The organism is Streptomyces sp. NPDC050211, assembly GCF_040656035.1.
GTDB lineage: Bacteria > Actinomycetota > Actinomycetes > Streptomycetales > Streptomycetaceae > Streptomyces.
On record NZ_JBFALC010000048.1, the window covers coordinates 1 to 57,671 of the forward strand.

A 57,671-nucleotide genomic window follows, 5' to 3' on the forward strand; every position below is an offset into this window, starting at 1 on the left:
GGGGTGGGAGCCGCTGGGGGCGCGCCGGTGTCGAGAGACCGAGCGCGCGGAGGCGCGCAGCGCCGAGCACGGTCGGTCTCTCGACACCGGCATATAGCGCCCCCGAAGGCGACCGAGCCATCCAACACAGCGCGTCGCCAGCCTCTAGACGCCGGCCCCGGGGGAAGGCGACCGACAAAACAAAAACAGCGGGACCCCTAAAAGGCGCAGGGGGCGCTCCCCGCCCGTCGGGGCCCCGCCGCCGTGTCGCGGGGAGCCGGTCAGCCCTGGGCGGCCGCGGTCCGCAGGGCGATGCGGTTCTCGCCCGCGTACACGTTCATGGAGCTGCCGCGCAGGAAGCCCACCAGGGTCAGCCCGGTCTCGACCGCCAGATCCACCGCGAGGGACGACGGGGCCGACACGGCCGCGAGCACCGGAATCCCGGCCATCACCGCCTTCTGCGCGAGCTCGAACGACGCCCGCCCCGACACCAGCAGGATCGTCCGGGACAGCGGCAGGCTCCCGTTCTGCAGGGCTCGGCCGACGAGCTTGTCCACCGCGTTGTGCCGGCCGACGTCCTCCCGTATGTCCAGCAGCTCCCCGTCCTCGGTGAACAGGGCTGCCGCGTGCAGCCCCCCGGTCCGGTCGAAGACCTTCTGGGCCGCGCGCAGCCGGTCGGGGAGGTCGGCCAGCAGTTCGGGTTCGACCCGGACCGGGGGAGTGTCGGCGATGGGCCACCGAGCCGTCGTACGGACCGCGTCCAGGCTGGCCTTGCCGCACAGACCGCAGGACGACGTGGTGTAGACGTTCCGCTCCAGCGTGATGTCCGGGATCACCACGCCCGGCGCCGTCTGCACGTCCACCACGTTGTACGTGTTGGACCCGTCCACCGTGGCGCCCGCGCAGTACACGATGTTCCGCAGTTCCGAGGCGGCGCCCAGCACCCCCTCGCTCACCAGGAACCCGGCGGCGAGCGCGAAGTCGTCTCCTGGCGTCCGCATGGTGATCGCGAGCGCCTTGCCGTTCAGCCGGATCTCCAGCGGTTCCTCGGCGACGAGCGTGTCCGGGCGGGAGGAGACCGCCCCGTCCCGGATCCGGATCACCTTGCGTCGTTCCGTGACTCGTCCCATGTCCTGATCAGCCCCGGTTCTGTACGTGCTGGTAGCCGAAACGGCCCTTGATGCAGAGGTTGCCGTGGGTCACCGGATTGTCGTGCGGTGAGGTGACCTTCACGATCTCATTGTCCTGCACGTGCAGAGTCAGGTTGCAGCCCACTCCGCAGTACGCGCACACGGTCGTCGTCTCCGTCTGCGCCGACTCGTCCCACGTACCCGCCGCTCGCATGTCGAACTCCGACTTGAACGACAGCGCGCCGGTCGGGCACACCTCGATGCAGTTGCCGCAGTACACGCAGGCCGAATCGGTCAGCGGAGCGTCGTGCTCCACCGCGATCCGCGCATCGAATCCCCGCCCCGCCACCGAGATCGCGAACGTGTTCTGCCACTGCTCACCGCACGCGTCGACGCACTTGTAGCAGAGGATGCACTTGTCGTAGTCGCGCACGTACAGATCGTTGTCGACCTTGGGCTCCTCGTTCAGCCGGGCCGCGTCCGGCCCGAAGCGGTCCGGCTTGGCCTCGTACTCCTTGATCCACCCAGCGACATGAGGCGTGGTCGACAAATCGACCGACGAGGCGAGAAGCTCAAGCACGACCTTCCGACTGTGCCGCGCACGCTCCGTGTCGGTCCGCACCTCCATGCCCGGCTCTGCCTTGCGCGAGCACGCGGGCACAAGTGTCCGCGCGCCCTCCACCTCGACGACGCACACCCGGCAGGCGTTCTTCGGCGTGAGCGTGTCGCCCTCGCACAGGGTCGGGATGTCCTTCCCCGCCGACCGGCAGGCGTCGAGGATCGTCGAACCCTCCGGCGCCCGCACCGGCTCCCCGTCGAGGGTGAACTCCAGCAGCCGGCGCGGGATCCCCAGCGGTGTCACGGTCATTCGTATGCCCCCAGACGGTCGATGGCGGATTCCACGGCGTTCCACGCGGTCTGCCCGAGACCGCAGATCGAGGCGTCCCGCATGGCGCGGCCGACCTCCCGGAGCAGGGCGATGTCGTCGGCGGCGTCCGCACCGGTCCGCTCCGCGATCCGGTGCAGTGCCTCCTCCTGCCGCACGGTCCCGACCCGGCACGGCACGCACTGCCCGCACGACTCGTCGCGAAAGAACTCGGCGATCCGCAGCAGCAGCCGCGGCAGCGGAACCGTGTCGTCGAAGGTCATCACCACGCCCGAGCCGAGCGTCGTCCCCGCCTCCCGGGTGCCTTCGAAGGTGAGCGGGATGTCCATCTCGTCGGCCCGTACGAAGCCGCCCGCCGCCCCGCCGAGCAGCACGGCCCGCAACCCGTCCCGCACCCCGGCCAGCTCCAGCAGCTCACCCAGCGTCGCGCCGAACGGCAACTCGTAGATCCCGGGCCGGTCCACGGTCCCCGACACACAGAACAGCTTGGGCCCGGTGGACCTGGCCGTCCCGATCGCCGCGTACGCGGGCGCGCCCATCGTCAGGATCGGCAGTACGTTGACCAGCGTCTCCACGTTGTTCTCGACCGTGGGCTTGCCGAACAGGCCCTTCTCCACCGGGAACGGCGGCTTGGAGCGCGGCTCGCCGCGGTAGCCCTCGATGGAGTTGAACAGGGCCGTCTCCTCACCGCAGATATACGCGCCCGCGCCCCTGCGGATCTCGATGTCGAAGGCGTACCCCTGGCCGAGGACGTCGTCGCCGAGCAGTCCACGCGCGCGTGCCTGCACCAGTGCGTGCTCCAGACGCCGCAGCGCCCGCGGATACTCGCCGCGCAGATACAGATAGCCCTGGTGCGCGCCCGTCGCGTACGCCGCAATCGTCATCGACTCGATCAGCGCGTACGGGTCACCCTCCATGATCACGCGGTCCTTGAAGGTGCCCGGCTCGGACTCGTCCGCGTTGCACACCACGTAGTGCGGATGGTCGGGCTGGGACGCCGTGGCCTGCCACTTGCGGCCGGTGGGGAAGGCGGCGCCGCCACGCCCGACCAGGCCCGAGTCGGTGACCTCACGGATGACGCCCGCGGGGCCCAGCTCGAAGGCGCGGCGCAGGGCGGTGTACCCGCCGTGGGCGCGGTAGTCGTCGAGCGACGCCGGGTCGACCACGCCGACGCGGCTGAGGAGGATCAGGTCGCCCGAGCCCGCCTGGGGCACCGCGAGCGCCGCCGGCGGCTCCTCGGGCGCCGAGTCCGGCGCGGTCGCGGCGAGGACCGCCTCGCGGACGGTCGCCGGCGCCGACACCGCCGTACGCACCGGATCCCCGGCCCTGATCGCCAGCGCGGCCGGAGCCCGCTCGCACAGACCCAGGCAGGGGCTCCGCTCCACCTGGACCCCGGGACCGAGCGCTGCCTCGATCCCGGCGCACAGCTCGGACGCCCCGGCCGCCGCGCACGCCAGGTCGGTGCAGACGTGCAGCACCGTCGCCGGACGCGGCTTCACGGAGAACATCGCGTAGAAGGTGGCGACCCCGTACGCCTCCGCCGGCGGCACCGTCAGCCGTCGGCACAGGTAGTCCAGGGCGCCGTCACTGATCCATCCCACCCGGTCGTTGATGGCGTGCAGCCCCGGCAACAGCAGATCGCGGCGGTCCCGGGCCTCGCGTCCGCCGCGCGCCCAGCGCAGGTCGGCGTCGGAGCGGTCGGCGCCCTCCCAGGAGGACTCGGGCGGGCCCAACAGGGCGTCGACGGCCGCCCGTTCGTCGTCCGTCGGTTTGCTGTCGCCGAAGTGCAGGTCCACTTACGTCACCTCACGATGGTCGCGACGGGGAGCTTCTCGATCCGGATCGCCGACGCCTTGAACTCCGCCGTCCCCGCGATCGGGCAGTTCGCCTCGATCGTCAGCTGGTTGGTGTCCACCTCGTCGGGAAAGTGCATGGTCATGAACGCCAGACCGGGACGGAGCGCCGGATCGACCCACACCGGCGCGACCACCGCCCCGCGCCGCGAGGTCACCTGGACCTCCTCGCCGACCACGACCCCGTACCGCTCGGCGTCCTCCGGGCACAGCTCGATGTACTCCCCGCGCCGCAGCGGCGAGGCGAAACTCCCACTCTGCACACCGGTGTTGTAGGAGTCGAGCCGCCGCCCGGTCGTCAGCCGGATCGGGAACTGGTCGTCGGTGAGGTCGACCGGCGGATCGTGCTGGACCAGCCCGAAGGGCGCCGGCATGCCCCGCTGCGCCGGGTCGGCATCCCACAACCGGCCGTGCAGATAAGTCGGTTCGAGCTGCTCGGTGCTCGGGCACGGCCACTGGATGCCCTGGTGTTCCTCCAGGCGGTCGTACGTCATCCCGTAGTGGTCCGGCGAGACCGACCTGAGCTCGTTCCAGACGGCCTCGGAGTCGGCGTACTTCCAGTCGTGGCCGAGGCGTGCCGCAAGCTCGCAGATGATGTCGATGTCCTCGCGGGCCTCGCCGGGCGGCGTGACCGCACGCCGGACGCGCTGAACTCGGCGTTCGCTGTTGGTGGTTGTGCCGTCGGTCTCGGCCCACCCGGCGGTCGCGGGCAGTACCACGTCCGCCAGCTCGGCCGTCTTCGTCAGGAAGATGTCCTGCACGACCAGGAAGTCCAGCGCCTGCATACGCCGTACCGCCTGCTCGCTGTCCGCCTCCGACTGCGCCGGGTTCTCGCCGATGCAGTAGACGGCCTTGAGCGTGCCCTCCTCCATCGCCTCGAACATCTCGGTCAGGTTCATCCCGTAGTGCGGCTGGATCACCGCGTCCCAGGCCGACTCAAATTTCAGCCGGGTGTCCGCGTCGAGGATGTCCTGGAAGCCGGGGAGGCGGTTGGGGATGGCGCCCATGTCGCCGCCGCCCTGGACGTTGTTCTGGCCGCGCAGAGGCTGCAGCCCGCTGCCGTAGCGGCCCACATGGCCCGTCAGCAGCGACAGGTTGATCAGCGCCCGGACGTTGTCGGTGCCGTTGTGGTGCTCGGTGATGCCGAGGGTCCAGCACAGCTGGGCGCGCTCGGCGCGGGCGTAGGCGTGCGCCAACTCCCGTATGGCGGCGGCCGGTACGCCCGTCACCTTCTCGGCGAGCGACAGCGTCCAGGGCTCGACCAGCTTCTTGTACTCCTCGAAGCCGCTCGTCGCCCGCTCGATGAACGCCTCGTTGGCCAGCCCCGCGTGGATGATCTCGCGGCCGATCGCATGCGCCATCGGGATGTCCGTGCCGACGTTCAGGCCGAGCCAGCTCTCCGCCCACTCGGCCGTCGACGTACGGCGTGGGTCGACGGCGTACATCCGGGCGCCGCCCCGGATCCCCTTCAGCACGTGCTGGAAGAAGATCGGATGCGCGAAGCGGGCGTTGGAGCCCCACATCACGATGACGTCCGTGTGCTCGATCTCCTCGTACGACGACGTCCCGCCGCCGGAGCCGAAGGCGGCCGACAGGCCCGCGACGCTCGGGGCGTGGCAGGTGCGGTTGCAGGAGTCGACGTTGTTGGTGCCCATGACGACGCGGGCGAACTTCTGCGCCACGTAGTTCATTTCGTTGGTCGCGCGGGCGCAGGAGAACATGCCGAACGCGCCGTGGGCGGCTTGCAGACCGCGGGCGGCACGGTCCAGTGCCTCGTCCCAACTCGCCCGGCGAAAAGGCTCGTTGCGGGAATCCCGTACCAGGGGGTGGGTGAGCCGGGTGTAGGTCTTCGGTTCGCGCTTCCTCGTGCTTTTCATGCGGCGCTCCTCAGCGCGAGCAGGTCCGATATGGCGTGCACGGTGCGCAGGGTGGGCACCTGAACGCCGGTGATCTCCGCCAGCTCGACGACCGCCGCGAGCAGTACGTCGAGTTCGAGCGGCTTGCCGCGCTCCAGGTCCTGGAGCGTGGAGGTGCGGTGGTCGCCCACGCGCTCGGCGCCGGCGAGACGGCGCTCGATGGAGACGCCGACCTCGCAGCCGAGGGCCTCGGCGACGGACAGCGTCTCGGTCATCATGATCTCGATGACCTTGCGGGTGCCGCCGTGCAGGCACATCTGCCGCATGGTGGCGCGGGCCAGCGCGCTGATCGGGTTGAAGGAGATGTTGCCGAGTAGCTTGAGCCAGATGTCGTTGCGCAGGTCCGGCTCGACGGGGCACTTGAGCCCGCCGGCCTGCATGGCCTCGCTGAGCGCGAGACACCGCGTGGACACGCTGCGGTCGGGCTCGCCGATGGAGAACCGGGTGCCTTCGAGATGTCGTACGACTCCTGGTTCCGCCAGTTCTGTGGCCGCGTACACGACGCAGCCGACGGCCCGTTCGGGCGCGAGCACCGCACTGACCGCGCCGTCCGGGTCCACGCTCTCGACGCGGTGGCCGTCGTAGGGGCCGCCGTGCCGGTGGAAGTACCACCAGGGGATGCCGTTCTGGGCGGCCACGACCGCCGTGGTGTCGTGCAGCAGAGGCTCGATCAGCGGCCCGCACGCCGCGTACGAGTTGGCCTTCAGGCCCAGGAAGACGAAGTCGGCCGGGCCGATCTCGGCCGGGTCGTCGGTGGCGTGGGCGCGGGCGGTGAAGTCGCCGCGCGGACTGAGCACCCGCACCCCGTGCCGCCTCATGGCCGCGAGATGCGGTCCACGGGCGACGAGGTGCACATCGGCGCCGGCGCGGTGGAGCGCGGCACCGACATAGGCGCCGATCGCACCGGCGCCGAGGACTGCGACTTTCATACGGGGGAGCTCCGTTCGGTCGAGGGTACCGAGGAACTGCCGAAACTCTGTCGACGGAATATTGTCTACAGTATGGAACTTGGGGCAGCAAGGGTTCGCACAAGAACCAGAACCGGCCACCCCGCGACCGTTGATCGGTGACCGTTCATCGCGCGCTGGATACCGCTCACCGCATACGGTCGACGCGCCGCCTTTTCAACCACCCGTCTTCTTCTTACCGTTCGGGATCATGAGTCCACCAGTCGCCCCCGCGGGCTGGAGCCGCTGGCTCGTTCCCCCAGCCGCGCTCTCGGTCCATCTCTCCATCGGCCAGGCCTACGCCTGGAGCGTGTTCAAGCCGCCGCTCGAATCCGCGCTCGGTCTCAGCGGCACCCAGAGCGCGCTGCCCTTCCAGCTCGGCATCGTGATGCTCGGTCTGTCGGCCGCGTTCGGCGGCACGCTCGTGGAGCGCAACGGACCGCGCTGGGCGATGACCGTGGCGCTGGTGTGCTTCTCGTCCGGCTTCCTGCTCTCCGCGCTCGGCGCGGCCACCGAGCAGTACTGGCTGATCGTCTTCGGCTATGGCTTCGTCGGCGGGATCGGCCTCGGCATCGGCTACATCTCGCCCGTGTCGACGCTGATCAAGTGGTTCCCCGACCGGCCGGGTATGGCCACCGGCATCGCCATCATGGGCTTCGGCGGCGGCGCGCTGATCGCCTCGCCGTGGTCGGCGCAGATGCTGGAGTCGTTCGGCAGCGACAGCTCCGGGATCGCCCTGGCGTTCCTGGTGCACGGACTGTCGTATGCCGTGTTCATGCTGCTGGGCGTGCTGCTGGTGCGAGTGCCGCGCACCGAGAAGCCGGTCGAGGGTGCGCCGAGCGCCTTCCAGGGACCGCAGGTCTCCGCCAACAGCGCCATCCGCACCCCGCAGTTCTGGTGTCTGTGGGTGGTGCTCTGCATGAACGTGACCGCGGGCATCGGCATCCTGGAGAAGGCCGCCCCGATGATCACGGACTTCTTCGCGGACACCTCGACGCCGGTCTCGGCGACGGCCGCCGCGGGCTTCGTGGCGCTGCTGTCGGCGGCCAACATGGCGGGCCGCATCGGCTGGTCGTCCACCTCCGACCTGATCGGACGCAGGAACATCTACCGCGTCTATCTGGGCGTCGGCGCGCTGATGTACGCGTCCCTCGCACTGTTCGGCGACTCCTCCAAGCCGTTGTTCATCCTGAGCGCGCTGGTGATCCTCTCCTTCTACGGCGGCGGCTTCGCGACCATCCCCGCCTATCTGAAGGACCTCTTCGGCGCGTACCAGGTCGGCGCCATCCACGGGCGGCTGCTGACCGCCTGGTCGCTGGCCGGCGTGCTCGGGCCGCTGATCGTGAACTGGATCGCCGACCGGCAGGAGGAGGCCGGCAAGCACGGCTCGTCCCTGTACGGGCTGTCCTTCGTCATCATGATCGGGCTGCTCGTCGTCGGCTTCATCGCCAACGAACTCGTCCGGCCCGTCCACCCCCGCCATCACATCCCCGAACCCATCAGTCAGGAGGCCGTCGATGTCGAACGACAGCAGCCAGAGTCCGCCTGACCGGCGCCCGCTGATCGCCTTCGCCTGGGTGTGGGTGGGGGCGCCGCTCGCCTACGGGCTGTACGAACTCGTGCGGAAGGCGACGCAGCTGTTCACCGGGTGACTGTTCGGGAAGTGTTCGGACGTCCGGGAACCTGACGGAAGCCGACAACCAGGGCTCTCGTTTCCTGTGGCTTCACCTGCCGCCGTACCGGTGAGTCACTGATCAGACTGGTGGATCCCGTAACCGAAGCACCGAGGGGGACCACCCATGAACGGCTCGCGGATCGCCGCCGTCGGCCATTACCAGCCCGCCAGGGTACTCACCAACGAGGACCTGGCGGGCTTGGTCGACACCAGCGACGAGTGGATCACGAGCCGGGTGGGCATCCGGACACGCCACATCGCCGGGCCCGACGAGCCGGTGGACGAGCTCGCCGCGCACGCCGCCGCCAAGGCGCTCGCGGCGGCGGGCCTGGCGCCCGCCGACATCGACCTGGTGCTGGTCGCCACGTCGACGGCCGTCGACCGCTCCCCGAACATGGCCGCCCGGGTCGCGGCCCGGCTCGGCATCCCGTCGCCCGCCGCCATGGACATCAACGTCGTCTGCGCGGGCTTCACCCACGCGCTGGCCACGGCGGACCACGCCGTACGGGCGGGAGCGGCCGTACGCGCCCTGGTCATCGGCGCCGACAAGATGTCCGACGTCACCGACTGGACCGACCGGACCACCTGCGTCCTCGTCGGCGACGGGGCGGGGGCCGCCGTCGTCGAGGCCGCGGACGAGCCCGGGATCGGGCCGGTGCTGTGGGGCTCGGTGCCGGAGATGGGGCACGCCGTACGGATCGAGGGCACCCCGGCGCGGTTCGCGCAGGAGGGGCAGAGCGTCTACCGCTGGGCCACCACACAGCTGCCGCCGATCGCCCGCAAGGCCTGCGAGAAGGCCGGGCTCGCGCCCGAGGACCTCGCCGCGGTCGTCCTCCACCAGGCCAACCTGCGCATCATCGAACCGCTCGCCGAGAAGATCGGCGCGGTCAACGCGGTCGTCGCCCGCGATGTCGCCGAGTCCGGCAACACCTCCGCCGCCAGCATCCCCCTGGCCCTCTCCAAGCTCGTCGAACAGGGCGCGATCACCACCGGCGACCCGGTCCTGCTCTTCGGCTTCGGCGGCAATCTCTCGTACGCCGGACAGGTCGTCCGGTGCCCGTGACTCCGGGTGTGACGAGGTCGACTCCGCGTTCCCTTGGCCTCGGTGCGCCGTAGACTGTAGACGAAAGACAATTCATACTCACGCTACGGCTGCTGTGCACGGCCCTGCCGAGGAGGGGGACCGCGATGTTGTCGACAGGACTGCCGCAGGGAGCTGTACCCAAGCTCGAACGACCCGGACCGCTGCGCGACCGTGTCTATGAGGCACTGCTCGAACTCATCACCACCCGCGCCCTCCAGCCCGGCCAGCATCTGGTCGAGAGCGAACTCGCAGGCCATCTCGGCGTGTCGCGCCAGCCGGTGCGCGAGGCGCTGCAGCGGCTCAACACCGAGGGCTGGGTCGATCTGCGGCCCGCCCAGGGCGCCTTCGTGCATGAGCCGACCGAGGAGGAGGCCGACCAGCTCCTCACCGTCCGCACGCTCCTGGAGGCCGAGGCCGCCCGGCTCGCCGCCGCCAACGCGGGCAGCGCCGGCATCACCACGCTGGAAGAGCTGTGCGCGGAGGGCGAGAAGGCCGTCGCCGCCGACGACGTGGACGGGGCTGTCGCCATGAACGCCCGCTTCCACGCCAAGGTCATGGAGCTGGCCGGCAACGCGGTCCTCGCCGAACTCGCCGCCCAGGTCGACCGCCGCGTCCGCTGGTACTACACGCCGATCGCCCGCCAGCGCGGCCGGCAGTCCTGGATCGAGCACCGCGAGCTGATCGCCGCGATCTCGGAGCGGGACGAGGAGCGCGCCACGCAGCTGATGCGGGACCACACCGAGCACACGCGGCGGTCGTATCACGCACGGGCGAAGTCCTGAGCATGTAGCTGCCGTTCGCTCCGATGGGGACTCCTCACGCCGACCTTTGTCCTGTGAGTGGAGAAAGTCGGCAGCAATCTCTGCCCAACTTCTTCCCAGCGTCGGCGACCGCTGCTACGTTCCCCTCGAAAGCCCGGCAACTGGTGGCCGATTGAGGCGGGGAGGGGCTCGTGAGACGCATGACGGCACGACCCGCGAACGCCCATCAGGCCCGTCTGCTTCTGCTGCTCAGGGACGGCGGCCCCAACTCACGGGCGCAGCTGGGCGATCAGGTCGATCTATCACGGTCCAAGCTGGCCGTGGAGGTGGACCGGCTCCTGGAGACCGGCCTCGTCGTGGCCGACGGACTCGCCGCCTCGCGCGGCGGCCGCCGCTCCCACAACGTCCGCCTGAACCCGGGACTGCGGTTCCTCGGCGTCGACATCGGCGCGACCTCGGTCGACGTCGCCGTCACCAACGCCGAGCTGGAGATCCTCGGCCATCTCAACCAGCCCATGGACGTACGCGAGGGCCCGGTCGCGGTCTTCGAGCAAGTTCTCGCCATGGCCGCGAAGTTGAGGGCCACGGGACTCGCGGAGGGCTTCGACGGCGCCGGCATCGGCGTCCCGGGGCCGGTCCGCTACCCCGAGGGTGTGCCGGTGGCTCCGCCGATCATGCCGGGCTGGGACGGCTTCCCGGTACGGGAGGCGCTCAGCCAGGAACTCGGCTGCCCGGTCATGGTCGACAACGACGTGAACCTGATGGCGATGGGGGAGCAGCACGCCGGCGTCGCCCGGACCGTGGCCGACTTCCTCTGCGTCAAGATCGGTACCGGTATCGGCTGCGGCATCGTCGTCGGCGGCACCGTCTACCGAGGTACGACCGGCAGCGCGGGCGACATCGGGCACATCCAGGCCGTGCCCGACGGCCGACCCTGCGCCTGCGGCAACCGGGGCTGCCTGGAAGCCCACTTCAGTGGGGCCGCGCTGGCCCGGGACGCCGTGGAGGCGGCCCAGCAGGGCCGGTCGGCGGAACTCGCCGCGCGTCTCGAGGCGAACGGCACCCTGACCGCCGTGGACGTCGCCGCCGCCGCTGCCGCGGGTGACGCCACCTCGCTCGACCTGATCCGCGAGGGCGGCAACCGCGTCGGCCAGGTCATCGCCGGACTCGTCTCCTTCTTCAACCCCGGCCTGCTGGTGATCGGCGGTGGAGTGACCGGCCTCGGCCACACCCTGCTCGCCGCGCTCCGCACCCAGGTCTACCGCCAGTCGCTGCCTCTGGCGACCGGCAACCTGCCCATCGTTCTAGGGGAGTTGGGCCCCACCGCCGGAGTCATCGGCGCGGCCCGGCTCATCAGCGACCACCTGTTCTCACCCGCGTAAACAGCACGTTCGTCAGGCACCTCAAGCACAGCGCCCCTGATTTGCCCTGCCCTGAACACGCATGCCCGCACGCGCCCTGCAACCGGCCCGCACGCCCGCCAAGGGGAAGCCACATGGCACCAGAATCTCCGCTGCTCAGCATGTCCGGCATCACCAAGTCGTTCCCCGGAGTCCGGGCCCTGGACGGCGTCGACCTCGACGTCCAGGCCGGTGAAGTGCACTGCCTGCTCGGCCAGAACGGGGCCGGGAAGTCCACGCTGATCAAGGTCCTGGCCGGCGCCCACCAGCCGGACACCGGCACCATCCACTGGCGCGGCGAACCGGTCACGCTCCGCTCGCCCATCGCCGCCATGCGCCTCGGCATCGCCACCATCTACCAGGAACTCGACCTGGTGGAGCACCTGTCGGTGGCCGAGAACGTCCACCTGGGCCATGAACCCACGGCCGCCGGTTTCGTCGTACGACGCAAGACCGCACGCGAGTCGACGGCCGCGCTGCTACGGCGGCTCGGGCACCCGGAGATCGATCCGGCTCGGCTGGTCGGGGAGTTGTCGGCGGCCCAGCAGCAGATCGTGTCGATGGCGCGGGCGCTCTCCCACGACGTACGGCTCATCGTGATGGACGAACCGTCCGCGGCGCTCGACCCCGACGAGGTCGACAACCTCTTCCGGATCGTGGGGGATCTGACCGCCGACGGGGTGGCCGTCGTCTACATCTCGCACCGTCTGGAGGAGATCCGCCGCATCGGCGACCGGGTGACCGTGCTGAAGGACGGGCGGGCGGTGGCGGTCGGGCTGCCCGCGAAGTCCACGCCGACACGTGACGTCGTGGCGCTGATGACCGGGCGGAACGTCGAGTACGTCTTCCCCGACCGGCCTGTGCACGACGCGTCGGGGAGTCCCCTGCTGGAGGTGCAAGGGCTGGCCAGGGAAGGCGAGTTCGAGCGCCTCGACCTGACCGTGTACCCCGGAGAGATCGTCGGTCTGGCGGGTCTGGTCGGCTCCGGCCGCTCCGAGATCCTGGAGACGATCTACGGCGCCCGCAAACCCACCTCCGGTCAAGTCCGGGTCGACGGGCAGGCGCTCAGGCCGGGCAGTGTGCGGGCCGCCGTCCGTGCCGGGCTCGGCCTCGCGCCCGAGGAGCGCAAGGCGCAGGCGCTGCTGATGCTGGAGTCCGTCACCCGCAATGTGTCGGTCTCCTCCATGTCCCGCTTCTCACGCGGCGGCTGGATGGACCGGGGCGCCGAGCTGAGCGCGGCGCGGGCCGCGACACGCGAGTTGTCGCTGCGCCCCGACAACCCCTCGGTGCCGGTGCGCACCCTGTCCGGCGGCAACCAGCAGAAGGCGGTCCTCGCCCGCTGGCTGCTGCGCGGCTGCCGGGTGCTGCTGCTCGACGAACCGACCCGTGGCGTCGACGTCGGCGCCCGCGCCGAGCTGTACGCGGTGATCCGCCGTCTCGCCGACGAAGGGCTCGGCGTGCTGCTGGTCTCCAGCGAGGTGCCCGAGGTGCTGGGCCTCGCCGACCGCGTCCTGGTGTTGCGCGAGGGGCGTGTCGTACACGAGGCGCCCGCCCGTGAGCTCGACGAACACCGTGTACTCGACCTCGTCATGGAAGGAAGTCCGGCGTCATGACGCAGCACGTCTCCCCGCCCCGGGGCGGCACCGACAAGACGGTCCCGGTGGGCGAACCCCCCGCCTGGCGGGGCATGTTGGCCCGCTCCGACGTCCGCACGCTCTCCCTGCTCGGCGTGCTCGCCGCGCTGATCCTGATCGGCGGTATCACCAAGCCCGACGAGTTCCTCGACATCCGCAACCTCCAACTCGTCCTCACCCAGGGCTCGGTGATCGGCGTCGTCACGGTCGGGATGACCTTCGTCATCACCTCCGGCGGCATCGATCTCTCCGTCGGCGCGATCGTCGCCCTCGCCTCGGTCTGGGCGACCACCGTCGCCACCCAGGAGTACGGCTTCGCGGGCATCCTCTTCACGGCGGTGATCGTCGGAGTGGGCTGCGGCCTGGTCAACGGCCTGCTCATCGCGTACGGCGGGATGGTCCCGTTCATCGCCACCCTCGCCATGCTGGCCTCGGCGCGCGGGCTCGCCCTCCAGATCACCGACGGCAAGACCCAGATCGTCACGGTGCCGTCCGTCCTGGACCTCGGCGAGCGCGACGCGTACATCCTCGGCGTCCCGCCGCTCGTGATGGTCTTCGCCGTGGTCACGATCATCGGCTGGCTGATCCTGAACCGCACCACCTTCGGCCGCCGCACCGTCGCCGTCGGCGGCAACGCGGAGGCCGCCCGGCTCGCCGGCATCGACGTACGCCGCCAGCGGCTGTACCTGTATCTGCTGTCCGGACTGTGCTGCGGCATCGCCGCGTTCCTGCTGATCGTCCTGTCCGGCTCGGGCCAGAACACCAACGGCAACCTGTACGAGCTCGACGCCATCGCGGCCGCGATCATCGGCGGCACGCTGCTGAGCGGGGGCCGCGGCACCATCGTCGGCTCGGTGCTCGGCGTTCTGATCTTCACCACGATCACCAACATCTTCGCCCTGAACAACCTGCAGAGCGACGTCCAGCAGATCGCCAAGGGCGCGATCATCGTCGCCGCCGTGCTGGTCCAGCGCCGTACCGCGAGCACGACTTGAGGAAAGGGTTCAGTGATATGTCACATCTCACCAGTCGCAGAGGGCTGCTCTTCGGGGCCGCCGCCGTATCCACCGGAGCCCTCCTCGCAGGTTGCACGAGTAACGAGTCGAGCAACGACGAGCCGGCCGCGAACGACCAGCCGGCCGCCGACGACAAGCCCGGCAAGCCGGTCACCATCGGCTTCGCCGGACCGCAGGCCGACCACGGCTGGCTCAACGCGATCAACGACAACGCCAAGAGCCGGGCGAAGAAGTACTCCGATGTCACCCTGGAGATCACCGAGGGCTCCAATGACACGGCCGCGCAGATCGGCCAGATCGAGACCCTGATCAACAAGAAGGTCGACGTCCTGGTGATCCTGCCCGCCGACGGCAAGGCCCTCACCCAGGTCGGGTTGCAGGCGATGCGCGCGAACATTCCCGTCGTCAACCTCGACCGGATCTTCAACACCCCGCAGGCGTACCGCTGCTGGATCGGCGGCGACAACTACGGCATGGGCCTGAACGCCGGCCACTACATCGGCGAGAAGCTCAAGGGGAAGTCGGGCGCCCGCGTCATCGAGCTGGCCGGGCTGGACAACCTGGAGCTGACCCAGCAGCGCACGCAGGGCTTCGACGACGCGCTGAAGAACTACCCCAACGTCAAGAAGGTGGCCCGTCAGGCGGCCGAGTTCACGGTGGAGTCCGGGCAGGCCAAGATGGCCCAGCTCCTCCAGGCCCAGTCGAAGTTCGACGCCCTGTGGAACCACGACGACGACCAGGGCGTGGGCGCGCTGCGCGCCATCGAGCAGGCCGGACGGGACGACTTCCTGATGGTCGGCGGGGCGGGAGCGCTCTCCGCCTTCCAGGCCATCAAGCAGGACGACGGCGTGCTGAAGGCGACCGTCCTCTACCCGCCGACGATGGCCGCGTCCGCGATCGACCTCGCCCGCGCGCTCGGCCAGAGCAAGGGCATCGGCGGCCTCGCCGAGTTCGAGATCCCGGCCTCGCTGACCCTGTACTCGGCCGTCGTCGACAAAACCAACGTCGACCAGTACATGCCCACCGGCTTCAAGTAAGCGCGCCCAGCGCACCCGGGTCCGGCGCGCACCGGGCCGGACCCAGGGGGTGCCTTATGGATCAGGCCGGCTCAAGAGAGGGTGCGTTTTGGCCGAGCTGAGCGGGGTCGCGCGAGCGCATTCGAGCGTGGGGGAGTCGGCGACCGACGACAACGCGGCAGATGTGCGTGCCAGACCCCGCGACCCCGGCCGGATCCATAAGACACCCCCTGACACCCCCCACCGCGCCACGACGACGAGGAGGACCACTCCATGGGACAGCCGAACCCGCCCGAGGGAGCAGAGGGAGCCGGGGGAGCCGGGCCCGACAAGCCGCCGCTGCGTGTCGGCATGGTCGGGTACGCCTTCATGGGCGCCGCCCACTCCCAGGGCTGGCGGACCGCGGGCCGGGTCTTCGATCTTCCCCTGCGCCCGGCGCTGACCGCGATCTGCGGACGGGACTCGGCCGCCGTACGCGCCGCGGCCGACCGGCACGGCTGGGCGTCGGCCGAGACCGACTGGCGCGCCCTGATCGAACGGGAGGACATCGACCTCGTCGACATCTGCACCCCGGGCGACAGCCACGCCGAGATCGCCCTCGCCGCGCTGGCCGCCGGCAAGCACGTCCTGTGCGAGAAGCCCCTCGCGAACACCGTTGAGGAAGCGGAAGCCATGACGGCGGCCGCTCAGGAGGCAGCGGGCCGTGGCCAGTTGGCGATGGTCGGCTTCAACTACCGCCGGGTGCCCGCCACGGCACTCGCCCGGCAGATGGTCGCCGACGGCAAGCTCGGCAGCCTGCGCCACGTCAGGGTGACATACCTTCAGGACTGGCTCGTCGACCCGGAGTTCCCGCTCACCTGGCGGCTGCGCAAGGAGCTGGCCGGCTCCGGCGCCCTCGGCGACCTGGGCGCCCACATCGTCGACCTCGCGCAGTATCTGACGGGGGAGCAGCTGGCCGGGGTGTCCGCGCTCACGGAGACGTTCGTGCGGGAACGCCCGCTGCCGGGCGGGGCCGTGAAGGGCCTGTCCGCCGTGTCGGCCGAGGGCACCGGCCCGGTCACCGTCGACGACGCCGCCCTGTTCACCGGCCGCTTCCCCTCCGGCGCCCTCGCCTCCTTCGAAGCGACCCGGTACGCCACCGGCCGCAAGAACGCCCTGCGCATCGAACTCAACGGCGAGCACGGCTCGTTGGCCTTCGACCTGGAGCGGCTCAACGAGCTCGAGTACCACAACGGCACGGAGCCCGGCACGCACGCCGGCTTCCGCCGCATCCTCGTCACCGAACCCGACCACCCCTACCTGGAGGCCTGGTGGCCGCCCGGCCACGGCCTCGGCTACGAGCACACCTTCGTCCACCAGGCCCGCGACCTCGTCCACGCCATCGCCGAGGGCCGCGCGCCGGAACCGTCCTTCGCGGACGGCCTCCAGGTGCAGCGCGTCCTGGCGGCAGTCGAGGAGAGCGCCGAGAAGAACGCCGTCTACACACCCATCGCCGTCTGAGGAGGCCTTGATCCATGCCGCGGAACTTCACGCTGTTCACCGGCCAGTGGGCCGACCTCCCCCTCGAAGAGGTCTGTGTCCTCGCCCGCGACTTCGGCTACGACGGACTCGAACTCGCCTGCTGGGGCGACCACTTCGAGGTCGACAAGGCCCTCGCTGACCCGTCGTACCTCCAGTCCCGGCACGCGCTGCTCGACAAGTACGGCCTCAAGTGCTGGGCGATCTCCAACCACCTCGTCGGCCAGGCCGTCTGCGACGCCATCATCGACGAGCGCCACCAGGCGATCCTGCCGGGCGAGATCTGGGCCGACGGAGACCCGGAGGGGGTGCGGCGGCGCGCTGCGGACCGTATGAAGGACACCGCGCGTGCGGCGTCCGCCTTCGGTGTCGACACCGTCATCGGCTTCACCGGCTCCGCGATCTGGCACCTGGTCGCGATGTTCCCGCCGGCCCCCGAGTCGATGATCGACCGCGGCTACCAGGACTTCGCCGACCGCTGGAACCCGATCCTCGACGTCTTCGACGCCGAGGGCGTGCGGTTCGCCCACGAGGTCCACCCGAGCGAGATCGCGTACGACTACTGGACAACTCACCGCGCGCTGGAGGCGGTTGACCACCGGCCCGCGTTCGGCCTGAACTTCGACCCCTCCCACTTCGTGTGGCAGGACCTCGACCCGGTCGGCTTCCTCTGGGACTTCCGCGACCGCATCTACCACGTCGACTGCAAGGAAGCCCGCAAGCGGCTCGACGGCCGCAATGGCCGCCTCGGCTCGCATCTGCCCTGGGGCGACCCGCGCCGCGGCTGGGACTTCGTGTCGGCGGGCCACGGCGACGTCCCCTGGGAGGACGTCTTCCGCATGCTGCACTCCATCGACTACCAGGGCCCCATCTCCGTGGAGTGGGAGGACGCCGGCATGGACCGGCTGCAGGGCGCACCCGAGGCCCTGACCCGCCTCAAGACCTACGACTTCGAGCCGCCGTCGGCCTCCTTCGACGCGGCCTTCGGCAACTGAGCAGTTCACTTCTCCGGGGTGACGGCGCACCCCGGCGCAAGGCACCCGCATGGACAACCAGCCCCATTCTGGAGGCACCCGTGCACGCGAACGACCGCACCACCAGCACCGACAGAAACGAGACCCACAGACGACGCCGCCTGTCCTTCCGTAAGGCCGTCGCCCTGCTCAGCGGGACGCTGCTGGCGGGCGCGTCCCTCACCCTCGTAGCGCCCCCCGCCAGCGCCGAACCCTCGGTGGCCGCCGAGGACTTCCAGCAGGTCACGCTCGCCAAGGGCGAGCCGGAGACCGGCGAGCCCATGTCGCTCGCCGTCCTCCCGGACCGCTCGGTCCTGCACACCTCCCGCGACGGCGAACTCCGCCTCACCGACGCGGCGGGCACCACCAAGCTCGCCGGCAAGCTCGACGTCTACTCGCACGACGAGGAAGGCCTCCAAGGCGTAGGCGTCGACCCGGGATTCGCCGACAACCGGTTCATCTACCTCTACTACGCGCCCCCGCTGAACACCCCGGCGGGCGACGCCCCCGAGACCGGCACCGCCGCCGACTTCGCCCCCTTCGACGGTGTCAACCGCCTCTCCCGCTTCGTGCTGAAGACGGACGGCACCCTCGACAAGGCCAGCGAGACGAAGATCCTCGACGTCCCGGCCACGCGCGGCATCTGCTGCCACGTCGGCGGCGACATCGACTTCGACGCGGCGGGGAACCTGTACCTGTCGACCGGTGACGACTCCAACCCGTTCCAGTCGGACGGCTTCACCCCCATCGACGAGCGGTCCAACCGCAACCCGGCCTTCGACGCCCAGCGCACGGCCGGCAACACCAACGACCTGCGCGGCAAGATCCTGCGCATCAAGGTCAACGCCGACGGCTCGTACGCCATCCCCGACGGCAACCTCTTCGCACCCGGCACGGACAAGACGCGGCCCGAGATCTACGCGATGGGCCTGCGCAACCCGTTCCGCTTCAGCGTCGACAAGGAGACGGGGATTCTGTACGTGGGTGAGTACGGCCCCGACGCCGGAGCCGCCGACCCCGCCCGTGGCCCCGGGGGCCAGGTCGAGTTCGCCCGCATCACCGAGCCCGGCAACTTCGGCTGGCCGTACTGCACCGGTGACAACGACGCCTACGTGGACTACGACTTCGCAACCGGCGCCTCCGGTGCGGCATTCGACTGCGCCGCCCCCAAGAACACCTCGCCGAACAACACCGGCCTGACCGACCTTCCCCCGGCCCAGGCCGCCTGGATCCCGTACGACGGCCCGTCCGTCCCCGAGTTCGGTGACGGCTCGGAGTCCCCGATGGGCGGCCCGGTCTACCACTACGACCCGAACCTCGACTCGCCGGTCAAGTTCCCCGAGGCGTACGACGGTGACTTCTTCGCGGGCGAGTTCGGCCGCCGCTGGATCAAGCGCATCACCTCGGACGCCGACGGCACGGTCCAGGCGATCAACGACATCCCGTGGACCGGCACCCAGGTCATGGACATGGAGTTCGGCCCGGACGGCGCGCTGTACGTCCTCGACTACGGCGTCTCCTGGTTCGGCGGCGACGAGCACTCCGCCCTGTACCGCATCGAGAACGCGACCGACGGCCACTCCCCGGTGGCGCAGGCGTCCGCTTCCGTGACGTCCGGTCAGGCGCCGCTGAAGGTGCGGTTCTCGTCCGAGGGCACGAGCGACCAGGACGGCGACGCGCTCACGTACAGCTGGGACTTCGGCGACGGGCGTACGTCGACGGCCGCGAGCCCCTCACACACGTACAAGAAGAACGGGACGTACACGGCGACGCTGACCGCGAAGGACGCGAGCGGCCGGAGCGGCAGCGCGAGCGTGCAGGTCGTGGTGGGCAACACCGCGCCGAAGGTGACCCTGGAACTCCCGAAGGACGGGCAGCTGTTCAGCTTCGGGGACGCCGTGCCGTTCAAGGTGAAGGTCACCGATCCGGAGGACGGGACCATCGACTGCGCCAAGGTCAAGGTCACCTTCGTCCTCGGCCACGACAGCCATGGTCACCCGGTGACCTCGGCGAACGGCTGCACCGGCACCATCCAGACAAGCGCCGACGGCGGCCATGACGAGGACGCGAACATCTTCGGCGTCTTCGACGCGGAGTACACCGACGGCGGTGGCGGCGGCCAGGAGGCGCTCACCAGCCACGACCAGTCCGTCGTCCAGCCCAAGCACCGCCAGGCCGAGCACTTCGGGAAGGCCTCGGGAGCCAAGGTGCAGACACGTGCCACCGCGCACGGCGGCGAGACCGTCGGCGACGTCAACAACGGCGACTGGATCTCCTTCGAGCCCTACGTCCTGAGCAACGCCAAGAAGATCACGGCACGGGTCGCCTCCGCCGGGACGGGCGGCAAGCTCGAGATCCGCGCGGGCTCACCCAAGGGACGCGTACTCGGCACCGCGACCGTACCGGTGACGGGCGGCTGGGAGACCTACCAGGACGTCAGCACGTCCCTGAAGGGCGCACCACGCGGGACGACCACGCTCTACCTGGTCTTCAAGGGCAGTGGCACCGGCGCCCTGTACGAGGTGGACGACTTCACCTTCACCACGGGCTGAGAGGAGACGTGATGCGATCAATCAGCCGAATGGCAACCGCGGTGGTGGGCGCGGCACTGGTCCTCGGCTGCGTCTCGGGGCCGGCCGCGTCGGACCCCGACGCGGACGCCGGGCGGGTGCTGGTCTTCTCCAAGACCGCGGGCTTCCGCCATGACTCCATCCCCGAGGGCGTGGCAGCCCTCAAGGAACTCGGCGCGTCGAGCGACTACACCGTCGACGCGACCGAGGACGCGGGCGCCTTCACAGCGTCAAACCTGCGGCGCTACGACGCCGTGGTCTTCCTCTCGACGACCGGGGACGTCCTCAACGGCAAGCAACAGCGCGCCTTCGAGGGCTACATCCGGCAGGGCGGCGGCTATATGGGCGTCCACGCCGCCGCCGACACCGAGTACGACTGGGCGTTCTACGGCGGCCTCGCCGGTGCGTATTTCGAGTCGCACCCGGCGATCCAGCGCGCGACGGTGCACGTCGAGGACCACGCGCACCCCGCGACCGCGGGTCTGAACACCAACTGGGACCGGACGGACGAGTGGTACAACTACCGCTCCAATCCCCGGGACCGGGCCCATGTCCTGGCCTCGCTGGACGAGTCCTCGTACACGGGCGGCACGATGGACGGCGACCACCCGATCGCCTGGTGCCAGCAGTACCAGGGCGGCCGCTCCTTCTACACGGGCGGCGGCCACACCAAGGAGTCCTTCGCCGAACCCGCCTTCCGGCAGCACCTGTTGGGTGGGCTGCGCTGGACCGCCGGCGACGCCCAGGCCGACTGCCGTCCGGAGAACGGGTATCGCCCGATCTTCGACGGCACGTCCGCCTCACTGGCCGACTGGAAGCAGGCGGGCCCGGGTTCGTTCGACCTGAACGACGACGGCACGCTCACGACGACCGGCGGCCTCGGCATGCTCTGGTACGCCTCCAAGGGCCTCGGAGCGTACTCACTGAAGCTCGACTGGAAGGTGGACGGAGACGACAATTCTGGGGTATTCGTGGGATTTCCGCCCTCGGACGACCCGTGGTCGGCTGTCAACAACGGCTATGAGATCCAGATCGACGCCACGGACGTACCGGAGAAGACGACCGGGTCCGTCTACGGCTTCCAGTCCGCCGACCTGGCCCAGCGCGACCGCGCGCTGAACCCGCCGGGGGAGTGGAACACGTACGAGATCCGCGTGGAGGGCGAGCGCCTCCGCGTGTGGCTCAACGGCGTCCGGATCAACGACTTCACCAACAGCGATCCGGTCCGGAGCCTGCGCGACGGACATGTCGGCATCCAGAACCACGGAGCCGACGACCAGGTGTCCTTCCGCGACATCCGGATCAAGGAACTGCCCGCGAAGGGGTCGAAGACCTCGGCCGCTCCGGGCAACTGAACGACGGCGGGCGGGGGACGCCGGACTCCCGCTCGCCGTCTCCCACTTGTGCGTTCCCGGACGACGGCTTGTGCATGGTGTTCGCGCACGGTGCTCGCGCACGGTGCTCGCGCACGGCGCTCGCACGCGGTGCTTGCGCACGGCGTTCACGCACGGTGTTCGTTGGCGTCCGGTGTTCGCGTACGACAAGGAGGCTGCCCATGTCCGCGTCACTTCCTCGACCGCCTCGTGTGGGGGTATGGCTGATCGGAGCCCGCGGCTCCGTGGCCACGACCGTCGTCGCGGGGTGCGCCGCCGTCACGGCGGGCCTGCATCCGCCCACCGGAATGGTCACCGAGACCCCCGACTTCACGGACTGCGGTCTGCCACCCCTGTCCTCCCTCGTCTTCGGCGGCCACGACACGGTCGACTGCCCCCTGCCGAAACGCGCCGAGGCCCTCGCGGCGGGCGGCGTCCTCCCACCCGGCCTCCCCGCGGCGATCGCCTCCGAACTGACCGCGGCGGACCGGGAGGTCAGGCCCGGCGGCCCGGCCCCCGGCGACACCCGGGACGAGGACGACCTGATCGCCGCCTTCGCCGCGGACATCCAGGATTTCGTACGACGGTGTGGGCTGGAGCGCGCGGTGGTGGTGAACGTCGCCTCCACGGAACCCCCGGCCACCGGCGCCTCCCTGCCACCGAGTTCCCTGTACGCGGCGGCCGCCCTGCGCGCGGGCTGCCCGTACGTCAACTTCACCCCGTCGACCGGCCTGCACCACCCCTCCCTCGCCGCCCTGGCCGAGGCGAGCGGTCTGCCGTACGCGGGCCGTGACGGCAAGACCGGCCAGACGCTGCTGCGTTCGGCGCTGGGCCCGATGTTCGCGCAGCGCGCCCTCGCCGTCCGGGCCTGGTCCGGCACGAACCTGCTGGGCGGCGGTGACGGCGCCGCCCTCGCGGATCCCGGCGCCGCGGCGGCGAAGAACGCCGGCAAGGAACGCGTGCTGGCGGACACCCTCGGCACCGTCCCCGAGGGCGAGGTCCACATCGACGACGTCCCCGCCCTCGGCGACTGGAAGACCGCCTGGGACCACATCGCCTTCGACGGCTTCCTCGGCACGCGGATGGTCCTCCAGACCATCTGGCAGGGCTGCGACTCGTCCCTCGCGGCCCCCCTCGTACTGGACCTCGCCCGGCTGGCCGCCCGCGCCCACGAGACAGGCCTGTCCGGCCCACTGTCGGAACTCGGCTTCTTCTTCAAGGACCCGGTGGGGGAGGGGCCTTCGGCCCTTGGGGAGCAGTACGCGGTGCTGCGGGAGTTCGGGGTGCGGCTGAAGGCGGGGGAGTTGGGGGACGGCTCGAGGGCTGCGACCGCGGGGGAGCCGAGGGACGGTTCGGTGGCCGGGACCGGGGCCGGGGAGGAGCGGTGAGTGGGGGCCGTGAGGGCGCGAGGGCTTGGCTGCGTGTCGTGGGTGACGGGGGGATGGGGGATCGAGCAGGCCGGGGGGACGGTCCGGGCGGTGTCGATGCCGGTGGTGTCGAGACCGTGGGCCAGGGCGATACCGGTACTGGTGAGGCCGCGCGCCGGGTTGGTGCCGAAATCGACCTGACCCCGCGTCAGGTCCACGCCCGTACTGCCGCCCCGAGCCGGGCCCGCGCCTGGGCCGAACTCCTACGTCTCCCGGCCCTGTTCACGGTGCCCGGCGATGCCCTGGCAGGCGCCGCCGCAACCGGGGTGCACCCCAACCGCCGCACTCTGCTCGCCATCGGCTCCTCCCTCCTTCTCTACGAGGCCGGCATGGCCCTCAACGACTGGGCGGACAAGGACGAGGACGCCGTGGAACGCCCGCACCGCCCCCTCCCCTCCGGCCGCATCCACCCCACCGCAGCCCTCACGGCAGCCTGCGCCTTCACCGCCGGGGGCCTCACCCTGGCCGCCCGCGCCGGCCGCCCCGCCCTCGCGGTCGCGGTGCCTCTTGCGGCGACCGTCTGGGCCTACGACCTCGCCGCGAAGCACACCCCCGCAGGCCCGCCCACCATGGCCCTGGCCCGCGGCCTGGACGTCCTCCTCGGCGCCGCGGCGACCGCCGGCCGCACCCGCGACGCCCTCCCGTCCGCCGCCGTCCTCGGCGCACACACCCTCGCGGTCACGACCGTCTCCCGCCAGGAGACGCGGGGCGGTTCACCCTTGGCCCCCTTGGCGGCACTGGCCACAACCGCGGTGCTGTCACGGCTGCTGACCCGCCCGAGCCCGAGGCACGCCTCCGCGGAGCCGCCGACGGAATCCCCAGCCAGCGCCAGCCGCACCCCGTTCCGGCGGCCCCCGGATCAAGTGACCGCAGCCGTCCTCGGTCTGTCGGCCACCACGAACCCCGCCGCCAGGTCGAGCCAAGCCCTGCCGCCCCCGGCCACCCCGAACCCCCTTCCCACAGCCCTTGCCACGGCCTACGCGGCAACCGCGGTCCGCCCCTACTTCCACGCCACGCTCAACCCGTCACCCCCGCTCACCCAACGCGCCGTCGCCGGCGGCATCCGCGCGATGATCCCTCTCCAAGCCACCCTCGCCGCCCGCTCCGGCGCCCCCGTCACCGCCCTGCTGACCGCCGCCCTGGCCCCACTCGCCCGCAGGTTCGCAAGGAAGGTGACCATCACATGACCCCGGAACCTCGCCTTCCCCAGCACACCCGCGCATCGGCCCCCACCTGGGGTGACGACAAGGCAGTCCTCGCACAAGCCGACCCGGCATCCGCGCAGGCCCGTCGCGGCCCAGGGGTTCGGCTCCCGCAGAGCATTCCGGCATCCGACCGGGCCCACATCGGAGGCGAGCCCGACCCGGCGCGAGCCGCCATGGCATCTGCCGCGTCCCGCGGCGCCCGTGAGGCACGCCGCGAGCAGAGCACCCCGGTATCCAACGCCGACGCCCGCCTCGCACAAGCCGCCCCAGCAACCACCCCGAACCCTGACCCCAACCCCCTCCGTTTCGGCTACGGAACCAACGGACTCGCCGACCTCCGTCTCGACGACGCCCTCGCCCTGCTCGCCGACCTCGGCTACGACGGAGTCGGGCTGACCCTCGATCACATGCATCTCGACCCGATGGCGCCCGACCTCGCCGCCCGCACTCGCCGGGTCGCGCAGCGGCTGGACGCGCTCGGGCTGGAGGTCACCGTGGAGACCGGTGCCCGCTATGTGCTCGACCCGCGTCGCAAGCACGGCCCTTCTCTGCTGGACGCCGATCCGGCGGATCGGGCGCGCCGGGTCGACCTGCTGATCCGGGCCGTCCGGGTCGCCGCGGACCTCGGCGCGCACGCGGTCCACTGTTTCAGCGGAATCACCCCGGCCGGAACGGACACGGACACGGCGTGGAAGCGGCTGGCCGAGTCGCTCGAACCGGTTCTGGATGCCGCCACCGACAACGACGTCCCGCTCGCCGTCGAACCCGAACCGGGTCACCTCCTCGCCACCCTCGCCGACTTCCACCGTCTCCGGGAGGCCTTCGGCGACGCCGAGCACCTGGGCCTGACCCTGGACATCGGCCACTGCCAGTGCCTGGAACCCCTGCCGCCCGCCGACTGTGTACGTGCCGCCGCCCCCTGGCTGCGGCACGTCCAGATCGAGGACATGCGCCGCGGCATCCATGAACACCTCCCTTTCGGAGACGGCGACATCGACTTCCCGCCGGTACTCGCCGCCCTCGCCGCCACCGGCTACCAGGGCCTGACCGTCGTCGAACTGCCCCGCCACTCCCACGCGGGCCCGCACCACGCCGAACTCTCCCTTCCCTTCCTCCAGCACGCCGCCGCCCAGCACACCCCGCCCGTCGCACCACCCCACGGCGAGCCCTCCGCCACCCCTGAAGGGAGCACCCCATGACGCAACCGCACGCCGCGCCGGAGCCCCCAGCGGCCGGCACTCCAGGCGGCACCGCACTCGCCCTGACCCCGCTGGACGAGCTGCACCGTCACCTCACGACCCGTCTCGCCGGTGCCGCCCGGGCCTGGCTGGACCAGGCTCTCGACGAGGCCGCCGCCCATCCCGGCACACACGGCCCCATCTCCGTGTGGGAGCTGCGCCTCGCCGAGGCCGGCCGCCGCTGCGGAGCCGACCACGCCGACGCCGCCCGCGTTCTGATCCTGCACGCGGCCCACGCCGACACCGACGCCCTCACCCGGGTCTACTCCCAGGGCACCGCCGCCGAACGCCGAGCCGTCCTGCACGCCCTGCCCCACCTCGTGCCGGGCCCGGCCGCCCTCCCGCTCGTCGAGGACGCCCTGCGCACCAACGACACCAGCCTCCTCGCCGCGGCCGTCGGCCCGTACGCCGCCCGGCACCTCACCCCCCACCACTGGCGGCACGCGGTCCTGAAGTGCCTGTTCACCGGCGTGCCGATCGACGAGGTGGCCGACCTGGAACGCCGCGCCCACGCCGACGCCGAACTCGCCCGCATGCTCGGCGACTACGCGGCCGAACGCAGCGCCGCGGGCCGTCCCGTACCGGAGGACCTGCACCGCGTCCTGGCCCTGACCGAGCCCGGACCCCCACGGCACTCAGCTGCCGACCCCCACGGCAAGGAGTCCTGATGCGCATCTTCGACCCCCACATCCACATGACGTCACGGACCACCGACGACTACCAGGCCATGCACGCGGCCGGCGTCCGCGCCGTCGTCGAACCCTCCTTCTGGCTCGGCCAGCCCCGCACCTCTCCCGCCACCTTCCTCGACTACTTCGACTCCCTCCTCGGCTGGGAACCCTTCCGCGCGGCCCAGTACGGCATCGCCCACCACTGCACGCTCGCCCTCAACCCCAAGGAGGCGAACGACCCGCGCTGCCTCCCCGTCCTCGACGAACTGCCCCGCTATCTCGTCAAGGACCAGGTCGTGGCCGTCGGTGAGATCGGCTACGACTCCATGACCCCCGCCGAGGACACCGCGCTCGCCGCCCAGCTCCAGCTCGCCGCCGACCACGAACTGCCCGCGCTGGTGCACACCCCCCACCGCGACAAGCTCGCCGGCCTGCGCCGCACCCTCGACGTCGTCCGGGAGTCCGCGCTGCCCCCGGAGCGCGTCCTGGTCGACCACCTCAACGAGACCACCGTCAAGGAGGCCAAGGACAGCGGCTGCTGGCTGGGCTTCTCCGTCTATCCCGAGACCAAGATGGACGAGCAGCGGATGGTGGCGATCCTCCAGCAGTACGGCCCCGAGCAGGTGCTGGTGAACTCCGCCGCCGACTGGGGCCGCAGCGACCCCCTGAAGACCCGCAAGGTCGCCGACCTGATGCTGGCCGAGGGCTTCACGGAGGACGACGTCGACCGGGTGCTGTGGCGCAACCCCGTCGCCTTCTACGGCCTCAGCGGACGACTCGTCCTCGACGTCGCCGCCACCGACGCCACCCACGAGGGCAACTCCATCCTGCGCGGCGGGGAGTGAGCGATGCGCTTCCGCCACCCCGACGGCTCCACCGTCCACCTCGCCTACTGCACCAACGTCCACCCCGCCGAAACCCTCGACGGCGTCCTCGCGCAACTCCGCGACCACTGCGAACCCGTGCGCCGCCGCCTCCACCGCGACCGCCTCGGCATCGGCCTCTGGCTCGCCAAGGACGCCGCTCACGCTCTCGTCACCGACCCCTCCGCCCTGCGCGGACTGCGCACCGAACTCGACCGCCGCGGCCTCGAAGTCGTCACCCTCAACGGCTTCCCCTATGAAGGATTCGGCGCCGAAGAGGTCAAGTACCGCGTCTACAAGCCGGACTGGGCCGACCCGGAACGTCTCGACCACACCTTTGCCCTGGCCCGCGTCCTCGCCGCGCTGCTCCCCGACGACGTCACCGAGGGCACCATCTCCACCCTGCCCCTGGCCTGGCGCACCGCCGCCACCGAGGAGCGCACCGCGACAGCCCGCACCGCCCTGCTCACGCTCGCCGAACGCCTCGACGCCCTCCACGAGTTGACCGGCCGCTCCATCCGCATCGGCCTGGAACCGGAACCCGGCTGCGTCGTCGAGACCACCGCCGACGCCCTCGCCCCGCTGACCGCGATCGCCCACGACCGCATCGGCATCTGCGTCGACACCTGCCACCTCGCCACCTCCTTCGAAGACCCGCACACCGCCCTGGACGCGCTCACGGAAGCCCGCGTCCCCGTCGTCAAGTCCCAGCTCTCCGCCGCCCTGCACGCCGAACACCCCCATCTCCCCGAAGTCCGTACGGCCCTCGCCGCCTTCGACGAACCCCGCTTCCTGCACCAGACCCGCACGGCCACCGCCGCCGGCCTGCGCGGCACCGACGACCTCGGCGAAGCCCTCAACGGCGACTCCCTCCCCGACGCCGCTCCCTGGCGCGCCCACTTCCACGTCCCGCTGCACGCGGCCCCCGCCGCGCCCCTCACCTCCACGCTCCCCGTGCTCAAGTCCGTGCTGACCCGCCTGGTGGGCGGCCCGCACCCGCTCACCAGCCACCTCGAGGTCGAGACATACACCTGGCAGGCCCTCCCGCCCGAGCTGCGGCCCCGCGGCCGGACCCAGCTCGCCGACGGCATCGCCGCCGAACTCACCCTCGCCCGCGATCTGTTGACGGACCTCGGCCTGAAGGAACTGCCATGACCCGATCCGAAGGGCCCACTCCTCTCCTCGTCCTCGACGTCGTCGGTCTCACCCCCCGCCTGCTGGACCACATGCCCCACCTCAAGACGCTCGCCCAGTCCGGCTCCCGCGCACCGCTCGGCACCGTCCTGCCGGCCGTCACCTGCGCCGCCCAGTCCACGTTCCTCACCGGCACCCACCCGTCCGAGCACGGCATCGTCGGCAACGGCTGGTACTTCCGCGAACTCGGCGACGTCCTGCTGTGGCGGCAGCACAACGGCCTGGTTGCCGGGGACAAACTCTGGGACGCCGCCCGCCGCGCGCACCCCGGCTACACGGTCGCCAATATCTGCTGGTGGTACGCCATGGGCGCCGACACCGACATCACCGTCACCCCCCGTCCGGTCTACTACGCCGACGGCCGCAAGGAACCCGACTGCTATACCCGGCCCCCGGCCCTGCACGACGAACTCACCGAGAAACTCGGCACCTTCCCCCTCTTCCACTTCTGGGGACCCGGCGCGGACCTGGTCTCCAGCCGCTGGATCATCGACGCGACCCGCCACATCATGCGCACCAGGCACCCCGACCTGACGCTCTGCTACCTCCCTCACCTCGACTACGACCTGCAGCGCTTCGGCCCCGACGACCCACGCTCCCTCAAGGCGGCCGGCGACCTGGACGCGGCCCTGGCCCCGCTCCTGGCCGACGCCCGCGCCGAAGGCCGTACCGTCGTCGCCCTGTCCGAGTACGGCATCACCCGCGTGAGCCGCCCGGTCGACATCAACCGCGCACTGCGCCGCGCCGGCCTGCTCGAAGTCCACACGCAGGACGGCATGGAGTACCTCGACCCCATGGCCTCACGGGCCTTCGCGGTCGCGGACCACCAGATCGCCCATGTCTACGTACGCCGACCCGAAGACCTGGAGGCCGTCCGGCAGGCGCTGCACGATCTGCCCGGCATCGAGCAACTCCTCGACGACGAGGGCAAGAAGGCCCACCATCTCGACCATCCGCGCTCCGGCGAGCTCGTCGCCGTGGCGGAGCCGGATGCCTGGTTCACGTACTACTACTGGCTCGACGACGACCGCGCGCCCGACTTCGCGCAGCTGGTCGAGATCCACCGCAAACCCGGCTACGACCCGGTCGAGCTCTTCATGGACCCGCTCGACCCCTATGTGAAGGTCAAGGCGGCCACCGCCCTGGCCCGCAAGAAGCTCGGCATGCGCTACCGCATGGCGGTCGTGCCCCTGGATCCCTCACCTATTCGCGGCAGCCACGGCCGCATCCCGGCGAGCGACGACGACGGTCCGCTCTTCATCTGCTCCACCCCCCGCGCTGTCGGCGACCGCGTCGCGGCCACCGATGTGAAGTCACTGCTGCTCCAACTAGCCGGTCTCAGCTGACGGGTGAACCCATCAGGTCCGACTGGTCACAAGTGAAGCACTCACCACTGACAACGCCCTCCCACCACGAGGAGTTCCAGATGAGCCGCACACCTCGCACCGCCAGATCCAGCAAGGCGCACGACCCCGAACTGGCCCACCGCCTGAGCAGACGAGGCATGCTCGGCGTGGCCGCCGGTGCCACCGCCGCCGCCCTGCTCGGCGCCGCCTCCACCCCCGCCGTCGCCGCGACCGACGGGACGGCCGACGCCCAGCGCCGCGGCCGTCCCGTCCTGCCCCCCGGCCGCCTGGGCATCCAGCTCTACAGCCTCCGCGACAAGGTCTCCACCCTCGGTTTCGCCGCCGTCTTCGCCGAACTGGAGAAGTACGGCTACGACGAGGTCGAGTTCGCCGGATACACCCAGGGTTCGGCGGGCCCGATCACGCTCGCCCAGCTCAAGCGGCTGGCGAGGAACCACGGCCTGAACCCGATCGGCAGCCACGTCGGCTACTACTCCAGCGACCCCAACGCCTACACCTTCGCGCAGAACCTCACCAAGGTCCTCGACGACGCCCAGGCCCTCGGCCTCAAGCACATCGGCACCGCGTCGAACCCGTTCCGCTACGGCTCGACCGTCGATGCGTGGAAGCGCGCCGCCGAGGAGTTCAACACCTACGGCGCGGCGGCGAGGGCGCGCGGCATGAAGTTCTACCAGCACAACCACTCCGAGGAGTTCTCCTTCGCCACCGACAAGCCGAACGTCCGCCTCTACGACGTGCTGCTCGCCGAGACCGACCCGAAACTCGTGTACCTGGAGATGGACATCTTCTGGGCGTACTCGGGCCAGTTCCGTTTCTCCAAGCGGGTCGACGGCACGCCCGCTCCCTTCGAGCCCCTCGACTACGTACTCAAGCAGCCGGACCGCTACCCGCTGTTCCATGTGAAGGACGGCGAGAGCGACCCGTCGAACACGTACGGCTACCGCATGACCGACGTCGGTGACGGCGACATCGACTACCAGCGGTTCATCTCCGCCGTGACCCGTCTGCGCGGCCACCGGCTGGCCCACCACTGGCAGGCAGAACACGACAACCCGACCGAGTCCTTCACGTTCGCCCGCCGGTCCAGTGCGCACCTGCACTCACTGCGTGAGAAGTGCTGAACGGCACACTCACACACGAGGAGGCCCCTCCCGAGGTCCGGGGGAGGGGCCTCCTCGTCCGCGCGCCGTCTTCAGTGCGCGGTCGCAGCCGGGCTGTCCCTTCCCGGCTGCCGCAGCAGCAGCGCAAGCGCCGCCGCCACCATCGACACGCCGCCGGCGAGGGCGTACGCGCCGTTGTATCCCCAGGCCGCCACCACCATGGAGCCCAGGCCGCCGCCGAACAGACCGCTGACCAGCTTGCCGCTGTACACCAGGCCGTAGTTGGTGGCGTTGTAGTTCTCCCCGAAGTAGTCCGGGGTGAGCGCCGCGAACAGCGGGTAGAAGGCGCCGCCGCCGAAGCCGGAGAGGAAGGCGAAGAACAGGAACAGCGCCTCGCTCCGCACGTCACCGGCCCAGATCACGCCGAACTGGGCGAGGCCCAGGACGACGATGACGAACACCAGGGTGGACTTGCGGCCCCATCTGTCGGACAGCCAGCCCACCACGCCGCGTCCGATGCCGTTGATGACCGCCATGACCCCCATCGAGGACGCGGCGACCAGCGGCCCGAAGCCGACCTCCTTGGCGAAGTCGACCTGGAACGAGATACCGAAGATCGACACGCCCGCGGTCATCACGACGGAGATCCACATCAGGGGCAGCATCCCCGTCCTGATCGCCTCCTTCGGTGTGTACTGCTTCACCGCGGGAGGGTTCTTGGCGAGCCCGGCGGCGTTCCTCCGGTCGCCGGAGAACGTCAGCGGGTCCACGTCCGCGGGCCACCAGTTCTTCGGCGGGTCCTTGAAGAAGAACGCGCACCCGAACACCACGACCACGATGTAGCAGCCGATGAGGTCGAGCACCCGGTGGTAGTTCGCCGTGTCGAAGCCGTAGTTGAAGATGAAGATGAACGGCAGCGACCCGTACGCGAACCCGCCGTTGACGAAGCCGGTCCTTGCGCCCCGTCGCTCGGGGAACCACTTGCCGACCATGTTGATGCAGGTCGCGTAGACCAGTCCGGCGCCGACTCCGCCGACGACACCGAAGCCGAGAATCGCGAGCCAGACGTTGCCCAGATGGGACAGGGCGAGGAAACCGGCGAGGCACATGAAGGAGCCGATGTACATCGCCCTGCGGGCCGTGAGGATGCCCTTCTCCCGCAGCCAGCCCGCCGGGAAGGCGATGCCGGCCTGGAAGAAGACCCACACGCTGAGGATCCAGAAGGTGTTGCTCTGCGTCCAGCCGTGGGCGTGGGACAGGGTGTCCTCCGCCGAGCCGTACGCGTACTCGAAGACGCTGATGGCCATCATGGCGATCCACGGCAGATACACCATGAGCTTGCGGGAGTGACCCAGGATGTCCCGGTCGGTCTCGCCGACACGGTAGACGCGGCCGTGGGCGTCGGTCACTTCACGGTAGGGACGGTTCGCGGCGCCGGGTTGTGCGGGGTTGTTCGATGCGACGGGGTCAACCGTCATGTCACGCCATCTCCTCGCCGAGCGGGTGCGGGTTGGGCTTGGTGATGAGACGCCCCCTGTAGTCGCGTCCGGGCGCCTTGAGGAACAGGGCAATGAAGAACGCTGCGAAGGAAAGGGCGCCGGCCAGCGTGAAGGCGCCATTGAGCCCCCAGGCCGTCACTGCGACGGAGCCCATTCCGGCGCCCAGGCCGGAGACGAGCTTGGAGCTGTAAACCATTCCGTAGTTGGAGGCGTTGTTGTTCTCACCGAAGTAGTCGGCAGTCATCGCCGCGAACATCGGGAAGATCGCGCCGCCACCGAAGCCGGAGATCGCGGAGAAGATCAGGAACAGCGGCAGGTTCTTCATGTCGGCCGACCAGATGATGCCGAACTGCGAGGCCCCCAGGACGATACAGACGAAGAGCAGGCATTCCTTACGTCCGTACCGGTCGGAGAGCCAGCCGATGACTCCGCGGCCGGTGCCGTTGACGATGGCCTTCAAGGACATGGCCGTCGCCACGATCCCTGCCGCGAAGCCGGCGGACTCGCCGATGTCGACCTGGAACGAGATACCGAAGATGTTGACGCCCGAGGTGAAGGCGAGACAGACCCACATCACCGCGACACGGCCGGTCTTCCATGCCTCCTTGGGCGACATCTGCTCGACCGCCGGCGGGTTCTTCTGCAGCGAGCGGGCCGCACGCGGGTCCTTCGGCGGGTTGAGCGGGTCGATAGCCGCCGGCCACCAGTTCTTCGGCGGGTCCTTGAAGAAGAAGCCGGCGTACGCCACGGCTCCAGCGAGGAAGAGCCCCGCCGTGACCAGCACCCACTGGTAGTTGGTCACGTCCATGTAGCCGTGGAAGAGGAAGACGAACGGCACCGAACCGTAGGCGAACCCGCCGTTCACGAATCCGGTCTTGCCACCCTTGCGCTCCGGATACCACTTGCCGACCATGTTGACGCAGGTCGCGTACACCATGCCCGCGCCCATACCGCTGAACACGCCGAAGCCGATGACGGCCAGCATGACGTGCGGTGCGAAGGCCAGCGACAGGTAGCCGATGAAGGTACCGGCGGCGCCGAGCACCATCGCCCAGCGAGCAGGCAGCTTTCCGGACTCACGGAGCTTTCCCGCCGGGAAGGCGACTGCGGCCTGGAAGAAGACCCAGACGGTCAGCATCCAATAGATGCTGGTGCTGGACCATGCGTGCGCCTCGTGCAGGGTGTCCTCGGCGGACGCGAACGCGTACTCGGCGGAGGAGATGCCCATCATGCCGATCCAGGGCAGGATCACCATCCACTTGCGCTTGCGACCCATGATGTCGATGTCGGACTCGCCGATGCGGTAGACGCGTCCGTTCTTGTCGGTCACCTCCCGATAGGCGGTGACCCGTGAAACGTCGGTGGTAGTCACAGTTGATTGCACCCCTAGCGTTCGAAAGTTCTGGCCAGCGCCCCCTGTCCAATGCCTTTCGTGCGCGCGCGGGTCCCGGGGCCGGCCGACGCGCACCGTCGGCCGGCCCCTGCTCCCTCACCTCATGAACCGCCCCCCAACAGGCCGGCCGCCCGCGCCCACCGGTACTTGGCGCCGAGCACGGCCACGGGCTTCTCGGTCGTGTACGGGTACGCCACGACCCCCCGCTCGTACAGGTACTGGCAGGCCTCCTCGACCTCGACGTCACCCGCGAGCGACGCGACGACGGGCTTGTGAATGCCGCGCTCCCGGAAGTCGGCCACCACGCGCGCGGTGAGCTCCGCGAAGACCATCGGGGGAGTGACGATCGTGTGCCAGTAGCCCAGGACCAGCGCGTGGATGCGCGGATCCTCCAGCCCGAGCCGGATCGTCGCCTCGTACGTCGACGGCGGCTCGCCCCCCGTGATGTCCACCGGGTTGCCCGCGGCCCCGAAGGGCGGGATGAATTTCCGGAAGGCCTCGTCCAGGTCCGGCGGGATCTCCATCAGGGACAGCCCGTTGTCGGTCACCGCGTCCGACAGCAGCACACCGCTGCCGCCGGCCCCGGTGATGATCACGATGTTGTCCCCCTGGGGAGCCGGAAGCACCGGCAACCCGCGCGCGTACTCCAGCATTTCGTTCAGCCCGGGCGCCCGGATGACACCGGCCTGCTTGAGGATGTCGTCGTACACGGCGTCGTCGCCCGCGAGCGCCCCGGTGTGCGAACCGGCCGCCTTCGCACCGGCCGCCGTACGCCCCGCCTTGAGGACCACGACCGGCTTCTTCGGTACGGTCGCCCGCGCGGCCCGCACGAAGGCGCGTCCGTCCTTGAGGTCCTCCAGGTGCATCGCGATGCACTCGGTGTGCGGGTCCTCGCCGAACCACGTCAGCAGGTCGTCCTCGTCCAGGTCCGACTTGTTGCCGAGGCCGACGATCGCCGACACACCCGTCTTGGTGGTGCGTGCGAACCCCAGGATGGCCATCCCGATGCCGCCGGACTGCGAGGTCAGCGCCACCCCGCCCTTGACGTCGTACGGCGTGCAGAACGTGGCGCACAGGTCCTGCCAGGTCGAGTAGTAGCCGTAGATGTTCGGCCCGAGCAGCCGGACGCCGTGCCGTTCGGCGATCGCCACGATCTCGGCCTGGAGTGCGTGCTCGCCGGTCTCCGCGAACCCGGAGGGAATGAGGACGGCGTTGGGGATCTTCTTGCGTCCCACCTCCTCCAGCGCCGAGGCCACGAACTTGGCGGGAATCGCGAAGACCGCCACATCCACCTCACCGGGAACGTCCGTGACACTCTTGTACGCCTTGCGGCCCAGAATGTCATCGGCCTTGGGATTCACCGGATGGATCTCTCCGGAGAAGCCGCCGTCGATGAGGTTGCGCATCACCGAGTTGCCGATCTTGCCCTGCTCGTTGGAGGCGCCGATCACGGCGACCGAGGAGGGCTGCATCAGGCGGCGCATGGAGGTGAGGATCTCGTCGCGCGTGTACGTCCGCCGGGGCGCCGGCTGCGACTCGGCGAGGATGACCCGGATGTCCGCCGCGACCGCGCCCTCGGGGGTGGCGATCACCGGGTTGAGGTCCACCTCGGCGATCTCCGGGAAGTCGGCGACCAGTTGGGACACCCGGCGGATCTGCTCGGCGATCGCCCACCGGTCCACGGCCGGCGCCCCGCGCACACCGTGCAGGATCTCGGCCGCGCGGATCGAGTCCAGCATGGACAGCGCCTCGTCCGCGTCGACGGGCGCGAGGCGGAAGGTGACGTCCTTGAGGACCTCGACGAGAACGCCGCCGAGCCCGAAGGCGACCACCTTCCCGAAGGTCGGGTCGGTCACCGCGCCGACGATGACCTCCTGACCCTGGGGGAGGAGTTCCTGGACCTGTACGCCCTCGATGCGCGCATCGGCGTCGTAGGCGCGGGCGTTCTCGATGATCTTGTGGAAGGCGGCCCGTACGTCGCCGGCGCCCTCGACGCCGACGATCACACCGCCGGCGTCGGTCTTGTGCAGGATGTCCGGGGAGACGATCTTCATCACGACGGGGCCGCCGAAGCGTGCCGCGTACGACACCGCCTCCTCGACGTCCGTCGCCAACTCCTCGCCGGGTACGGCGATCCCGTACGCGTCGGCGATCACCTTGCCCTCGGGTGCGGTCAGCGCGGTGCGTCCCTCGGCCCGCACGGCGTCGAGGAGCGTGCGCACCCTCAGGAGGCGGTCTTCGGCCATCACGTCAGATCACTCCGTTCGACTTGAGCAGGCGCAGTTCCTCGTCGCCGAGGCCGAGCTCGCCGATGTAGACCTGTTCGTTGTGCTCGCCGAGCAGCGGTGAACTGCTCACCTCGACGGGCGAGTCGGAGAGCTTGAGCGGGCTGCCGACGGTGACGAACTCGCCCCGCTCGGGGTGCGGCACCGTCACGACCATCTCGTTGGCGACCAGCGACCGGTCCTCGATGATCTCCCTGGTGGACAGGATCGGCCCGCACGGGATGTTGTGCGCGTTGAGCTTCTCCAGCACCTCCCACTTGGGAAGCGTCGAGGACCACTCCTCGATCAGCTGGAACATCTTGTTGAGCTTGGGCAGCCGGGCCTCGGGGCTCGACCACTCGGGGTCGTCGGCCAGTTCGGGCCGGCCGATGAGCTCGGTGATCGGCTTCCATCCGACGGGCTGCACGATCACGTACACGTAGTCGTTCGGGCCGCCCGGCGCGCACTTGACGGCCCAGCCGGGCTGACCGCCGCCGGACGCGTTTCCGGACCTGGGAACCTCGTCGCCGAAGTCGTCGTTGGGATATTCAGCGAGGGGCCCTTGTGCCAGGCGTTGCTGATCCCTCAGCTTCACCCGGCACAGATTGAGTACAGCGTGCTGCATGGCCACGTTGACCCGCTGACCGCGCCCGGTGTTCTCCCGCTGGAAAAGCGCCGCGAGAATCCCCGCCACGGCGTGCACGCCCGTTCCCGAGTCACCGATCTGGGCCCCCGTCGCCAGCGGCGGCCCGTCCTCGAAACCCGTGGTCGACATCGACCCGCCCATGGCCTGCGCGACGACCTCGTAGGCCTTGAAGTTGGTGTACGGCCCGTCCCCGAACCCCTTGATGGAGGCATAGACGATCCGCGGATTGATCTCCTGGATGCGGTCCCAGGTGAAGCCCATACGGTCGACCGCGCCTGGCCCGAAGTTCTCGACCATGACGTCCGAGCGCCGGATCAGCTCGGTGAGGATCTCCTTGCCGCGTTCGGTCTTGGTGTTGAGGGTGATGCTCCGTTTGTTGCAGTTGAGCATCGTGAAGTAGAGGGAGTCGACGTCCGGGAGGTCGCGCAGCTGCTTGCGCGTGATGTCACCGGTCGGCGCCTCCAGTTTGACCACGTCCGCACCGAGCCAGGCGAGCAGCTGGGTGGCGGAGGGCCCGGACTGGACGTGCGTCATGTCGAGGACGCGGATGCCTTCGAGAGCCTTGGTCATGCCGAGGTCACCTCACTTGTACATCGTCTGGTTCATGGTTCCGGGGGCGTACGCGTCCGGGTCGACCCAGACGTTGATCAGCGACGGCTTGCCCGACTCACGGGCGCGCCGGAGTGCGGGGCCGATGTCGGCGGGGTCGCGGACCTCCTCGCCGTAACCGCCCAGCATCTGCGCGAACTTGTCGTAGTGGACGTCGCCGAGGGTGTTGCCGACCCGCTCGCGCTCCAGGCCGTACTTCTGGGCCTGGCCGTAGCGGATCTGGTTCATGGAGGAGTTGTTGCCGACGATGCCGACGAACGGGAGGTCGTAGCGGACGAGGGTCTCGAAGTCCCAGCCGGTGAGGGAGAAGGCGCCGTCACCGAAGAGGGCCACCACTTCCTTGTCGGGCCGCGCCTGTTTGGCGGCGAGCACGAAGGGGACGCCGACGCCGAGCGTGCCCAGCGGGCCCGGGTCCATCCAGTGCCCGGGTGACTTGGGCTGCACGACCTGTCCGGAGAAGGTGACGATGTCGCCGCCGTCGCCGATGTAGATCGAGTCCTCGGTGAGGAAGTCGTTGATCTCGCTGACCAGCCGGTACGGGTGGATCGGCGAGGCGTCCGACTTGAGGTTCGGCAGCCGCTTCTCGAGGGCCGTCTGCTCGGCGGCGCGCAGCTCGTCGAGCCACTCCTTGCGCTTCGACGCGCCCCCGTTGACGCGTCCGGAGGCCGCCTCGGTCACCGACTTCAGGACCAGCCCGGCGTCGCCGACGATCCCGAGGTCGATGTCGCGGTTCTTGCCGACGGTCCGGTAGTCGAGGTCGATCTGCACGACGGTCGCGTCCGGTGACAGCCGCTTGCCGTAGCCCATGCGGAAGTCGAAGGGCGTGCCGACGATGACGATGACGTCGGCGCCGGAGAAGGCGTACCGGCGGGAGAGCTGGAAGTGGTGCGGGTCGCCGGGCGGCAGGGTGCCGCGGCCGGCGCCGTTCATGTACGCCGGGATGTTCAGCGTGCGGACCAGCTCGATGGCCGCTTCGGTGCCGCGGGTCGTCCACACCTGGCTGCCGAGCAGGATGGCCGGCTTCTCGGCGTGCACGAGCAGGTCGGCGAGCTTCTCGATCGCCTCGGGGTCGCCGGCCGAGCGTGTCGAGGCTCGATAGGCACCGGCCTTCGGCACACGCGCTTTCTCCACCGGCACCTTGGCGTCGAGCACGTCGCGCGGGATCTCCAGGAAGGAGGGCCCGGGCGCGCCGTGGTAGCACTCGCGGAACGCCATGGAGACCATGTCCGCCGCCCGCGCCGTGTCCGGCACGGCCGCCGCGAACTTGGTGATCGGCGTCATCATGTCGACGTGCGGGAGGTCCTGGAGGGACCCCATCTTGTGCTGGGTGAGGGCCCCCTGGCCGCCGATCAGCAGCATTGGGGACTCCGCGCGGAAGGCGTTGGCGACACCGGTCACGGCGTCGGTCGTTCCGGGACCGGCGGTGACCACCGCGCAGCCGGGCTTGCCGGTGATGCGTGCGTAGCCGTCGGCGGCGTGGGCGGCGACCTGCTCGTGACGGACGTCGACGACCTCGATGCCCTCGTCGACGCAGCCGTCGTAGATGTCGATGATGTGGCCGCCGCACAAGGTGTAGATGCGGTCGACCCCCTCGGCTTTCAGGGCTTTGGCGACGAGGTGACCGCCGGAGATCACGTCCTGAGTGTCGTCGGGCATGGCGAAGTCCTGTCCCTTCATAGGGGGTTGGAGCGCTCTCGTCGTACATTGCATACAGTCGACGAATACTGTATGAAGCTTGTTATCCCGCATCCGATGGGTGGTGTCCAGGGGGCGTGCGGCACTTTTGAGTCAGGAGCCGGAATGGACCTGTACGAGCACCAGGCAAGGGAACTCTTCGAGGAACACGGCATCGTGGTGCCCCGGGCCGAGGTCACCGCCTCGTCCAAGGAGGCGCGCGAGATCGCCCGCAGGCTCGGCGGCCGGGTTGTCGTCAAGGCGCAGGTGAAGACGGGCGGGCGTGGCAAGGCCGGAGGCGTCAAGCTCGCCGCGGACCCGGCCGCCGCAGAGATCACTGCACGTCAGATCCTCGGCATGGACATCAAGGGCCACACGGTCGGCACGGTGATGCTGACCCAACCTGTGGACATCGAGACCGAGTTCTACGTCTCCTACGTCCTCGATCGCGCGGCGGGTCGCTTCCTCGCGATCGCTTCCGCCGAGGGCGGCATGGAGATCGAGGAGGTCGCCGCCACCCGGCCCGAGGCCGTGGCGCGTGTCCCCGTCGACCCGGCCGAGGGCGTCACCTCGGCGAAGGCCGCGCAGATCGCCGAGGCGGCGGGACTGCCGCCGCAGACCGTCGACGTTCTCGTACGGCTGTGGCAGGTGCTGGTCCGGGAGGACGCGGTCCTCGTCGAGGTCAACCCCCTCGTGCGCACCGAACAGGGCCAGATCCTGGCGCTCGACGGCAAGGTCACCCTCGACGACAACGCCCGCTTCCGGCAGGCACGTTGGGGCGACCAGCACGCCGCGCACGACGATCCCCTGGAGGCCGCGGCCGCCGCCAAGGGCCTCAACTACGTCAAGCTGGACGGCGAGGTCGGCATCATCGGCAACGGCGCGGGCCTGGTCATGTCGACGCTCGACGTGGTCGCCGGCTGCGGCGCCCGCCCCGCCAACTTCCTCGACATCGGCGGCGGAGCATCCGCCCAGATCATGGCCGACGGGCTGTCCGTGATCCTCTCCGACCCGGCCGTGAAATCGGTCTTCGTCAACGTCTTCGGCGGGATCACCGCCTGCGACGCGGTGGCCGACGGCATCGTGCAGGCCCTGGACACCGTGCAGTTGACCAAGCCGCTGGTCGTCCGGCTCGACGGCAACAACGCCGTACGCGGGCGCGCGATCCTCGACGAGCGCGCGCACCCCCTGGTCCAGCAGGTCACCACCATGGACGGCGCCGCGGCCAAGGCCGCCGAACTCGCCCACGCAGCCTGAGGAGACGGAACATGGCGATCTACCTCACCAAGGAGAGCAAGGTCCTCGTCCAGGGCATGACGGGCGCCGAGGGCATGAAGCACACCCGGCGCATGCTCGCGGCCGGCACCGATGTCGTCGGCGGCGTCAACCCGCGCAAGGCGGGCCGCACCGTCGACTTCGACGACCGGGCCGTCCCCGTCTTCGGCTCGGTGCGCGAGGGCATGGACGCGACCGGCGCCGACGTCACCGTCGTCTTCGTGCCGCCCGCGTTCGCCAAGGCGGCCGTCATCGAGGCCGCCGACGCCGTGATCGGCCTCGCGGTCGTCATCACCGAGGGCATCCCCGTCCACGACTCCGTCGCCTTCACCGCGTACGCGAAGGCACGCGGCACGCGCATCGTCGGGCCCAACTGCCCCGGCCTGATCACGCCCGGCCAGTCCAACGCGGGCATCATCCCGGCCGACATCACCAAACCGGGCCGCATCGGCCTGGTCTCCAAATCCGGCACGCTCACCTACCAACTCATGTACGAACTCCGCGACATCGGCTTCTCGACCTGCGTGGGCATCGGCGGCGACCCGGTGATCGGGACGACCCACATCGACTGCCTCGCCGCCTTCGAGGACGACCCCGACACCGAAGTGATCGTCCTCATCGGGGAGATCGGCGGCGACGCGGAGGAACGCGCGGCCGCGTACATCCGCGAGCACGTCACCAAGCCGGTCGTCGGCTACATCGCCGGCTTCACGGCACCCGAGGGCAAGACCATGGGCCACGCCGGCGCGATCGTGTCCGGATCGTCGGGTACGGCGGCGGCGAAGAGGGAGGCACTGGAGGCGGCGGGCGTCGGGGTGGGAAGCACGCCGACCGAGACGGCGCAACAGGTACTCGCCGTACTGGGGGAGCCGAGGTGACGTCACTCATAGTTGACATCGGGTGACTTTCAGGAGTTTTCGCGCCTCGCAAGCGTCCCCGTAGCCATTCACCTACCGCCCCCGACTGTGCACCGAGAGCGGAGCAACCCATGGCAACCACCCTCACCCTCAAATCAGGCACCTCCTGGACCGACGCCTGGCAGCGCTGCCTGAGCGTCGCCCCCGAGGCCTTCCGGGACGACCGCGTCCTCAACCTCTGGAACTCCTCCTGGCAGGCGGACGGTCGGGCCCTGCCCGCCACCAGCCCCGTCGACGGCAGCCCGATCGCCGGCCCGCCACGTCTGGATCGCACCACCGCCCACCAGGCCGTACGCGCCTCACTCGACCAGCACCGCGCCTGGCGCCACATTCCCCTGGACGAGCGTCGCGCCCGCGTCGCCGCCACCCTCGACGCCCTCACCGCCCACCGCGAACTGCTCGCGCTTCTGCTCGTCTGGGAGATCGGCAAGCCCTGGCGGCTCGCGCAGGCGGACGTCGACCGGGCGATCGACGGCGTGCGCTGGTACGTCGACGGCATCGAGCCGATGGTCGAGGGCCGCGCCCCGCTGGACGGCCCGGTGTCCAACATCGCGAGCTGGAACTACCCGATGAGCGTGCTCGTTCACGCAGTACTGGTACAGGCACTGGCAGGCAACGCGGTCATCGCCAAGACCCCGACCGACGGCGGTGTCGCCTGTCTGACCCTGGCCTGTGCGCTGGCCGCCCGCGAAGGGATCCCCGTCACCCTCGTCAGCGGCAGCGGAGGCGAGCTGTCCGAGGCGCTGGTGCGGGCGCCCGAGGTCGGCTGCGTCTCCTTCGTCGGCGGCCGCGACACCGGCGCCGCGGTGGCCACCGCCGTCGCCGACCTCGGCAAGCGACACATACTCGAACAGGAAGGACTCAACACCTGGGGCATCTGGAACTACACGGACTGGGACGCGCTCACGTCCGTCGTCCCCAAGCTCTTCGACTACGGCAAGCAGCGCTGCACGGCGTACCCGCGCTTCGTCGTCCAGCGCGAGCTGTTCGACGAGTTCCTGGCGGCGTACCTCCCGGCGGTCCGTACGCTGCGCATCGGCCACCCGCTCGCGGTCGAGCAGCGGGACGACCCGTACCCGCAGCTGGACTTCGGGCCGCTGATCAACGCGGCGAAGGCCAAGGAACTCCAGGACCAGGTCGCCGAGGCCACCGACCGCGGCGCCGTACCCCTGCACCGAGGCAAGCTGTCCGACGCCCGCTTCCTGCCCGGCCAGGACACGTCCGCGTACGTCCACCCGGTCACGCTCCTCAACCCGCCCCCGTCCTCCCCGCTGCACCACGCGGAACCGTTCGGCCCGGTCGACACCATCGTCCTGGTCGACACGGAGGCGGAGCTCCTGGCCGCGATGAACGCCTCGAACGGCGCGCTGGTGGCCACGCTGTCCACGGACGACCGGACGACCTTCGACCGGCTCGCCCCCCAGATCCGCGCCTTCAAGGTCGGCCACGGCAAACCTCGCTCCCGCGGCGACCGTGACGAGCTCTTCGGCGGCTTCGGCGCGTCCTGGCGGGGCGCGTTCGTCGGCGGCGAGCTGCTGGTGCGGGCGGTGACGCAGGGGCAGGCGGGGGAGCGGCTGCCCGGGAACTTCCCCGAGTACCAGCTCATGCCGTAACCGACCGATCACTCATGGTGAGAGGCCCGGCAGGGGCACGCGCCCGCCCTCCGGCCGGGTCTCACACCGCGGATATGCAGGTGAAGGGCACTGCCAAACCTTGGTATTGTTGTCCGTGTCGCCGCGGGGAACACCCCCGTCAAGGCGGCAGACACCTAGTCCGGGTGGCGGAATGGCAGACGCGCTAGCTTGAGGTGCTAGTGCCCTTTATCGGGCGTGGGGGTTCAAGTCCCCCCTCGGACACTTCCTTTACACACACGAATGGTGCTGGCTGTGTTTCGGCCAGCACCATGTGTGTTTCATGGTCGTAGGTCAGGCGTAGTCCGAGTTGGCGGTACAACTCCGCCTTGCGCTCAGGTTCCGTGTTGCGGAGAAGTGACAGCAGGCCGCGGAGGCCCTCGACGGTGCGGCGGGTCTCGTCGCGGTCTCCGGCCGTGACCGCCCCGAGGTGGTTCATGGACCAGCGAGCCCGGAACCAGTCGTTCACGGTGCATGTGCTGCCAGTAATCGTGCCGCTCCCTCGCCGCGACGTCAGCGGTGCAGAACTGCTCACTCACCGCCCTCTCCCTTCGTCGTCCGATGCGAGGAAAGCGGCTGTGAGTCTGAGATTAGTCAGTGGGTCGCGCATCCGGAGCCGACGGAGCACGCTGGAAGCAGCCGCTCGCGATGTACGAGCCCGCCCGGTGCGGGACGAGAACGCCGGTGCACGGGAACAGGACGAGGTGACCACGCATGCGCCACGCGGTCGTGTCGCCACTCCAGCAGGCTTGTCGCGGCTCCCTCGGTGACCCGTCTCAGTCATCCGGCTCACCGGGCCCCCGGGACTCCTCCGGGGCGCCTGAGTCTCCGGGTTCCCCGGCCCACGACCAGCCCGACACGAAGGGGAATGACTCGCGGAGCCGCACCCGCACTCATCGGTCGAGGGAAGTGGGCCGCTTCTTCCACGCCAGAGGTACGCGCGTATGGCGGCGCGCCAGGGAAGTGGAGCTGATGCACCGGGCCATGGGCTTCGCGGCCCTCGGACTGGTGACGATCGCCCCGCTGCTGATCGTCGTCGCGGCGGCCCCGATCCAGGAACGAGGCTTCGCCCTGTGGGTCGTGGACGGCATGGGGCTCTCCGGGCGCTCCGCCGACGCCGTGCAGGACCTCTTCGCCGCACCCCGCAAGGTCCTCAGCACGATCAGCGTCCTGAGCGTGGTGCTGCTCGCGCTCTTCGGCGTGCCGTTCGCGGGCAGTGTCCAGACCGGCTACGAAAAGGTGTGGGACCTGGCGGCCGGGCGCTGGCACACCGTATGGCGACGCGTGGTGTGGCTGGTCGTGCTGACGGCCTACCTCTTCGCCGAAGCGCAGAGCGGGGCCGCCCTGGGACCGGGAACCCTGCGGTCATGGGCGCGGATCGCGCTGAGCACGCTGCTCGGCGTGCTCTTCTTCTGGTGGGGGCAGCGCTTCCTGCTGGGCGGCCGGATCCCCTGGCGCGCTCTCCTGCCGGGCGCCATTGCCACGATGGTGGGCCTGGGCGGCCTGCGTCTGTTCTCCTCCCTGGTCTTCTCCCCGCTGATCGTGAGCAACGCGGACTCGTACGGTTCGGTCGGCACCGTCCTGATCGTTACGTCCTGGCTCGTCGGTGTCGGCTTCGTCGTCTTCGGCGGCGCGCTCATCGGCCGCTACTGGTACCTCCACGAACCGCACCACATCCCGCACCCGCACCCTCACCCCCGCTCCCGCTCCAGAAAGGGCTGAATCACACTTCCTCGACGGGAGGCATGAAGGCCCGCAGCCACCGCTCCGTCTGTGCGACGTGGGCCTGTGCGGCGCCGGCCGCGGCGACGGGGTCGTGGTCGGCGATGGCGGTGGCCAGGTTGCGGTGGTCGGCGTCGCTCTTGCGGCGCAGCTCCGGGCCCTCGGGGAGGGTGAAGACCTGGTACTTGCGGGAGCGGGCGCGGAAGACGGACAGCAGGGAGGCCAGGGTGGGGTTGCCGCCGATCCGGGCGATCTCGGCGTGGAAGCGGTGGTCGAGCTCGGAGGCCTTGGTCGGGTCGGCGGTGGCCTCCATGGCCTCGATGAGGGAGAAGAGCGTCTCCACGGACTCCGGTGTGCAGCGCGCCGCGGCCTGCGCCGCGACATGGGCCTCCAGTACCCGCCGGATCTCGTACACCTCCAACAGGCCGGTCAGCGGCAGGAGTTCGAGGGTCAGCGAGAGGCTGCCGATGACGTCCTCCGGTCTGAGCTGGGAGACGTAGGTGCCGGAGCCGTGCCGCGGTTCGACCACGCCCAGGGCCGCGAGCATCCGTACGGCCTCGCGCAACGACCCCCGGGAGACGCCGAGTTCCTCGCAGAGGTCCCCTTCGGGCGGCATGCGCTCACCCGCGCCGAGGCGTCCCGTGGCGATCATGTGCCGTAGGCCGTGGAACGCCTTGTCGACTGCGGACATCCGACTCCTCCCGTGACCCTGACGGGTCGGCGGCGTCCGGACCCTCCCGGAACTGTACCGAGTCGCCGGATCGTGAGTCATCAGATGTCTTGTGCGTATCGACCCTGAGTCATCTGATGACTATCGCTGTTCGACCCCTTGATTGCGGGAAAACCGCCTGCCAGGATGCCGAGTCATCATACGTGTCCTGGCGGGTGTCCGATGGCCTGCCATGGCGTCCGTCCGGCAGATGTGGAGTCATGTGAGCGAGACCGAGGTCACCACAGCCCCGCGCCCGCTGCTGCTGGCCGACGGCCGGCCCGCCGCCGGGGCCTGGTCGCTGGACCCCGCGATGAAGCACCTGAACCATGGCTCGTTCGGGGCGGTCCCCCTGGTGGCGCAGGAGCGGCAGAGCCGGCTGCGCGCGGAGATGGACCGATCTCCGGTGGTGTGGTTCCCGGCGCTGCCGCAGCGGATCGCCGCCACCCGGGTCGAGCTCGCCGCCTTCCTGCGGGTCGCCCCCGACGACCTCGCCCTGGTGCCCAACGCGAGCGCCGGTGTCAGCGTCGTGTACGCCGGCCTCTCCCGCCGCCGCGGTGGCGAGATCGTCGTCACCGATCACGGCTACGGGGCCGTGACCATGGGCGCCGAACGGCTGGCCCGCCGCTGGGGCGGCCGGGTGCGCACCGCCCGGGTGCCGCTGGACGCGGACGAGGAGCAGGCGTACGAAGCCGTCACCGCCGAGTGGAGCGAGGCCACCGACCTCGTCGTCCTCGACCACATCACCTCGGCGACCGCACGCCGGATGCCGGTGGAACGGATCGGCGCGGAGGCCCGGCGGCGCGGCATCCCGCTGCTCGTGGACGGCGCGCACGTCCCCGGTCTGATCGCCGCCCCCCTCGACGGCGTGACGTGCGACTTCTGGGTCGGCAACCTGCACAAGTGGGGCTGCGCACCGCGCGGCACCGCCGCCCTGGTCGCCCGCGGAGCGCTGCGCGAGCAGCTCTACCCACTGATCGACTCGTGGGGCGCCGCCGATCCGTATCCCGACCGCTTCGACCAACAGGGCACGGTGGACGTCACCGGCTATCTGGCGGCGCCCACGGCACTGGACTTCATCGAACGCACCTGGGGCTGGGGTACCGCCCGCCGGTACATGGACGACCTGGTCGGCTACGGCGAGCGCGTCGTCGGCGCCGCCTTCACCGAGCTGACCGGCGTCTCCGGTGCCGTCGACGTGGGCATGCCGGTTCCCGGCATGCGGCTGGTGCGGCTGCCCGCGGGGCTGGCCGGCAGCCGCGTCGAGGCCGACGCGCTGCGCGACCGGGCGGCCCGGGAACTGGGCGTCGAGACGGCCTTCACCAGCTTCGGCGGCGTCGGCTACCTACGGCTGTCCGCCCACGTGTACAACACCGCGGCCGACTACGAGTACTTCGCCGAGGCCTGCGTCCCCGTCCTCGGCGAGTGGGCCCGCGCGGCCCGCGAACAGCCCGGCGCGTCGTAGGCGGCGCGCCCCCCCAACCCCCGTCCCCGAAGCCGCTGCCAGCGCGGCCGTATCCAAGGAAGAGGTCGGCACGATGAGAACAAGGACGGCAGCTCTCGCCCTCGGCACAGCCGGCGCGTTGGTCCTGTCCGGCTGCTCCGCCATGAGTGGTGGTTCGGCCGGCGGAACCGTCACTCTCAACATGGTCGAGAGCCTGACGAACCCCGCCCGCACGGACCTGCTGAAGGGCCTCATAGCGGACTTCGAGCAGCAGAACCCCAAGATCAAGGTCAATCTGATCTCGCCGCCCACCGAGCAGGCCGACCAGAAGATCCAGCAGATGCTCCAGTCCGGCAGCGGCGTGGACACCCTCGAGGTGCGGGACACCACCGTGGGCCCGTGGTCGAACAACGGCTGGCTCTACGACATGAAGAAGGACCTGGGGCCCTGGAAGGGCTGGCAGGCCATGACGGAGAACGCCGTCAAGGCCTCCGAGAACGCCGACGGCAAGACCTACTTCGTCCCGTACGGCTTCTACGGCCTGAGCGTCTTCTACCGCACCGACCTGATCAAGGAGGCCGGCTTCAGCAAGCCGCCAGCCACCTGGGAGGAACTGCTGACGCAGGCCTCCGCCATCCACGACCCGGCGAAGCGCCGCTACGGATACGCCTTCCGCGGCGGGGCCAACGCCAACGGCAACGCCACCGCCGTCATCGAGGCGTACGTCGCCGACGAGATCGACCCCGCCGACGGCTTCAAGCTCAAGGACGGCAGTACGATCTTCTCCGCGCCCGAGGCCCTCGACGCGATGGAGACCTATCTCAAGCTCTTCAAGCAGGCGTCCCCGAAGTCGTCGGTGTCCTGGGGCTACCCGGAGATGGTCGAGGGCTTCTCCAACGGCTCCACGGCCTTCCTGCTCCAGGATCCCGAAGTGATCGCCACGGTCTCGGAGTCCAAGGCGATCACGAAGGACCAGTGGGACACGGCCCCGCTGGTGGCGGGCCCCAGCGGCAAGACCGTCCAGCCGCTGGCCACCGCCGGGTGGGGTGTCGCGGACGGCAGCAAGCACAAGGCCGAGGCCGTCAAACTGGTCGAGTTCCTCTCCGAGGGCGAGGCGTCGACGACCTTCACCAAGAAGAACAGCCTGGTGCCGATCCTCAAGTCGGCGACCGAGGACCCGTTCTACAAGACCGGCCCTTGGTCCAGCTACGTCACCATGACGGAGCACCCGGAGAAGTACCTCAACGTCAGCCAGCCGCGCGGCGTCGCCTGGTGGACCGAGTGGCAGCAGAAGGCCGACGCCGACGTGCAGAAGATGGTGCTCGGCAAGACGACGCCCAAGGAACTGCTGGCCGGCTGGGACGCGTACTGGACCGAGAAGCGGCAGCAGGAGCAGTAGGCATGTCCACCGCGTCCGAAGCGACGAGTACCACGGAAGCGACGAAAACGGCGTCGGCGCGCTCCTCCCGGAACCGGAAGGGGGGCGCCCCGCCCGCCCGCGGCGCGCAACGGGGCCGCCGCAAGCCGGAGTTCACCTCCCGCCGCGGCCTGCTCATCGCCGCTTTCATGGCCCCGGCCGCGATCTTCGTGGCGGTCTTCACGTACTACCCCATGATCGCCGGCAGTCAGATGGCCTTCCGTCACTGGAATCTGACGGATCTGTCCGACACCTCCTGGGTGGGCCTGAAGAACTTCCGCGACGTCTTCGCCGACCCCGCCTGGGGCACCGTGCTCGGCAACACCGGTGTCTGGGTGTTCGGTTCGATCGTGCCCCAACTGGTGATCGGCTTCGCCCTCGCCCTGTGGCTGCGCAGGAAGTTCCGCTTCCGTGGCCTCTACCAGGCGCTGGTCTTCTTCCCCTGGGCGATCTCCGGATTCCTCATCGGCATCCTGTTCCGCTGGCTGTTCAACAGCGAGTTCGGCGTCGTCAACGACCTGCTGCAGAAGGCGGGACTGATCGACGAGCCGGTCGCCTGGCTGGCCGACCCGAAGACGGCGATGTTCGCCGTCGTGGTCGCCAACGTCTGGTACGGGGTCACCTTCTTCACGATCATGATCCTGGCCGCGCTGCAGTCCATCCCCGAGGAGCTGTACGAGGCGGCGGCGCTCGACGGCGCCGGCAAGGTGCGCACGCTGTTCCAGATCACGATCCCGTACATCAGGGTCACGCTCGCGCTGACCGTGCTGCTGCGCGTCATCTGGATCTTCAACTTCCCCGACCTGATCTTCGGGATGACCGGCGGCGGGCCCAACAACGAGACGCACATCGTGACCACTTGGATGATCAAGATCACCCAGCAGGGCGACTACGGCAGGGCCTCCGCGCTCGGCCTCATCGTGGTCGCCACGCTTCTGGTGTTCGCGGTCTTCTTCCTTCTGGCCACGCGCGAGAAGCGAGAGGTGAAGCCGTGATCGGCAAGGAGTCCACGGCCGGCCGGGCCACCAAGTTCACCTTCCTCGGGCTGTGGCTCGTCTTCACCGTCTTCCCGCTCTACTGGATCACCATCACGTCGCTGAAGGCGCCCGGTGACATCTTCGCCTTCCCGATCGCCTACTGGCCCGAGCAGTTCTCACTGGAGAACTACAGCGGGCTGTTCGGCAAGGCCGACTTCGGCGTCTACCTCACCAACAGCCTCATCGTCGCGACCGTCGCGGGTGCGGTGGCCACGGTGATCTCGATGCTGTCGGCGTATGTGCTGGCCCGCTTCGAGTTCCGTACCAAGTCAGCGCTGCTGATGGCCGCGTTGGTCACCCAGATGATCCCGACCTTCATCGCGCTGGGGCCGCTGTACCTGCTGATGACCGACCTCAAGCTGGTCGACAACCGGCTCGGGTTGATCCTCGTCTACATCGCCGTCTGCATCCCGTTCTGCACGGTGATGCTCCGCGGCTTCTTCGAGAACATCCCGGACGCGCTGGAGGAGGCGGCCATGATCGACGGCCTCTCCCGGTTCGGGGCGCTGTTCCGGGTGCTGCTGCCGGTGATGCGTCCCGGGATCGTGGCCGCGTTCATCTTCAACTTCGTCAACTGCTGGAACGAGCTGTTCCTGTCGGTGACGCTGATGAACAGCGACAGCAACAAGACCGTGCCCACGGCCCTGAACGGGTTCATCTCCAGCTTCAACATCGACTGGGGCTCGATGTCCGCGGCGGCGGTCCTCACCATTCTGCCCACGATGGTTCTGTTCGCCTTCGCCAGCCGCCACATCGTCCAGGGGCTCACCGCCGGCGCGGTGAAGGGCTGAGGGACCGCGCCCCGCCCGCGAGGCGGGGCGCGATTCCCGACGGGGCGGGCGTCAGCAGCTGAGGTTGCCGCCCGGGTCCACGCCCAGGATCTGCGTGAACTGCTGGTACTTGTCGATGCGGCTCTGGACCTGCGACGGGTTTCCGCCGTTGCACTCCAGGCTGCCGTTGATGCTGCGGATGGTCTCGCCGAATCCGGCGCTGTTGACCATGGCGTTGTGCGGTGTCATGGTCCCGGGCCCGGTCTGCGTGTTCCAGTACCAGAGCCCGGTCTTCCAGGACACGGCGGAGTCGTTCTGCACCAGGTCGGGGTTGCCCAGCAGATCGATGCCCAGGGCGTCGCCCGCCGCCTTGTAGTTGAAGTTCCAGCTCAGCTGGATCGGACCACGGCCGTAGTACTTGTCGTGGCCCGCGGGGCAGCCGTAGGGCTGGCTCGTGTCGCAGTAGTGCGGGTAGTTGGCCTGGTTCTGCTCGACGATGTGGACCAGGCCGCCCGTCTCATGGCTGACGTTCGCCAGGAAGGCCGCGGCCTCTTGCTTGCGCACGGTGTCGCTGCCGGTCGTGGTGAAACCGGGGTAGGCGCTCAGCGCGGCTGTGAGACCGCTGTACGTGTAGAAGGAGTTCCGGTTCGGGAACATCTGGTTGAACTGGCTCTCACTGACGACGAAATCGGCGGCTGCCGTCGTCTTCTGCGCCAGGGCCTGCGGGGCGAGGGTCGCAAAGGAGAGCAGGGTTGCCGCACCGGTCGCGGTCAGCAGCCCGAGCGTACGTCGACGCATGGGGGAATCACTCCATGGATCAGGGTGCGAGAGAGCGTGCGAACTGCCGCTTCAGCTGCCGACGTTGACGTCGATGCAGGCGTAGAAGGCGTTGGAGGTGTCGGCGATGTTCCAGACGGCGAGCACCTTCTGCGGGCCGGTGAGACCGCCGAAGCTCACCTGGTGGGTGACCGTCGCGCCGGGCTGGGCGCCGTTGTCGTTGAACTCGGCGATCTTCTGGCCGCCGGCGAAGTACTGCCAGGTGCTGGTGGAGTGACGCGCCGTCAGGTTCCACTGGAACTCGGTGGTGCTGCTCACCGGAGTGACCTTCCAGCCCTTGCCGTCGTCGTCGAGCTCGGCGAAGCGGGAGTTGCCGCCACTGCAGCTGGTCAGCCCCTTCGGGCCCTCGACGCTCTGCGGCTCGTACGTGATGTCGCCACAGCTGACCGTCCCGGCGGCACACTGCGCCTGCCTGCTGGGCGGGTTGGAGATGTAGCCGTGTGCGCTCGCGGAGGACGCGGGCAGGCTCACCGCGATCACCGGGGCGAGCGCCGCGCCGATGAGCAGGGCCGTCTTCTTCCTTGCGTGCATGTTCTCTCCTTCACTGGAAGCCGTCCCGCGGAGGTACGGGGTTGTGGGGAACCCGGTACGGCGGGTCGGCTTCTCATGGGTGGGGGACCAGGAATGCGAAGGGCGGCAGCACGAATCCCGTATGCAGACGCGACGGGGTACACCCGTCCGGACGGGCCGCGCTCCTTGGACTAGACCATACCGGTGGGCGTGGACGCGTCAAGAGTGTTGCGTGAGACGGAAGTTGAGAAGGCGGTCCGCCTGTGGCTGGCGCCGATGTCCCGTCGCGATGGCGCCGCGGTACAAGAGTGCGCCGCGTCCATCTACCTAGGGTGAGCGCCACATCCCGAAGGCCACGCCCTGGAGGAACCGACCTTGCGCCGTGGGTACAAGTGGGTGGACCGCGAACTGGCCCGGATGGATCCGGAGACCGAGTGGGAGCGGATGATCTCGCTCTACGTCAACCACCGGGTTCCCGAGTTCGCCCTGGCGATGATGATCTATCCGGGCACCATGCACATGATGCAGCCGGGCATCGGGGCAGCCACGCTGGACCACACAGGAAAGCTGGAGACGAAGCCGCACCGGCGCTTCCAGGACGGCAACGACTTCCTCGTGGCCTGGATGGTCGATGGCGTGTCCAGCGAGGCGGGCCGCAAAGCCGCCGAGCGGCTGAATCGCATCCATATGGCCGTCGCCAGAAGGACCCCGCACCTGCCCGGCAACTTCGACGACATCGACGACTTCGTCTACGCGTTGGTCCTGCTGGCCACCTTCGCCCACCGGCTCCAGACCTCGCTGGGCCTGCCCGGCATGCCCGAGCACATGAAAGGCGCCTGGCACCACTGGGCGCAGGCCGTCTTCCGCCTCCTGGAACGCGAATCCGGTCCACTGGCCGGGGAGGCCTTCCCCGAGGACTGGAACGCGATGGAGGAGTTCGCCCGGAGCTTCGACTCCCGGCCGTTCGAACCGACCGAGTCCGGCCACCGTGTTGCCACCGCCATGATGTACTTCTTCGCCGAGCGCTGGTTCCCGGCTCCGCTCCGTGCCTTCGGTCGTGATCTGACCCGCTACCTCGCCGGAGAGCGGGTCTGCCGTCTGCACCGGATCGGCTGGATCGGCCCTGGCCGCGAGCGATTCATTCGCCTGTTCCTCAAGGCCCTGTTCCACGCCCAACGCATACTTCCCGATGCCCGCACACCGCTGACCGAGCGCCTCCGACGGACCCGGCGCACCAACGCCCAGCTCAAGGACTTGGAGCCTTACCGGGCCCCGACGAAGATTCCCTGATCTCAAGGTTGGTGCGTGACGCTCACCCGTACGGTCAGCGTGCCCCTGTTGTCCTGGAGGCAGCCCTCGCCGTCATTGATCGACAGTTGCAGGGTGCCGTTCCTGGCCGCCTGGAACGACAGCTTCCGTCCGACGACGTGGACGGGAGCGTCCTGCCCACCCGAGAGGCGTGCCAGCAGGGTGCCGAATGGCGCCGTGGGCTTGATCTTGCAGTCCTTCGCCCCGTCCAGCGACCTGTCGATCTCCGCGTTGTAACCGGCCGGCCCGGTCACGGGGATGTTCCGGTAGTCGACCGTCCACTCTCCCGAAGCGAACCGCACGCTGACCCGGTCTCCCCGCTGGACGGACACCCCGGAAACCCCCTGCCAGCCGGTGGTGGACTGGACAACCCGACTGACGGTCTTCGTCTTCGGGTCCTCCTTGAGCGGGAGCACCCCGGTGAGGAAAAGCCCGCCGCCCACGCCGGCCGCCAGCACCGCCGTACCGACCATGGCCCATAACAGCCGCTTGGGGCCCCTCGATCGGGACGACTGCTGATACGGGGGTCTGAGTGACGTGGTGTGCAGCGCCGTCGGCCCGGTCCCCCCGGCTGGGACGAGGCGCCCCTGGCCACTGGTCACCGTGTCCGCGTCGGTCAACGGAGCCGAGGGCCGGAGCACGCGCACGGTCGGCGTCGGCAGTGAGCCGGCGTCCGCTTCCCCCGCAGCGACACGCCACAGAGCGGGACGCGCACCCGCCGCCGAAAGACGCTCGTCCGGGGACTTGCGCAGCAGCGCCTCGACGACCGGGAGCAACGGGCCGAGCCGCTGCGACAGGACGGGCTCCTCGTACGCCACCGCGTGCAGGGTCGCGGGCCGCGCCGGCCGGCGGAACGGGGACTGCTCGCCGCAGACCGTGGCGAGGGTCGCGCCCAGCGACCACAGGTCGGACGCCGGGCCGACCTCCGATCCCATCACCCGCTCGGGCGCCATGAACTCGAGGGAGCCGACCAGTTCACCGGTGGTCGTCAGCAACTCGCCGTCGTCCAGGGCCGCGATGCCGAAGTCCGTGAGGACCGCGTTGCCGTCGCGGCGCAGCAGGACGTTGGCGGGTTTCACGTCCCGGTGCAGGGTGCCGGCCGCGTGTACGGCCGTGAGCGCGTCGAGCAGTTGCAGACCGAGGGCGGCCGCGTGCTGTGGTGTGAGCGGTCCGGTCTCGGCGATCTGGTGGGCGAGTGACGGCCCTTCGACGAGTTCCATGACGATCCACAGCCGGTCCTCGGCCTCGACCAGGTCGTGGATGCCCACCACATGCGGGTGCGGCACCCGGGCGACCGCGCGAGCCTCCCGGATCGCGCGGCGCACCCGTATGCGGTGCTCCTCGTCGCCGTGGGTGAGGATGTGGAGTTCCTTGGCCGCGACCGGGCGATCCAGCAACTGGTCGTGGGCCCGCCAGACCGTGCCCATGCCGCCTCTGCCCAGGATGTCGTGGAGCAGATATCGACCGGCGATCAGCCGTCCTGAGCCGCGTTGCGAATGTGTCGCCGCCTGATGATCGCCGTCTCCCGATATCACGCGCTCTCACGTTTCCTTCCCGGCGGTTCGGTCACACGCCGGTCGTCGTTCGCTTGAACTTTGAACGGGGCTGAGCATAGCGGAGCGCATAGTGGCCGGAGGCTGGTCCGGTGCGTTTGCGGCCAGTCGTCGAGCGATGTCATCCGGGGGTTGATCCGAGTCTTGTCCAGGGTGCATCGTCGACTCAATCAGCGGTTCGGACGGGCCGACGTCCGGTCGAGCGGGCGTACTCGGTGGGTGTCTGGCCGTAGCGCTTCTTGAAGGCGCGGATGAAGTGGCTGCTGTCGGCGAAGTGCCAGTGGGCGGCGAGTTCCGAGACGCTCGGTCGGCCGGACGGCGCGGTGAGCGCGAGCCGGGCCTCTTCCAGCCGCCGGTGCCGGATGTAGGCGCTCACCGAGTCATCCGCCGCGGCGAACGCCCGCTGCAACGTGCGTACGGAGACGTTGAGTTCACGTGCCAGCATCGCCGCGGACAGCTCGGGATCGGCGAGATGGCTGTCCGCGAGGTCTTTCGCGGCCTGGGCGAGCGCCGGAGCCAGCCTGGGTTCCACGTCGTCGAACCGGCGTACCGCCACCGCCTTGGCCAGCTCGATCAGAGTGCTGTGGGCGGCGTGCACACCGGCCGGACCGAGGTCGGCGATGGTGGCGTGGAGCATGTTCGTGTGGGCCACCAGCAGGCGCACCTCGGCCGAGTCCGTCGGCCCCGTGATGCCGCGGTCCCCGAGCAGGGGTGTGAGCGCACCGGAGAGCAGAGTGAGGATCTTCGCCGTGGTGTACGGCGGCGCCTCGAAGGACGAGGGCCGCTCGAAGCGCCGGATGAGGAACTGCCCGGCCGATACGGTCTGTTCGCCGCGGTGGAGTGGGCCGCCCACAGTCCATGCGCCGCGCCGCACCACGTACATCCTTACGTGATCCCTGTGGTTGTGCCGGCCGCCCGAAGTCCGGATCGCCGACGCGCCATGGAGATCGAGGATTCCCACGTCGCGCACCCTGGCGACGCGGCTCCTGACCCGGAAGTCACCCGTCGTGGCCGGGCTGAAGGTCGGCATCGGCCAACCATCGCCGAGCTGTGTCCGCCACCCGCGCCGGAAGGCGTCCAATCCGCGCGGTGCGGAGCCCGGGCCGGTGGAGTCCAGAAAGAACGCCCCACGCGCCCCGTCGACCTCAGCTCCCGTGCTGTCCATCGCCGGCCGATCCCCTCGTACTCCTTGCTTTCCTTACTCCGACGCTGACTTGTGGCGCTCAGGTTCCGCCCGTGGCCAGCGAGGCATTGGTTTCTCGGAGTCCCTGACGGACGAAAAGCGTTGGCCGATCCTCCTCACGCTTCCTACGCTCGGCGGCGTGAGTACGGAGATCTACGGCTGTATCGAGATCCGGCATCCGCACGCCGACGACGACTGGTACGACGACGAACCGTGGCTGTACGCCATGGACTTGTCCCCGCTGTATCTCGGCAACGACTACGCGGCACTCGCCTGTCTCTTCGGTGTGCGCAACTACGCCGGCTGGGAGCCGGTCGCCCCCGATCGAGGGCTGCCGACAGATGTCTCGGCCCAGGTCCGCGGCGACTTCGAGCACTGGTCCGCCCTCGACGCCGCCCTCCACGGTGCCACCTGGGTCACCTGGCGGGAACTCGAAGCCGTGGACATGGACGGCGTTCCGCCGGGAGCACACGGGCGTCTTCGGGTTCAGGACAGCGCGGTGCCGGCCCTCATACGGGAGTACTGGGTTCGGGACGACTGGCCCGCGGGGATCGTCGACCGCTTCGGTGAGTTGCCGTTCGGGAGCACCCCGGCGACCGCTCGGCCCGGAACCTGGACGGCGGACGGCGCGCACCTCGACTTCCACCGTGTCACCCGCGAAGACGTCATCGGCCCCGGCAGCGGCTGGGAGCATGTCTTCGCCGTGATGAAGGCCATGGCAGGGCGGTTCGGCCCTGACGGCGTCCGGCTGGTGGCGTACTTCGACTGATGGACACGGCGTCTCGGGACGGTCACTGCCGCGGGGGCCAGAGCTGGAGTTCTGTGTTTCGCATCCCTTTCACGGCAGGGGCGCCGTCTTGTCGTGCTGTCGGCGCACCATCTCGGTGATCCAGATGGGCGCGAACGGGGAGGTGCAGCCGGGGGACGTGGGGTAGTCCTTGAGTACCTGAAGGCGTTCGCCGATGTCGAGTGCGCGGGCGCGGTGTTGGGCGTGCTCGATGCCGATCTGGGCCAGGCAGTGGTTCATCGCCCACTGCAGGCGCTCCGGGGCGTCTTTCATCTCCGCCTCGATGACGTCGAGCAGTCCTGCGAGGTCGAGGCCCTCGGGCTTCTTCGCCACGCGTTCGACGGTCAGCGCCCAGCCCGCACTCGCGACGACCGGATCGGGGTCGGCGGACCAGGCCAGCCGCAGCTCTTCGGCATGCGGGTTCTTCTTCACCACGTAGTTCACGAGCCAGTCGTGCACCTTGGGTGTGCGCGCCTGGCGCAGCATGGTGTCCAACTCGTCCCGCTCGAAGGCCTTCGGGCGGCAGATCAGGAGCGCCAGCAGTTTCGCCGCCGTGTCGTCCGTCTCCCAGAGCCGGCACGCGAGTTCCTGCTGTGTCTTCAGCCGCTTGGCGAGCGCGCGCAGCTTGCTGAGGTTCACCCCGTGATCGTCGCCATGTCGCTCGTTCACCTCGCGTGCCTTGGGGTCCTCGAGCGCGGCCAGCTCGGCCATCACCTCGGCCACCGTCGTCTCGGCCACGTCAGCCTCCTGTCCGTCATGTGGGAGAGCCGAGCCTACGAGCCCTACTTCACCAGCTTCCAGTGGTGTGAGCCGTCCCCCACCGCGCTCTGCGTCACTGGGCGGCGGGCGGCCCCGCGCAATTCGTTTGCCGGGCCCCGATCCCCCTGTCACGCTCGCGCACATGCCGACCTTCTCCGCACCCGACGGAACCACGCTCGCCTTCCATGTGTCCGGAGAGGCCGGTCCTCCCGTGCTCGGCCTGCCCGGCGGCCCGGCCGCGTCCGCCTACCTCGGTGATCTGGGCGGCCTCTCCGCGCACCGGCAGCTGATCAAGCTGGACCTCCGCGGCACCGGAGAGTCGGCGACCCCGACGGACCTGGCCAGTTGCCGCTGCGATCGTATGGTCGAGGACGTCGAGGCTCTTCGGGCCCACCTCGGCCTCGACCGCGTCGACCTGCTGGCCCACTGCGCGGGCGCGAACCTCGCGGTGCAGTACGCGGCCCGCCATCCCGAGCGGATCAGCAGGCTCGTGCTGATCACGCCGAGCGTCCGGGCCGTCGGCATTCCGATCACCGGCGAGGACCGGCGGGAGATCGCGGAGCTGCGCAGGGGCGAATCGTGGTTCCCGGAGGCGTATGCGGCGCTGGAGGAGATCGTCGCGGGCAGGCCCACCGCCGCGAGCTGGCAGGCGATCGCGCCCTTCTCCTACGGCCGCTGGGACGAGACCGCCCACGCCCACGAGGCCGCCTCCGACGCGGAGGACAACGGTGCGGTGATGGCCGCCTTCGGTGCCGAGGGCGCCTTCGCCCCGGACGCAACCCGCAAGGCCCTCGCCGAGATTGAGGCGCCCGTCTTCGTGCTCGCGGGTGAGGTCGACATGGCCGCTCCGCCCAAGGTGATGGCGGAGGTCGCCGCGCTGTTCCCGGATGC

Annotated in this window: 47 protein-coding genes and 1 tRNA gene (1 of these 48 running past the window's edge); 32 read left to right on the forward strand and 16 right to left on the reverse strand. The window is 69.8% G+C overall.

What is annotated here, in order from left to right; translation table 11 throughout:
• Positions 1–260: 260 nt before the first annotated feature.
• Genes fdhD through AB0I98_RS34940 form a run of 5 tightly spaced genes read right to left on the reverse strand, consistent with a single transcriptional unit; the run spans position 261 to position 6,693 of the window.
• Entirely contained in the window at positions 261–1,109 is an 849-nt protein-coding gene (gene fdhD, locus AB0I98_RS34920; RefSeq protein WP_362948952.1) for a formate dehydrogenase accessory sulfurtransferase FdhD, read from the reverse strand.
• A gap of 7 nt (positions 1,110–1,116) precedes the next feature.
• On the reverse strand, positions 1,117–1,977 hold the full coding sequence (locus AB0I98_RS34925; RefSeq protein WP_362948953.1) for a 2Fe-2S iron-sulfur cluster-binding protein: 861 nt from the start codon (positions 1,975–1,977) through the stop codon (positions 1,117–1,119).
• The gene (locus tag AB0I98_RS34930) at positions 1,974–3,791 is read right to left on the reverse strand and encodes an NADH-ubiquinone oxidoreductase-F iron-sulfur binding region domain-containing protein (RefSeq protein ID WP_362948954.1); all 1,818 of its coding nucleotides are present in this window, start codon (positions 3,789–3,791) and stop codon (positions 1,974–1,976) included. Before AB0I98_RS34930 ends, AB0I98_RS34925 begins: the two co-directional genes overlap by 4 nt.
• Before the next feature lie 5 nt (positions 3,792–3,796).
• Complete coding sequence (locus AB0I98_RS34935) at positions 3,797–5,725, reverse strand: molybdopterin-dependent oxidoreductase (protein WP_362948955.1); 1,929 nt, start codon at positions 5,723–5,725, stop codon at positions 3,797–3,799.
• The gene (locus AB0I98_RS34940; protein WP_362948956.1) at positions 5,722–6,693 is read right to left on the reverse strand and encodes a 2-dehydropantoate 2-reductase; all 972 of its coding nucleotides are present in this window, start codon (positions 6,691–6,693) and stop codon (positions 5,722–5,724) included. Before AB0I98_RS34940 ends, AB0I98_RS34935 begins: the two co-directional genes overlap by 4 nt.
• Before the next feature lie 229 nt (positions 6,694–6,922).
• Between AB0I98_RS34940 and AB0I98_RS34945 the strand changes: the two genes are divergently transcribed.
• The 20 genes from AB0I98_RS34945 to AB0I98_RS35040 all read left to right on the forward strand — a co-directional run bounded on the left by AB0I98_RS34945 (position 6,923) and on the right by AB0I98_RS35040 (position 30,857).
• A complete protein-coding gene (locus AB0I98_RS34945) occupies positions 6,923–8,260 on the forward strand; it encodes an OFA family MFS transporter (RefSeq protein ID WP_362948958.1) in 1,338 nt (445 codons plus the stop codon).
• The gene (locus AB0I98_RS34950; RefSeq protein ID WP_282615244.1) at positions 8,229–8,363 is read left to right on the forward strand and encodes a hypothetical protein; all 135 of its coding nucleotides are present in this window, start codon (positions 8,229–8,231) and stop codon (positions 8,361–8,363) included. The genes AB0I98_RS34945 and AB0I98_RS34950 overlap by 32 nt, the downstream gene beginning before the upstream one ends.
• Positions 8,364–8,510: 147 nt before the next feature.
• Complete coding sequence (locus AB0I98_RS34955; RefSeq protein WP_362948960.1) at positions 8,511–9,449, forward strand: beta-ketoacyl-ACP synthase III; 939 nt, start codon at positions 8,511–8,513, stop codon at positions 9,447–9,449.
• Between the two features lie 125 nt (positions 9,450–9,574).
• Positions 9,575–10,252 carry a GntR family transcriptional regulator gene (locus AB0I98_RS34960; protein WP_210582455.1) on the forward strand — a complete coding sequence of 226 codons (678 nt, stop codon included), beginning with the start codon at positions 9,575–9,577 and terminating at the stop codon, positions 10,250–10,252.
• A 179-nt stretch (positions 10,253–10,431) separates the two neighbouring features.
• Positions 10,432–11,613, forward strand: a complete 1,182-nt coding sequence (locus AB0I98_RS34965; RefSeq protein ID WP_328352804.1) for an ROK family protein — start codon at positions 10,432–10,434, stop codon at positions 11,611–11,613.
• Positions 11,614–11,726: 113 nt separating this feature from the next.
• Entirely contained in the window at positions 11,727–13,244 is a 1,518-nt protein-coding gene (locus AB0I98_RS34970; RefSeq protein WP_362948962.1) for a sugar ABC transporter ATP-binding protein, read from the forward strand.
• Positions 13,241–14,260 (forward strand): ABC transporter permease, encoded by a 1,020-nt coding sequence (locus tag AB0I98_RS34975; RefSeq protein ID WP_362948964.1) that lies wholly within the window; start codon positions 13,241–13,243, stop codon positions 14,258–14,260. The genes AB0I98_RS34970 and AB0I98_RS34975 overlap by 4 nt, the downstream gene beginning before the upstream one ends.
• 17 nt (positions 14,261–14,277) lie before the next feature.
• Positions 14,278–15,318, forward strand: a complete 1,041-nt coding sequence (locus tag AB0I98_RS34980) for a substrate-binding domain-containing protein (RefSeq protein WP_362948966.1) — start codon at positions 14,278–14,280, stop codon at positions 15,316–15,318.
• A gap of 252 nt (positions 15,319–15,570) precedes the next feature.
• A complete protein-coding gene (locus tag AB0I98_RS34985) occupies positions 15,571–16,797 on the forward strand; it encodes a Gfo/Idh/MocA family oxidoreductase (RefSeq protein WP_362948968.1) in 1,227 nt (408 codons plus the stop codon).
• 14 nt (positions 16,798–16,811) lie between these two features.
• Positions 16,812–17,810 carry a sugar phosphate isomerase/epimerase family protein gene (locus AB0I98_RS34990; protein ID WP_362948969.1) on the forward strand — a complete coding sequence of 333 codons (999 nt, stop codon included), beginning with the start codon at positions 16,812–16,814 and terminating at the stop codon, positions 17,808–17,810.
• Positions 17,811–17,890: 80 nt separating this feature from the next.
• On the forward strand, positions 17,891–20,380 hold the full coding sequence (locus AB0I98_RS34995) for a PQQ-dependent sugar dehydrogenase (RefSeq protein ID WP_362948971.1): 2,490 nt from the start codon (positions 17,891–17,893) through the stop codon (positions 20,378–20,380).
• An 11-nt stretch (positions 20,381–20,391) separates the two neighbouring features.
• Positions 20,392–21,753 (forward strand): ThuA domain-containing protein, encoded by a 1,362-nt coding sequence (locus AB0I98_RS35000; protein ID WP_362948973.1) that lies wholly within the window; start codon positions 20,392–20,394, stop codon positions 21,751–21,753.
• A 200-nt stretch (positions 21,754–21,953) separates the two neighbouring features.
• A complete protein-coding gene (locus AB0I98_RS35005) occupies positions 21,954–23,159 on the forward strand; it encodes an inositol-3-phosphate synthase (RefSeq protein ID WP_362948974.1) in 1,206 nt (401 codons plus the stop codon).
• 53 nt (positions 23,160–23,212) lie between these two features.
• Positions 23,213–24,385: an SCO3242 family prenyltransferase gene (locus tag AB0I98_RS35010; RefSeq protein ID WP_362948975.1), complete on the forward strand. Its 1,173-nt coding sequence runs from the start codon at positions 23,213–23,215 to the stop codon at positions 24,383–24,385.
• 377 nt (positions 24,386–24,762) lie between these two features.
• The gene (locus AB0I98_RS35015; protein ID WP_362949050.1) at positions 24,763–25,602 is read left to right on the forward strand and encodes a sugar phosphate isomerase/epimerase family protein; all 840 of its coding nucleotides are present in this window, start codon (positions 24,763–24,765) and stop codon (positions 25,600–25,602) included.
• On the forward strand, positions 25,599–26,309 hold the full coding sequence (locus AB0I98_RS35020; protein ID WP_362948977.1) for an EboA domain-containing protein: 711 nt from the start codon (positions 25,599–25,601) through the stop codon (positions 26,307–26,309). Before AB0I98_RS35015 ends, AB0I98_RS35020 begins: the two co-directional genes overlap by 4 nt.
• A complete protein-coding gene (locus AB0I98_RS35025; RefSeq protein ID WP_362948978.1) occupies positions 26,309–27,157 on the forward strand; it encodes a TatD family hydrolase in 849 nt (282 codons plus the stop codon). The genes AB0I98_RS35020 and AB0I98_RS35025 overlap by 1 nt, the downstream gene beginning before the upstream one ends.
• A gap of 3 nt (positions 27,158–27,160) precedes the next feature.
• Positions 27,161–28,330, forward strand: coding sequence for a metabolite traffic protein EboE (gene eboE / locus AB0I98_RS35030; protein WP_362948980.1), 1,170 nt, complete (start codon positions 27,161–27,163; stop codon positions 28,328–28,330).
• Complete coding sequence (locus tag AB0I98_RS35035; RefSeq protein WP_362948981.1) at positions 28,327–29,715, forward strand: nucleotide pyrophosphatase/phosphodiesterase family protein; 1,389 nt, start codon at positions 28,327–28,329, stop codon at positions 29,713–29,715. The genes eboE and AB0I98_RS35035 overlap by 4 nt, the downstream gene beginning before the upstream one ends.
• A gap of 80 nt (positions 29,716–29,795) precedes the next feature.
• The gene (locus tag AB0I98_RS35040; protein ID WP_362948982.1) at positions 29,796–30,857 is read left to right on the forward strand and encodes a sugar phosphate isomerase/epimerase; all 1,062 of its coding nucleotides are present in this window, start codon (positions 29,796–29,798) and stop codon (positions 30,855–30,857) included.
• Between the two features lie 71 nt (positions 30,858–30,928).
• On the opposite strand, the gene AB0I98_RS35045 is transcribed toward AB0I98_RS35040, so the two are convergent.
• The 5 genes from AB0I98_RS35045 to AB0I98_RS35065 all read right to left on the reverse strand — a co-directional run bounded on the left by AB0I98_RS35045 (position 30,929) and on the right by AB0I98_RS35065 (position 38,903).
• Positions 30,929–32,314: an OFA family MFS transporter gene (locus AB0I98_RS35045; protein WP_362948984.1), complete on the reverse strand. Its 1,386-nt coding sequence runs from the start codon at positions 32,312–32,314 to the stop codon at positions 30,929–30,931.
• 1 nt (position 32,315) lies between these two features.
• Positions 32,316–33,707: an OFA family MFS transporter gene (locus AB0I98_RS35050; protein WP_362948985.1), complete on the reverse strand. Its 1,392-nt coding sequence runs from the start codon at positions 33,705–33,707 to the stop codon at positions 32,316–32,318.
• 122 nt (positions 33,708–33,829) lie between these two features.
• On the reverse strand, positions 33,830–35,974 hold the full coding sequence (locus AB0I98_RS35055) for an acetate--CoA ligase family protein (protein WP_362948987.1): 2,145 nt from the start codon (positions 35,972–35,974) through the stop codon (positions 33,830–33,832).
• 4 nt (positions 35,975–35,978) lie between these two features.
• Positions 35,979–37,208, reverse strand: coding sequence for a formyl-CoA transferase (gene frc, locus AB0I98_RS35060; RefSeq protein WP_362948989.1), 1,230 nt, complete (start codon positions 37,206–37,208; stop codon positions 35,979–35,981).
• A gap of 12 nt (positions 37,209–37,220) precedes the next feature.
• Entirely contained in the window at positions 37,221–38,903 is a 1,683-nt protein-coding gene (locus AB0I98_RS35065) for a thiamine pyrophosphate-binding protein (RefSeq protein ID WP_362948990.1), read from the reverse strand.
• A gap of 144 nt (positions 38,904–39,047) precedes the next feature.
• On the opposite strand from AB0I98_RS35065, the gene sucC reads away from it, so the two are divergent.
• The 5 genes from sucC (at position 39,048) to AB0I98_RS35090 (ending at position 44,466) form a co-directional block, all read left to right on the forward strand.
• Positions 39,048–40,178 (forward strand): ADP-forming succinate--CoA ligase subunit beta, encoded by a 1,131-nt coding sequence (gene sucC / locus AB0I98_RS35070; RefSeq protein ID WP_362948992.1) that lies wholly within the window; start codon positions 39,048–39,050, stop codon positions 40,176–40,178.
• A gap of 11 nt (positions 40,179–40,189) precedes the next feature.
• Positions 40,190–41,074: a succinate--CoA ligase subunit alpha gene (sucD, locus tag AB0I98_RS35075; protein WP_362948994.1), complete on the forward strand. Its 885-nt coding sequence runs from the start codon at positions 40,190–40,192 to the stop codon at positions 41,072–41,074.
• A gap of 110 nt (positions 41,075–41,184) precedes the next feature.
• Complete coding sequence (locus AB0I98_RS35080) at positions 41,185–42,726, forward strand: aldehyde dehydrogenase family protein (protein ID WP_362948996.1); 1,542 nt, start codon at positions 41,185–41,187, stop codon at positions 42,724–42,726.
• A gap of 158 nt (positions 42,727–42,884) precedes the next feature.
• Positions 42,885–42,969 (forward strand) — tRNA-Leu (locus tag AB0I98_RS35085).
• A 747-nt stretch (positions 42,970–43,716) separates the two neighbouring features.
• Positions 43,717–44,466, forward strand: a complete 750-nt coding sequence (locus AB0I98_RS35090; protein ID WP_362948998.1) for a ribonuclease BN — start codon at positions 43,717–43,719, stop codon at positions 44,464–44,466.
• A 1-nt stretch (position 44,467) separates the two neighbouring features.
• On the opposite strand, the gene AB0I98_RS35095 is transcribed toward AB0I98_RS35090, so the two are convergent.
• Entirely contained in the window at positions 44,468–45,157 is a 690-nt protein-coding gene (locus AB0I98_RS35095; protein ID WP_362948999.1) for an FCD domain-containing protein, read from the reverse strand.
• 241 nt (positions 45,158–45,398) lie between these two features.
• On the opposite strand from AB0I98_RS35095, the gene AB0I98_RS35100 reads away from it, so the two are divergent.
• The 4 genes from AB0I98_RS35100 (at position 45,399) to AB0I98_RS35115 (ending at position 49,864) form a co-directional block, all read left to right on the forward strand.
• Positions 45,399–46,640: an aminotransferase class V-fold PLP-dependent enzyme gene (locus AB0I98_RS35100; RefSeq protein WP_362949001.1), complete on the forward strand. Its 1,242-nt coding sequence runs from the start codon at positions 45,399–45,401 to the stop codon at positions 46,638–46,640.
• 73 nt (positions 46,641–46,713) lie between these two features.
• On the forward strand, positions 46,714–48,018 hold the full coding sequence (locus AB0I98_RS35105) for a sugar ABC transporter substrate-binding protein (RefSeq protein ID WP_362949003.1): 1,305 nt from the start codon (positions 46,714–46,716) through the stop codon (positions 48,016–48,018).
• Between the two features lie 2 nt (positions 48,019–48,020).
• Positions 48,021–49,031, forward strand: coding sequence for a sugar ABC transporter permease (locus AB0I98_RS35110; RefSeq protein WP_362949005.1), 1,011 nt, complete (start codon positions 48,021–48,023; stop codon positions 49,029–49,031).
• On the forward strand, positions 49,028–49,864 hold the full coding sequence (locus AB0I98_RS35115; RefSeq protein ID WP_362949007.1) for a carbohydrate ABC transporter permease: 837 nt from the start codon (positions 49,028–49,030) through the stop codon (positions 49,862–49,864). The genes AB0I98_RS35110 and AB0I98_RS35115 overlap by 4 nt, the downstream gene beginning before the upstream one ends.
• A gap of 51 nt (positions 49,865–49,915) precedes the next feature.
• On the opposite strand, the gene AB0I98_RS35120 is transcribed toward AB0I98_RS35115, so the two are convergent.
• Positions 49,916–50,641, reverse strand: a complete 726-nt coding sequence (locus tag AB0I98_RS35120; protein ID WP_362949008.1) for a chitinase — start codon at positions 50,639–50,641, stop codon at positions 49,916–49,918.
• Positions 50,642–50,692: 51 nt separating this feature from the next.
• Positions 50,693–51,211, reverse strand: coding sequence for a lytic polysaccharide monooxygenase auxiliary activity family 9 protein (locus AB0I98_RS35125; RefSeq protein WP_362949009.1), 519 nt, complete (start codon positions 51,209–51,211; stop codon positions 50,693–50,695).
• Positions 51,212–51,565: 354 nt separating this feature from the next.
• Here AB0I98_RS35125 and AB0I98_RS35130 point away from each other — a divergent pair, with 354 nt between their 5' ends.
• Positions 51,566–52,480: an oxygenase MpaB family protein gene (locus AB0I98_RS35130; protein ID WP_362949011.1), complete on the forward strand. Its 915-nt coding sequence runs from the start codon at positions 51,566–51,568 to the stop codon at positions 52,478–52,480.
• A 2-nt stretch (positions 52,481–52,482) separates the two neighbouring features.
• On the opposite strand, the gene AB0I98_RS35135 is transcribed toward AB0I98_RS35130, so the two are convergent.
• Together AB0I98_RS35135 and AB0I98_RS35140 are read right to left on the reverse strand one after the other, a co-directional pair.
• Complete coding sequence (locus AB0I98_RS35135) at positions 52,483–54,033, reverse strand: serine/threonine-protein kinase (RefSeq protein WP_362949013.1); 1,551 nt, start codon at positions 54,031–54,033, stop codon at positions 52,483–52,485.
• 184 nt (positions 54,034–54,217) lie between these two features.
• Complete coding sequence (locus AB0I98_RS35140) at positions 54,218–55,216, reverse strand: helix-turn-helix domain-containing protein (RefSeq protein ID WP_362949015.1); 999 nt, start codon at positions 55,214–55,216, stop codon at positions 54,218–54,220.
• A gap of 157 nt (positions 55,217–55,373) precedes the next feature.
• Here AB0I98_RS35140 and AB0I98_RS35145 point away from each other — a divergent pair, with 157 nt between their 5' ends.
• Complete coding sequence (locus tag AB0I98_RS35145; protein ID WP_362949017.1) at positions 55,374–56,003, forward strand: hypothetical protein; 630 nt, start codon at positions 55,374–55,376, stop codon at positions 56,001–56,003.
• A 69-nt stretch (positions 56,004–56,072) separates the two neighbouring features.
• Here AB0I98_RS35145 and AB0I98_RS35150 read toward each other — a convergent pair whose 3' ends face one another.
• The gene (locus AB0I98_RS35150; RefSeq protein ID WP_362949052.1) at positions 56,073–56,732 is read right to left on the reverse strand and encodes a DNA alkylation repair protein; all 660 of its coding nucleotides are present in this window, start codon (positions 56,730–56,732) and stop codon (positions 56,073–56,075) included.
• 190 nt (positions 56,733–56,922) lie between these two features.
• Between AB0I98_RS35150 and AB0I98_RS35155 the strand changes: the two genes are divergently transcribed.
• On the forward strand, positions 56,923–57,671 hold the 5' portion of the coding sequence (locus tag AB0I98_RS35155) for an alpha/beta hydrolase (RefSeq protein ID WP_362949019.1). It continues 100 nt past the right edge of the window; the window shows 749 of its 849 coding nt (coding positions 1–749); its start codon is at positions 56,923–56,925; its stop codon lies off the right edge, out of view.

Coding starts and splice junctions, on each gene's coding strand:
- AB0I98_RS34985 (WP_362948968.1), top strand. CDS start 15,571: ATGGGACAGCCGAACCCGCCCGAGGGAGCAGAGGGAGCCGGGGGAGCC.
- AB0I98_RS35025 (WP_362948978.1), top strand. CDS start 26,309: ATGCGCATCTTCGACCCCCACATCCACATGACGTCACGGACCACCGAC.
- AB0I98_RS35045 (WP_362948984.1), bottom strand. CDS start 32,314: ATGACGGTTGACCCCGTCGCATCGAACAACCCCGCACAACCCGGCGCC.
- AB0I98_RS35140 (WP_362949015.1), bottom strand. CDS start 55,216: ATGGACAGCACGGGAGCTGAGGTCGACGGGGCGCGTGGGGCGTTCTTT.
- AB0I98_RS35090 (WP_362948998.1), top strand. CDS start 43,717: ATGCACCGGGCCATGGGCTTCGCGGCCCTCGGACTGGTGACGATCGCC.
- AB0I98_RS35005 (WP_362948974.1), top strand. CDS start 21,954: ATGTCCGCGTCACTTCCTCGACCGCCTCGTGTGGGGGTATGGCTGATC.
- AB0I98_RS35120 (WP_362949008.1), bottom strand. CDS start 50,641: ATGCGTCGACGTACGCTCGGGCTGCTGACCGCGACCGGTGCGGCAACC.
- AB0I98_RS35040 (WP_362948982.1), top strand. CDS start 29,796: ATGAGCCGCACACCTCGCACCGCCAGATCCAGCAAGGCGCACGACCCC.
- AB0I98_RS35065 (WP_362948990.1), bottom strand. CDS start 38,903: ATGCCCGACGACACTCAGGACGTGATCTCCGGCGGTCACCTCGTCGCC.
- AB0I98_RS34955 (WP_362948960.1), top strand. CDS start 8,511: ATGAACGGCTCGCGGATCGCCGCCGTCGGCCATTACCAGCCCGCCAGG.
- AB0I98_RS35095 (WP_362948999.1), bottom strand. CDS start 45,157: ATGTCCGCAGTCGACAAGGCGTTCCACGGCCTACGGCACATGATCGCC.
- frc (WP_362948989.1), bottom strand. CDS start 37,208: ATGACCAAGGCTCTCGAAGGCATCCGCGTCCTCGACATGACGCACGTC.
- AB0I98_RS35110 (WP_362949005.1), top strand. CDS start 48,021: ATGTCCACCGCGTCCGAAGCGACGAGTACCACGGAAGCGACGAAAACG.
- AB0I98_RS34965 (WP_328352804.1), top strand. CDS start 10,432: ATGACGGCACGACCCGCGAACGCCCATCAGGCCCGTCTGCTTCTGCTG.
- eboE (WP_362948980.1), top strand. CDS start 27,161: ATGCGCTTCCGCCACCCCGACGGCTCCACCGTCCACCTCGCCTACTGC.
- AB0I98_RS34960 (WP_210582455.1), top strand. CDS start 9,575: ATGTTGTCGACAGGACTGCCGCAGGGAGCTGTACCCAAGCTCGAACGA.
- AB0I98_RS34980 (WP_362948966.1), top strand. CDS start 14,278: ATGTCACATCTCACCAGTCGCAGAGGGCTGCTCTTCGGGGCCGCCGCC.
- AB0I98_RS34925 (WP_362948953.1), bottom strand. CDS start 1,977: ATGACCGTGACACCGCTGGGGATCCCGCGCCGGCTGCTGGAGTTCACC.
- sucC (WP_362948992.1), top strand. CDS start 39,048: ATGGACCTGTACGAGCACCAGGCAAGGGAACTCTTCGAGGAACACGGC.
- AB0I98_RS34940 (WP_362948956.1), bottom strand. CDS start 6,693: ATGAAAGTCGCAGTCCTCGGCGCCGGTGCGATCGGCGCCTATGTCGGT.
- AB0I98_RS35080 (WP_362948996.1), top strand. CDS start 41,185: ATGGCAACCACCCTCACCCTCAAATCAGGCACCTCCTGGACCGACGCC.
- AB0I98_RS34975 (WP_362948964.1), top strand. CDS start 13,241: ATGACGCAGCACGTCTCCCCGCCCCGGGGCGGCACCGACAAGACGGTC.
- fdhD (WP_362948952.1), bottom strand. CDS start 1,109: ATGGGACGAGTCACGGAACGACGCAAGGTGATCCGGATCCGGGACGGG.
- AB0I98_RS34950 (WP_282615244.1), top strand. CDS start 8,229: ATGTCGAACGACAGCAGCCAGAGTCCGCCTGACCGGCGCCCGCTGATC.
- AB0I98_RS34990 (WP_362948969.1), top strand. CDS start 16,812: ATGCCGCGGAACTTCACGCTGTTCACCGGCCAGTGGGCCGACCTCCCC.
- AB0I98_RS34970 (WP_362948962.1), top strand. CDS start 11,727: ATGGCACCAGAATCTCCGCTGCTCAGCATGTCCGGCATCACCAAGTCG.
- AB0I98_RS35125 (WP_362949009.1), bottom strand. CDS start 51,211: ATGCACGCAAGGAAGAAGACGGCCCTGCTCATCGGCGCGGCGCTCGCC.
- AB0I98_RS35000 (WP_362948973.1), top strand. CDS start 20,392: ATGCGATCAATCAGCCGAATGGCAACCGCGGTGGTGGGCGCGGCACTG.
- AB0I98_RS35150 (WP_362949052.1), bottom strand. CDS start 56,732: ATGGCCGAGCTGGCCGCGCTCGAGGACCCCAAGGCACGCGAGGTGAAC.
- AB0I98_RS34945 (WP_362948958.1), top strand. CDS start 6,923: ATGAGTCCACCAGTCGCCCCCGCGGGCTGGAGCCGCTGGCTCGTTCCC.
- sucD (WP_362948994.1), top strand. CDS start 40,190: ATGGCGATCTACCTCACCAAGGAGAGCAAGGTCCTCGTCCAGGGCATG.
- AB0I98_RS35035 (WP_362948981.1), top strand. CDS start 28,327: ATGACCCGATCCGAAGGGCCCACTCCTCTCCTCGTCCTCGACGTCGTC.
- AB0I98_RS34935 (WP_362948955.1), bottom strand. CDS start 5,725: ATGAAAAGCACGAGGAAGCGCGAACCGAAGACCTACACCCGGCTCACC.
- AB0I98_RS35055 (WP_362948987.1), bottom strand. CDS start 35,974: ATGGCCGAAGACCGCCTCCTGAGGGTGCGCACGCTCCTCGACGCCGTG.
- AB0I98_RS35020 (WP_362948977.1), top strand. CDS start 25,599: ATGACGCAACCGCACGCCGCGCCGGAGCCCCCAGCGGCCGGCACTCCA.
- AB0I98_RS35105 (WP_362949003.1), top strand. CDS start 46,714: ATGAGAACAAGGACGGCAGCTCTCGCCCTCGGCACAGCCGGCGCGTTG.
- AB0I98_RS35010 (WP_362948975.1), top strand. CDS start 23,213: ATGGGGGATCGAGCAGGCCGGGGGGACGGTCCGGGCGGTGTCGATGCC.